Origin of the sequence: Streptomyces sp. NPDC006384 (genome assembly GCF_042870695.1) — a bacterium.
Lineage (GTDB): Bacteria > Actinomycetota > Actinomycetes > Streptomycetales > Streptomycetaceae > Streptomyces.
The window spans coordinates 227899-282446 of the sequence record NZ_JBIAHR010000005.1; the positions used below are offsets into that span (position 1 = coordinate 227899).

Genomic DNA, 54548 nt, shown 5'->3' on the forward strand with positions numbered 1-54548 from the left:
GTGCCGGTGTCCCGCAGCCGGGCGGTGATCCCGGCGCCGGGCTCGCCGTTCCGGTCGAAGGAGACCAGCTCGGTGTGGAAGCGCATGGCGGCGCCGAGCCGTTCGGCCCGGCCGCGCAGCACGTCCTCCAGGTCACCCTGGTGGCACAGGCACCAGGTGGTCGGTGACAGCGTGCCGATGTCGGCGTGCACGTCCATCACGTACTTCTCGTCGAGCGCGCCCAGCCGGCGTCCGACGAGCGACTCGGCGACCAGCACGCCGGAGTTGCCGGCCAGCTGCCGGGCCGAGGGGGTGGCGCGGATCTCGTCCTCCAGGCCGACGGAGCGCAGCAGCTCCATGGCCCGGGGGTGCACGCCCCGGGCGCGCGGGTGCCCGTACAGCTCGGGGCGCCGCTCGACGAGCAGGCAGTCCACGCCCTGCTGGGCGAGGAACAGCGCGGTGGACAGGCCGGCCAGGCCGCCGCCCACCACCAGGACGTCAGTGTTGCGCAGTGTGCTGCGCGGCGGTGTCGGCACCGGCCAGCACCTCCTTCCCGCCTCCGGCGTGCTCGACGAGCACCGCCGCGTCCTTGTCGCCGTCCCCGGCGGCGAGCACGGCGGCGAAGGACTCGCGCACGGCGTCCAGGACCGGCATGCCCGTGTCGTACCGGGCGGCGTCGTCGATGGCGATGCGCAGGTCCTTCTCCATCAGCTCCGACCGGAAGAAGGCCGGCTCGTAGGCCCGCTTGTACATCAGGTCGGCGCGGAAGCGCAGCACCAGCGAGCTGAAGCCGCTGCCGACCACGGCGCCGATCAGCTGGTCGCGGTCCAGGCCCGCGCGGGTGCCCCAGGCCACGGCCTCGGCGAGCGCGGCGACCTGCGCGCCGAGCAGCAGGTTGAGGATGAGCTTCATCGAGGCGGCGGTACCGGGCGCGCCGAGGTGCACGGTCTCGTTGCCGATGGCGTCCAGCAGGCCGGCGACCTCGTGGCGGTCCTCGGCGGGGCCCGCGGTGAAGACCCGCAGTTCGCCCTTGCGGGCCTGCAGCGGGTTGCCGACGACGCACGCCTCCACCCGGCGCAGCCCCCGCTCGGCGAGGCGGCGGGCGGCCTCGCGGGCGTAACCCGGCGAGACGGTGGAGGTGTCGACGACGACGCTGCCCGGCACCAGGTGGGGCACCATCCGCTCGAAGAGGATCTCCTCGACGGCCTTCTCGTCCGCGAGGCTGAGCACGAAGAGGCGGTGGCTCCGGGCCGCCTCCTCAGGGGAGCCGGCGACCTTGGCGCCGGCCGCCTCGAGCGCGGCGGCCTTGGCCCGGGTGCGGTTGAAGACGGTGACGTCGTACCCGGCGCGCAGCAGGCTCCCGGCCATGCCCGAACCCATGTTGCCGAGTCCGATGAACGCCAGCTGTCGTCCTGTCATGGATGGTTACTCGCTCTCTGCTCGTGGCCGGCTAGTAGGCGGCGTCGACCTGGAAGACGGCGAACGGCGCGCCGGTGCGGGTGTCGCGGTAGGGGCGCAGCGGGGCGGTGTCGGTGCGGTGCTCCGCCCCGCGTTCCCAGGCCAGGAAGGCGTCCATGGACTCCCAGCGGCTCAGCACGGCGAGCGCGGTGGGGTCGAAGGGGCTGCGCAGCAGCTCGTTGCCGAGCATGCCGGGCACCCCCGCCAGCCGTTCGCTGACCCGGTGGTAGGCGGAGCGGACCGCGGCCAGCTCCGCCTCGTCGTGCGCCGCCTGGTAGACGAGCACGCGCACCTCGCCGGTGTTGTCAGCCGGCACCGGACGCCGCCTTGCCCTCGATCCGCTCGACGACCTCCATCACGTGGAAGGTGCCGCCCTTGCGGAAGGGATGCAGGGTGGCCCGGTGCTCCAGGTGCGCGGGGCTCTCCTCGAACTCCCGGAAGCGCGGCTCGTCCAGCCAGTCGCTGACGATGACGTACGTGCTCTCCGGACCGGCCTCGCGGGACAGCGACTGCCCGAGGTTGGCCGGGTGTCCGGTGACGGCCTCGGTGCCGGCCCGCCAGGCCTCCTCGAACGCGGCCTCCTTGCCGGGCTCGATCTCCATGCGCAGCATCACGCGGAAGGTCATTACGAGATGCCTCCGTCCACGCCGATGGTGTTGCCGGTGACGTAGCGGGACAGGTCGCTGGCCAGCCACAGCACCGCGCCGGCCACCTCGTCGGGGGTGCCGAGCCGGCCCAGGGCCGTCTTGGCGCCGTAGCGCTGGGCCATCAGGGTGCGCTGCTCCTCGGGCAGGGCGTGGAAGTTCTCGGTCTCGATGACGCCCAGCGCGACCACGTTGAAGCGGATGCCCCGGGGGCCGAACTCCTTGGCCAGGGAGCGGTTCAGGCCGACCAGGGCGGCCTTGGTGGCGGTGTAGTGGGCGCGCAGCGGGATGCCCGCATCGACGGCGCGGGAGCCTATGGAGACCACCGAGGAGCCCTCGCCGAGCAGCGGCAGCGCGTGCTGGATGACCAGGTGGGCGCCGGTGACGTTGGTGTCGAGGATGCGCCGCCACTCCTCCAGCGGCAGCTCGGCGTAGGGGACGTGGCTGATGGCGCCGGCGTTGTTGACGAGCAGGTCGAGACGCCCGCCGGTCAGTTCGCCGGTCCGGGTGAGCAGGCCCGAGATCTCCTCGGGCCGCGACAGGTCGGCGCGCAGCACGTGGTGGTCGCCGCCGGTCTCCTTCAGCTCGCGCTCCAGCGAGGTGACGTACTCGCTCTCGCGCTGGTAGCAGGTGACGACGTCGACACCGGCCTTGGCGAGGGCGAGCACGAGGCCGCGGCCCACGCCCCGGGTGCCGCCGGTGACCAGGGCCTTCTTGCCCTTGAGTGCGAGATCCATGGAAAGGTTCCTCCGGGGTCAGAGCAGGAAGCCGAGCGCGGCGCAGTTCACGGCGAGCGCGGCGATGGTCAGCAGGCTGCGGCGCCGGTTCCAGACGCCCCACTCATGGCGCGGGCTTCGGAAGTCGGCGGGCAGGTTGTCCGGGTCGAGCGTGCGCATCCAGCGGTTGACCGGTGCGTTCTTGGTGATCGAGATGGCGGCGGTGGCGGCGGCGAGCAGGCCCGCGAGGGCGAACAGGGCACGCGCGAAGCCGTGTCCGCCGCCGATCGCCAGGGTGAGGTCGAGCACGACCGTGCCGGCCAGGCAGACCGGCATGGCCGGGTCGTAGCGCTGTCCGAAGAACGCGTGCGCGTGGACGTAACGGTCGGTGGGCAGCGAGGCCATGTAGGGGAAGCCGCCGAGCTGCGTGCCGAACAGGACGCCGGCGGCGAGCCCGTTGAGCAGCAGGAGCAGCGGGGCGAGGTAGTTCAGCACGGTGGTCGCCTCAGCCGGCGAGGACGCGCGCGGCGGCCTCGACCTTCTCCTTGATGAGAGCCATCTGCACGAGCGTGTTGCGGTTGAGGTGCTCGGTCATGCCCTCGTCGGTGGCGGGCGCCTGGGGCTTCATGCGGAAGTCCTGCACCCAGCGCATGCGCACGCCGCCGCCCGGTTCCTCGGTGTACTCCCAGTAGATCTTCATGTACTCGAACGGGCCGGTCTCCACGCGCTCGGCGCGCACCGTGCGGGTGGCGGCGTCGCTGGTGCGGCGGGAGACCCAGCTCCAGACGTTGCCGTCCTCGTCGGGGTGCATGGTGAGGCGGAAGACGACCGTGTCGCCGTCGCGCTCCAGGATCTCGGCGGAGGCGTACTCGCTGAACAGATCGGGCCACTTGGGCACGTCGTTGGTCATCTCCCACACCAGGTCGAGGGGGGCGTGGATGACGATGTGGTTGTCGGTGTGTCCTGCCATGACGGTCGACTCCTTCGGTGGTGGGCGTCCTGCTCGTTCAGCGGCCCAGTACGAGGGCCGAGGTGAAGCCGCCCACGCCCCGGGCGAGCACGAGGGCGTGGCGCAGCGGCAGTTCGCGGGGGCCCGCGGTGACCAGGTCGAGCGCGTAGTCGTCGACGGGCGCCTCGACGCCGGTGGTGGGCGGGACGACGCCGTCGCGCAGGGCGAGCAGCGCGGTCGCCACGTCGAGCGGTGCGCCGCCGCCCAGCAGCCGACCGGTCAGCGTCTTGGGTGCGGTGACCGGCACGCCGCGCGGGCCGAACAGCGCGGCGAGCGCCTCGGCCTCGTCGCGGTCGTCGGCCGGCTGCCCGGAGGCGTCGGCGAAGACCACGTCGATGCCGTCCGGGGTGAGCCCGGCGTCGGCGACGGCCTGGGCGGCGACCCGGCGCAGGGCGCGCGGGCGGCCCGTGCCGGGTGCCGGGTCGAAGCCGGACGCGTAGCCGAGCACCCGCCCGTAGTTCCCGGCGCCCCGTTCCCCGGCCGACTCGGCGCTCTCCAGGACGAGGATCGCGCCGCCCTCGCCGGGCAGGTGTCCGGACGCCTCGGCGGAGAAGGGCAGGTAGGCGCGCTCGGGGTCGTCGACGGTGGACAGTCCGCCGTGCGAGAGCTGCGCGGTCAGGCCGTACGGGCACAGCGAGGCGTCGGTGCCGCCGGTGAGCACGAGCCGGGACCCCTTGCGGATGAGCCGGCGGGCCTGGCCGATCGCGTCGAGTCCGCCGGCCTGCTCGCAGACGAGGACGCCACACGGGCCGCGCATCTTGTGCCGGATGGACAGCTGCCCGGTGGTGGCCGCGTAGAACCAGGCGATCGACTGGTACGCGCCCACGTGCGAGGGGTCGTTCCGGTAGAGGGCGGTCATCTCCTTCTGGCCGAACTCGGTGCCGCCGGAGGAGGACGAGGTGACGACGGCCATCTCGTACTCGGGCAGGCCGGCCGGGTCGACGTCCGCGTCGCGCAGCGCCAGCTCGCCCGCGTGCAGGGCGAGGTGGGTCCAGTGGTCGGTCTGGCTGATCAGCCGGCTGGGCACCACGTCGGGGGCGTGGAAGCCGGGCACCTGGCCGGCGTGGCGGACCGGGTAGCCGGAGGCGTCGAACCGCTCGATGGGTCCGATGCCGGACTTCCCGGCGAGCGTGGCGGCCCAGTGGGCCTCCATGCCGATGCCGGTGGGCGCGGTGACACCGATGCCGGTGACGACCGGGGCCGGGCCGGCGGGGGCGGTCCCCGTCATGCCGCGCTCCTTCCTGCGGCGGCCGCGGCCGAGCCCGGCCGGGCGAGCAGCATCGCGGTCTGGAACCCGCCGAATCCGCTGCCCACGCTGAGCACCACGTCCATCGCGTGGTCGCGGGCGGTGACCGGGACGTAGTCCAGGTCGCACAGCGGGTCGGGGGTGTGCAGATTGGCGGTGGGCGGCACGACCTGACGGTCCAGGGCGAGGGCGCAGGCGGCGACCTCGATGGAGCCGATGGCGCCCAGCGAGTGCCCCACCATCGACTTGATGGAGCTGACCGGGACGTCGTACGCGTGCTGTCCCAGGCTGCGCTTGAAGGCGGCCGTCTCGTGCCGGTCGTTCTGCTTGGTGCCCGAGCCGTGGGCGTTGATGTATCCGACGGCGGTCGGGTCCAGCCTCGCCTGGTCGAGGGCGACGGTGATCGCCTCGGCCATCTCGCGGCCGTCCGGCTTGAGCCCGGTCATGTGGTGGGCGTTGGAGCGGCCGGCGAAGCCGACGATCTCGGCGTAGATGTGCGCGTCGCGGGCGATCGCCGCCTCCCTCTCCTCGATGACCAGCACGGCCGAGCCCTCGGCGAGCACGAAGCCGTCGCGCCGGCCGTCGAAGGGCCGGGAGGCGTGCTCCGGGTCGTCGTTGTTGGGCGTCGTCGCCTTGATGGCGTCGAAGCAGGCGGAGGTGATCGGGGAGATGGGGGCGTCGGTGGCGCCGGCCACCGCGACGTCCGCGGTGCCCTCCTCGATGAGCTGCACGGCGTGCCCGATGGAGTCCAGGCCCGAGGTGCAGCCGGTGGAGACGAGCGCCACCGGCCCCTCGGCGCCGACCTCCCAGGCCACCTCGCCGGCCAGGGTGGACGGCACCATGTAGCCGTACAGGTGCGGGACGCCGTACTCGTGCTCGACCAGCCACTTGCGGCCGCTGTCGCTGAGGACGACGTACTCCTCCTCCAGGCCCATGGTGCAGCCGACGGCGCTGCCGATGGAGACGGCGATCCGCTCGGGGGCCAGGGCCGCGAGGTCGATGCCGCTGTCGGCGACGGCCTCGCGGGCCGAGACGACGGCGAACTGGGCCGCGCGGTCCATGCGGCGGACCTGGCGCGGGGTCAGGCCGGCCGCGGCCGGGTCGAAGTCGACCTCGGCCGCGACGCGCGAACGGAAGGCGCTCGCGTCGAACAGGGTGATGCTCCGGGTGGCGGTCCGCCCGTCGGCGAGCAGCTGCCAGAAGGCCTCGCGTCCCACCCCGCCGGGCGCCACGGCGCCGACGCCGGTGATGACTGCGCGACGGGTCACCGGGCACCACCCACGTCGGGGTTGGCCCGCTCGGGGTGCTGGGCCTGCTCGGTGTCGACGTGGCCCAGTTCCGGGCGCGGCGCGAGCGGCGACAGGTGGAAGGAGCAGCGGGCGGGCACGGAACCGGTGTTGACCAGGCGGTGACGCACCCCGATCGGCACGAACAGCGAGTCGCCGGCCTCCAGGGTGACCTGCTCGCCGTCCAGCGACATCGTCAGGGAGCCGTCGACGACGTGCAGGAACTCCTCGGAGTAGGGGTGGTAGTGCTCGGTGATGTGGTCGCCGGGCTCCAGGGTGAGCACGCCGCCGAAGCCGGAGGTGCAGCCGACGGTCTTGGGGCTGAGGGTGACCCGCAGGTCGCCGCCGCGCTTGGTGTTGGCCTCGACCTCGGTCTCGGCGACCTTCACGGTGCGGGTGATGGCGGTGGTCACTGGATCCGTCCTCCTTCTTTCGTCCAGACGTAGAAGGGGCTCGCCATGGCGTCCTTGGGTTCCTTCCAGTCCGGGTCGTAGGGCTCGACGCAGTCGGTGAGCCGGGTGTTGATGTCGTCGTAGAGCGGGTGGCTGCGAGCGCGGTACAGGTTCGGGGAGATGTCCTGGTCCGCCTCGACGAGGTGGAAGTACAGGCCGTGGAAGCGGAACAGGGTCCGCCGGCTGACGCCGATCATGTGCGGCAGGTCGGTGGAGTCGGAGTCGTGGAAGATCTTCGCGATGTTCTCGACGTTGTCCTCGACCGGCCGGTCCGACCGCAGTCTGGCGACGATGAGAGTGCGGTGCACGCCGTGACCTCCTTGCTGGGCTGGGGCGTCGGGATCGGCCAGGAACGTCTCACCGGGAGCTGGAGAGCGACTCGAAACCGGCCGGAGACGCCCGGTGCGAGCCCGCCTCGACCGCGCCCCGAGCCCGCCGCGTTCCGCTCTACGGGCCACAGTGCACCCACACCCACACATCCCAGGAGGGACCGCCATGCCGTTCGCGGCGATCACGTACGACATCAAGCCCGGTCACGAGAAGGAGCTGAGCGAGATCTTCGGCAGTTTCCGGCGCGTGCGCTCCAGCCGGGTCGAGGACGAGTCGGGGCAGCCGGCCGGCACGATCCTGGCCACGGCGGTGTTCCTGCGCGACGACACGCTGGTCCGCGTCATCGAGTACACGGGCGACCTGGACGCCGTGGCGCGCCACATGGCGATGCAGCCCGGGGTGCGCGAGGTGGAGGCCAGACTGAAGCCGTACCTGTCCCGGCCGCGCGACACGGACACGGTGGAGGGCTTCGTCGCCACGTTCCGCCGCAGCCTGCTGAACACGGTCGCCGAGATCTCGGTACGGGACGGCGCGCCGGCCCCGGCGTGACCGTCCGCGCCTCCTCCCGGGGACGGCGGGCAAGGCTTCGGGCCCGGTACTTCGCCAAGTACCGGGCCCGAAGCCTTGCCCGCCGCGGGGGCGGTGCGGTCAGAGCGTGGTGACGGCCGCGGCCGTCACCGCCAGGGCCACGACGGCCAGTGTGGTGCGCAGCAGGTGCCAGCGGCGCCACAGCGGGCGGGGGTCCTGCCAGTCGGCCGGCAGGACGGAGGGGTCGGTCACGGCCTTGACCCGGCGGTTGATCGGGACGTTGCACAGGTGCGAGACGCCCGAGACGCCGAGCATGAGGGCCGCCGCGAGGACGAACAGCGGGCGTGCGGTGCCGTCCGCGACGATCGCGAGCACCACGTCGAGCAGGGTGCTGCTCAGCACGATCACCGGCATCGTGGGATCCCAGTTGCGGCCGAGCAGCTTGTGCGCGTAGACGTACGTGCCGGTCTCCATCGCGAAGAGCGCGGGCAGCACGCTCAACGCGACGGCGAACAGCACTCCGGCGGTCACACCGGTGCCCAGCAGGGCCGCGACGCCGAGGAGTCCGGTCATGCCGCGCCGGCCCCCGCGGGGTGGGTGTCCACGGTCAGCTGGGCGATGGAGCGCATCGTGGCCTCCCGGAAGTACGCGGCGAACGCCTCCGGCGAGGTGGTGTCGCGCGGCTCGGCCAGGTACGGCTGGAGCCGGTCCTCCAGGATGTGCACGCCCTTCTGCGCGGCCATGTGGCGCCCGACGGCGGCGAAGTCGCCCTCGTAGTGGATGACGCGGACGAGGACGTCGTCCTTGATGAAGACGCCGGTGCCCAGCAGCCGGCCGGCGGCGTTGCCGTCGTCGCCCTTGAAGTCCGGGGTGTCGACCCGCTTGAACGCGTCGAAGATCTCGGCGATCTCCTCCTCGTGGCCGGGCTTGACGCGGTAGGTGATGGCTGCGTAAGGCATTCAGATTCCTCCGTCGACTTCGATGGTGGTGCCGGTGACGTAAGCGGCCGAGTCCCCGGCCAGGTAGAGCACGGCGCCCGCGACGTCCTCGGGCCTGCCGAGCCGGCCGAGCGCGGTCAACGCGGTCAGCCGGGCGACGAGCTGGGGCGGCAGCCCCTCCTCCGGGTCGGTCTCGGTGACGCCGGGGGCGACCGTGTTGACGCGGATGCCGCGCGGTCCGAGGTCCTTGGCGAGCGCTCGGGAGAACCCGATGACGGCCGCCTTGGACGCGCTGTAGTGGACACCGGCGGGACGCCCGCGCAGGGCCACGGACGCGCCGACGTTGACGACGGACGCGCCGTCGGCGAGCACGTCGAGCAGGGCGTGGGTGACCAGGTAGGCCGAGGTGGTGTTGTGGCCGATGACGCGGTGCCACTCCGCCTCGGTGAGCCGGTCGAAGGGCACGTGCCCGTCGACGCCCACGTTGTTGACGAGCACGTCCAGCACGCCGCGGGCGTCCCGGTCGCCGTCGCCGAACCACTCCCGTGCGCCGTCGGCCAGCGCGGCGGCGCCCTCGGAGGTGGTGACGTCGGCGGCGACGATCGTGAACTCGGCTCCGGTCTCCTTCAGCGCGACGCGCAGCCGCTCGGCCGCGTCGCCCTCGGTCCGGCAGCCGGCGACGAGCCGGGCCCCGGCCCGCGCGAACGCGAGCGCGGTGGCCCGGCCGATGCCGCGGGTGGCACCGGTCACCAGGACCCGCTTGCCGGCGAACCCGGCGGGGGCGGCGGAGGCCGCGGGGGTGATGCCGGTCAACGGACCGCTCCGGCCTGCGGCACGGAGGCGATCAGCTGGAGCAGCTGGCGGGGCGTCTCGGCCTCGGAGACCGCGTCGTCGTCGAGCACGACACCGTAGGTGCGGTTGATGACGCTGGTGACCTGGAGCAGCGCCAGCGAGTCGTAGCCGAACTCGATGAACGGAGTGTCCAGCGCCTGCTCGCCCTCGAAGGCCATGCCTTCCTCGGGCGCTCCGACGCACTCCAGGAGCATCGCGCCGAGGTCGGACAGGGTGATGTCGATCATGATGAGTCCCTTTCGGACAGGGGCGGTCGGATGAGTGGTTGGTCGAGTGGCCGGCCGGCCGGGTCGCTGGACGAGCCGGTGGGGATGCGGCGGGCCGCTTGGGGGCGGCCCGGGTCAGCTCGCGTGGGCGAGACGGGGCAGTTCGACGTCGAGGCTCGGCGAGGAGTCGAGGACCGCGCGGTGCAGGTCCTCGATGCCGGCCGACGGGTCGAGACCGAGGCCCTGGTTGAGGGCGGCACGCAGCCTGCGGTAGACGCCGAGCGCGTCGCTGCGCCGGCCCGCCCGGTACAGGGCGAGCATCAGCTGCTCGTGCAGTCGTTCGTGGAGCGGGTAGCGGGAGGCGAGGCCGGACAGCTCGCCGATGAGTTCATGATGGCGGCCGAGCCTCAGGTCCGCCTCGATCCGGCCGTGAAGAACGCTCATGCGTGACTCGTCGAGCCGGGTCGCCTCGGCCTCCAGGAGAGTGCCGCACTGCACATCGGCGAGGGCGGGGCCGCGCCACAGTCCGAGCGCCCGGCTGAAGTAGTCGGAGGCGGCGAACCAGTCGCCCTGCTCCCGGGCCCGGTACCCGGCGGCGGCGAGCGCGTCGAACTCCTGGGCGTCGATGAGCCCGCCCTGGCTGTCGAGGCGGTAGCCGCCGGGCTCGGTGACCAGAACGCTCTTGGCGCCCTGGTCACCGAGCCCGGCGGCGCCGAGCGCGTCACCGATGAGGTAACGCAGCTGCAGGATGTACGTCTGGAGGGTGGTCTGCACGCTGCGCGGCGGCCGCTCCCCCCACAGCTCCTCGATCAGCGACCCGACCGAGACGAGCTGGTCGGCGTGGAGGGCGAGGAGCGCGAACGCCTTGCGCGGCTTCACGGCGGTGAGCTGCATCGGCACGCCGGACTGGGTGGTGGTGAACGGGCCGAGTACGCCGATGTCCATCCGCGGTTCTCTCCTTCTGTCGCAGGTGACGCGTGGGTCGGGGCACGGGTCAGGGCACGGGTACGGGTACGGGGGCCGGCACGGGTACGGGCCGCGGGGCGGCCGCGGAGCGCACCGCGGCCGCCGCGTGCCGGGGCAGTTCCCGGCCGCGGACGAAGAAGTGGGCACCGGCCAGCTCGCGGTAGGCGAAGCCCGCGCCGGCGCAGCGCTGCCAGGCCCGGACCTCGCCGGGCGGCACGATCCGGTCGTCGCGGCCCGCGAACGCGGCGACGGGCAGCGGGAGCTCGGTGACCGGGGCGGCGCGCAGCGACGAGGCCAGACGCAGGTCGTCGCGCAGCACGCCGAGGGTGCGGGCCAGCCGGCCGGGGTGGGCGCGCACGGCCGGCGGCAGCGACTGCTCGTCGTCCATGACGGCCATCAGGGCCCCGTCGCTCATGGCCGCCGGGTCGGCGCCGTCGAGCAGCCGGGACGGCAGCTGGGGTGCGGGGCAGGCGCCGACGAGCAGGAGCAGCGGCGGCCTGGCGGACCGGCGCATCCGGTGCAGGGCGAGCCGGTAGGCGACCAGGGCGCCCATGCTGTGCCCGTAGAAGGCGTGGGGCGCCTCGTCGAGCAGCGGGCCGAGGTCGGCGTCGAGCAGTGCGGTGAGCCGGCCCGCGTCGGTGACGGCGGGCTCGCCCCGCAGCGCCTCGCGCCCGGGAAGCCGTACCGGCAGCACCTCGACGCCGTCCCCGGCGCGATGCTGCCAGCCGGCGAAGCTCATGGCTCCGGCGCCCGCGTGGTGGAAGCACAGCAGCCGCACCGCGCCGTCCCGCGCCCGGGGCCGCACCGCCAGGTACCGGTACATGCCCGCCCCCTTCCGTCGTCCGTCACGTACACGCACATCCGGTGCGCCTCGTGAGGGTCGCCATCGGGTCTTGAGGCGGGCTCAACGCGCGGTGGAGCGGGCCGGAGCGAGACTCGGGAGCGTCTCGAATCCGGGGTCGTGCAGGGCGACGCCGATGACGAAGCGGCCCACCGGACGGCTGTGGAAGGTCCACTCGCCGCCGCCGACGGGCTCGCCGTCGGGTCCTTCGAGGCGCGGGACGCCGGGACGGTCCGGGCTCTCGCCGAAGCCGAACTCGGTGAACCGGAAGCGCAGTCCCTGCCCGATGGCCTTGCTGTAGGCCTCCTTGAGGGTCCACATGCGGACCAGGGCGGCGTTGCGCGTGGCCTCGGGGATGTCCTCCAGGCGTTGCAGCTCGTGCGGGGTGCACGCCTGTCGCTGGGTGCCCAGGTCGAGCATCCGGCGGTCGGAGTGCTCGACGTCGACGCCGATGCGGCCGCGCCGGGTGAGCCCGATCACCAGGAGTTCCTCGGTGTGGCTGAGCGAGAGGTCGAGCTGGTCGATGCCTCTCAGATAGGGCCTGCCGCTCGGTTTGTAGGCGAGTTCGAGGTCCTCGGGCGCGGCGTCGAGGACGGCCGCGGCGGCGTGTTTCATGAACAGCCGCGAGGCGGCGAACCGCGCCCGGCCGCGTGGGTGCGGCATGCCTTCCATGCGGCGCCGGTCGCGGCCGAGCAGCCGCAGGACGTACGGGTCGTCACCGCCGTCCCCGCGGGCGGGCAGCCATGATCCGACGTCCGTGTGCACGACGACGCTGCCGGTGGTGCGGAGCGCCGCGGCCGCCTCGGGCCAGCGGCCGGGGTCGTGGATGCCGTCGTGGTGCAGCAGGCGCATGGGGTGCCCCTCGGGGTTCAGCGGCCGACGGCGGTCGCGTACAGGTCGTAGCTGCGCGCGTCGTCGAACCGGTGCAGGAGTTCGTCGAGGAGCCGCTCGGCGCCCGGTCCGGGGTCGCCCTCGGGTGCGGCGCCGAGCCGGACGGCGAGGCGGTGCAGGACGACGGCGGCCCAGGCCGGGTCGCCGAGGAAGCCCGCGTCCGGCCCGGCGTGCCGCCAGACACTGAGCGCGGCGGCGCCCGCGGCGAGCAGCGCGTACCGGTCGACCAGGGCGTGGGCGCGCAGGCCCCGCTCGCCCGCGCCCGGCGGGAGAACGGTGGCGGCGGCGTCCCGCAGGCCGGCGAGTTCGGCGGCGAGTTCCCGGGCGGGAGCGGCGATTTCGGGATGGTCGGGCAGAGCGTCGGTGTCGAGCGCGGCGACCAGGGGGTCGCCCGGGTCGCGGGCGCTCAGGGCCGCGGGGGCGAGCGGCGGCAGCCGGTCGTCGAAGGGCGTGAACAGCTCGGGCGGTGCGCAGCCGGCCGCCGGGGCGCGCAGGGCGGGGTCGCGTGTGAGGTGCCGGACGAGTTCGCGGCGGCTGGCGGCGCTGCCGCCTCCGCCGAGACCGATCATCGGCAGGTCGCGGGCGGACTTGCGGAAGGCGCCGTGGCCGCCGTGGTCGCTGTGCGCCTCGGAGCCGAGCACGCTCGACAGGTCGTACAGCGCGTCGGTGAGGACGGTGGGCAGCAGGTACTTCACGGCGGCGGCGAGCACCTGGCTGTGGCCGGGCAGCAGGTGCGCGGCCCGGGCGGCGGCCAGCGCCAGGCAGTCGCACATCAGCAGGTCGGCGAAGGCGCCGACGAGGACGGCACGGGTGCGCGGGGTCCGCAGGGAGACGCGGCTGCGGGCGCGGTGGGCCCGGGCGAACGCGACGGTGGTGCGCAGCGCGGTGTCGGCGCTGCCCAGGGCCATGGCGGGGCCCGCGGCCCGCAGCACGGGAAAGGCCCGGTCGGCGAGCAGCCGTCCGTCGCCCTCCGCCCCCACCAGCGCGTCCGGCTCCAGCGGCAGGTCCCGGAACTCGACGCCCCGGACCACGCATCCGCGCACTCCGCTGGTGACCCGCCGGGGCAGCAGCCGGGCGGGGGCGCCCTCGGCGCCGAACACCTCGCCGTCGACCAGGAAGGCGCTGGTCCGTCCTGCCTCGTCGGCGGCGAACAGCAGCAGCGCGCCCGCCTCGCCCGCGTTGTTGAGGGCTTCCTTCCGGCCGCTGAGCAGGCGGCGGCCGCCCGGGCCCGGCACGACGGCGAGCTGGTTGCTGAGGAAGGCGTTGCCTCCGTCGGGGGCCGGGTAGGCGCAGGCGAGGCGGCCCCCGGAGAGCAGCAGCGCGGCGACGTCGCCGCGCTGCCGTTCGTCCCCGCCCGCCCACACCGCCGCCGCGGCCTGCAGCGCGGTCATGCCACGGCTCAGGCCCAGGGCGGCGTCCCGGCGGAAGACGACGCGCAGCACCCGGACGAAGGCGTCGAGCCGGGTGAAGCGCCCGCCGAGTGCGGCCGGGACGACCTCGGCGCCCAGGCCGAACTCGCCGGCGAGGCGGTCGGCGGCGGGCAGGATGCGGCCGGCGGCGTCGGCGGCGAGGAACTGCCGGGTGCCCAGCGGGTTGCCCGGGTCGTCCAGGTCGCCGAAGGCGAACTCGAGGCGGGCGATGCGCTGCTGGAGCGCGGACTCGCCGGTGGGCGGCGGCGCGGTCAAGGCAGCCTCAGCGGGTTCTGCTCGGAACCGGGTTCGCCCGGTGGCCAGGTGGCGCGGTCCAGGGCGCGCAGCCGCTCCTCGTCCTCGGCGCTCAGCGGGCCCTCGCCGGGCACCGCCGGGAAGCAGGGGGCGTACTCGCCGAGGTAGGGGTGGTAGTGGCTGGGCAGCCAGATGGCGCCGTAGACGACCAGGGTCCGCCACACCGGCATCAGGACGCGGCGGGCGGCGCTCCTGGCGAACGCGGGAAGGCCGGGCCGTGTCGGACCGGAGCGGGCGGTGCCGGGGGTCACGGTCCGCCCGGCGTCTGGCATCTCGAACATGGTGTGCTCCCCTCCCGGATGCGGCAGGGGTGATCCTGCTCCCGCGCTCTCGCCACCCGCTCGAGCCGGACTCAAGTACGCGCACTCCGCGCGCGGGGCCCCAGTCCGTCCCGAGACCCTCTCGAGGCCGGCCGGGAACGCTTCGGGGCATGACCCCTCCCCCGGCGATCCGCATCCTCCGAGGCGCGCCCACCCCCGATGAACTGGCCGCTCTGCTCACGGTCCTGATGAGCCTGGCCGACGCGCCTGTGCCCGGCCCGCGCCCCGCGGCGGCGGACTGGTCCCGCGTCCATCACTCCCCGACGACCCCGCGTCTGAGCTGGCGCAGCGCCTGACCCGGCCGCCACGGCGGCACCGGAGTCCGCGCGTCCGAAAACATTCGAGCAATGTTCGAGAGTGTGCGGTTACGTTCCTGCTCTTTCAGGTCACACAAGCGCGACGGGGCGACGGGACCCCGCGCGCCCGCACCGTACCGGGGGTTGGGATGGCCGAACACCGTACGTTCAGCGAGCTCATACGTTTCCGCGCGGAGACCCATCCGAAGCGCGACGCCCTGATCCTCCTCCCTGACGACGACTCCACCGGAAGACCCTCCACCGTCTCCTACCGCGCCCTGGACGCGGCCGCCCGCACACTCTCCGGCTGGCTGATCGAACGCGGCGCGACCGGTGAGCGCGTGCTTCTGGTGCACCACGACGCCCGTCAGTTCGCCGTGAGCTTCCTGGCCTGTCTGTACGCGGGTGCCGTCGCCGTGCCGATGCCGGCGGGCGGCGGCAGCGGCGGCCGGGCCCGCCTGGCCGGCGCGCTCAAGGACGCCGCGCCCTGCGCCGTGTTCACCGACGCCCGGCTCGCCCCGGAGCTGTCCCGTCTCCTCGCCGACCAGGGCTGCGGTGCCACGCCGTGTCTGGCGGCGGACGCCGTGCACGGCCAGGCCGACCACGCGCCGCTCGCCCTCCCCGACGACGCCCCCGCCTACCTCCAGTACACCTCCGGCTCCACGGCCGCCCCGCGCGGCGCCGTCATCACCCACGGCGCCCTGAGCGCCCACCACGAGGCGATCAGCCGGGCGCTCGGCACCCGTGAGGGCGACCGCATCGGCGGCTGGCTGCCGCTCCACCACGACCTGGGCCTGGTGGGCCAGCTGCTGCACCCGTTATGGCTCGGCGGCACCTCGCTGCTGATGTCGCCGGAGGCGTTCGTGCGGCGCCCGGCCCGCTGGCTGGAGGCGATCGGCCGTTACGGCATCCAGGTGAGCGCCGCCCCCGACACCGCGTACGACCTGTGCGTGCGCCGGGTCGGTGACGAGCAGCTCGCCGGCCTCGACCTGTCCGGCTGGCGCACCGCCGTCAGCGGCGGCGAGCCGGTGCGGGCCCGGACGGTCCGCGCGTTCTGCGAGCGGTTCGCCCCGGCCGGCTTCGCCGCCTCGGCGTTCACCCCGGGCTACGGCCTGGCGGAGGCCACCTTGCTGGTCACGGCCGACGCGAGCGGGGAGGCCGCCGTGCGCGAGCTGTGGGCCGACAGCGCCGAGCTGGAGCAGGGCCGGCTCACCCCCGCGGCCCCCGGCCGCCCGGCCCGGCCGCTGCTGTCGAGCGGCCCGGTGGCCACGGACCCGGACCGCGACATCCGCATCGTCTCCCCCGACACCCTGCGCACCCTGCCGGACGGCGAGGTGGGCGAGGTGTGGGTGCGCGGCGCCTGCATCGCCGAAGGGTACTGGCGCAACCGCGCGCTGACGGCACAGGTCTTCGGCGCCCGCACCGCGGAGGGCGAGGGCGACTTCCTGCGCACCGGGGACCTGGGCACGGTGCACGAGGGACGGCTCTACGTCACCGGCCGCCTCAAGGACATGATCATCGTGGCCGGGCGCAATCTGTACCCGCAGGACCTGGAGCAGTCGGTGCAGCAGCTCAGCTCCTCGCTGGGCGCGGCCACGACCTTCGCCGTGCCCGGGACCGGCGACCGCGGCGACGACGGTCCGGGCGGCGAACACGTCGTCGTCGTCCAGGAGCTGCGCACCCCGTACCGCCACAGCCTCGACCTGTCCGCGCTCGCCGACGACATCCGGCACCGGCTGGCCGAGGAGTTCGGGCTGGCCGTCGACGGCGTCCTGCTGGTCCGGCCGGGAACCGTGCGCCGCACCACCAGCGGCAAGGTGTCCCGCTCCGCGATGCGGGACCTCTTCCTCAGCGGTGCCATCCAGCCCCTGCACGAACGACTGGCGGACAGCCTGTCGGCGGCCACCGAGCGTCCGCCCGCAGCAGCCGGGGCGACGACCGCCCCGTAACACCCATAGGAGGAGATTCGGATGCGCGGAGCACCACCGCAGCCCCCCTGGGGGCCCGGCCCCGCCGGGCCGGGCGAGGAAGGGTTCGTGCACTGGCTGACGTCCCGGATCGGCGAGCACGCGCGGCGCGCCGTACGCCATGACACGCCGCTCGCCGAGTGCGGGCTCGACTCGGTGGCGCTGCTCGGCGTGTTCGGCGACATCGAGGAGAAGTACGGCCGGCTGCCGGCCCCGCGCGATCTGCGGGAGCTGGCGACGGTGCGCGACCTGGCGCGGCATCTGCTGCGCCGGGCGGGCGCCTTCGCCGCGGGCCCGGAAAGCGGTGTACGGGTGGCGTTCGTGTTCACCGGACAGGGCTGTCAGCACCCCCGGATGACCGCGGGACTGCACGACGACCTCGTCGCCTACCGGAACCACCTCGCGGCCGCCGCGGCGGCGCTCGCCCCGCGACTGGGCTGGGACGTCGTGGAGCTGATCCTCTCCGGTGATCCGCGCATCCACCAAACGGCGTTCACCCAGCCGGCCCTGTTCGCCGTGCAGTACGCGCTCGCGCGCACCCTCCTCCAGGAGGAGGAGGTCCGGCCGGTCGCGGTGCTCGGGCACGGCGTCGGGGAGCTGGCCGCGGCGACGGCGGCCGGCTCGCTGACCCTGTCCGAGGCGGCCCGCATGGTCTCCTTCCGGGCCACGATGACGCGGTACCTGCCGTCCGGCGGCGGCATGCTGGCGACCTGCGCCAGCCCGTACCAGGCCGCCGAGGTCATCGCGACCGAGCCGCGGGTGCACCTCGCGGTGGTCAACGCGGCGCAGGCCACGGTGCTGTCCGGCGACACGGCGGGCCTGGAGCGGGCCGCCGCCCGCCTCGCCGAGCAGGGCATCGCCTCCCGTCCGCTGCCGGTCGGCCACGCCTTCCACTCGCCGCTGATGGAGCCGATGGCCGCCCGTTTCGAGGCGGCGGCCCGGCACGTGCCGGGCCGGGCGCCCGCCGTGCCGTACTACTCGACGGTGTACGGCCGTGAGCTGTCCACCGCGCCGCGCGCCGACTACTGGTCGCGGCAGCTGACCTCGCCGGTGCGGTTCGCCGACGCCGCCCGTGCCCTGTTCGCCGAGCGGCGGCCCACGCATGTGGTGGAGATCGGCCCGAAGGCGGTCCTCACCCCGTTCCTGCGGCGGCTCGGCGGTCCCGCGGGGCCGCGCTGCATGGCCGTCTGCACGGGGCCGGAGAGCGACGCCGTGTCGCTGGCCGGAGTGCTCTCCGAGCTGGACGCGGGTCCCTTGGCCGAGTCCTGAGTCCGTTTCGAGCCCCCGTCCCTACGGTGACGCGATGACGACCTTCGACGAACTCCTCGCCGCCGTGCCCGCCCCTGATCTGCGCCGCTCGACCGACGAGCTGCGCCGCCTGAAGGAGGAGACCGGACGGGGGCCCGATCCCGCGGCCACCCGCCGTCAGCACGACAAGGGAAAGCTCACCGCCCACGAACGCCTCGCACTGCTCTTCGACGACGGGACGTTCACCGAGATCGAGCCGCTGCGCCGGCACCGCGCCCAGGGCTTCGGCCTGGAGGACCGCAGGCCGCACGGCGACGGCGTCGTCACCGGCTGGGGCCTGGTGCACGGCCGTACCGTCTTCGCGTACGCCCACGACTTCCGCGTCTTCGGCGGAGCGCTCGGCGAGGCCCACGCGGAGAAGATCCACAAGGTGATGGACCTCGCCGAGTCGGCGGGCGTGCCGATCGTCTCGCTCAACGACGGTGCCGGTGCCCGCATCCAGGAGGGGGTCACCGCGCTCGCCGGGTACGGCGGCATCTTCCGCCGCAACACCCGCGCCTCCGGAGTGATCCCGCAGATCAGCGTGATGCTCGGCCCGTGCGCGGGCGGCGCGGCGTACTCGCCGGCGCTCACCGACTTCGTGTTCATGGTGCGCGGCACCTCGCAGATGTTCATCACCGGCCCGGACGTCGTGCAGGCCGTCACCGGCGAGCGCATCAGCCAGGACGGGCTGGGCGGCGCGGACGTCCACTCGCGGACCTCGGGCGTCGCCGGGTTCGCGTACGACGACGAGGAGACGTGTCTGGAGGACGTCCGCTTCCTGCTGTCGCTGCTCCCGCAGAACAACCGCGAGCGGCCGCCGGCCGAGCCCGTCGGGGACCCGGTGGAGCGGCGCACGGACGCGCTGACCTCGCTGGTGCCGGCCGATCCGGGGCGGGCGTACGACATGCGGGCGGTGATCGCCGAGATCGTCGACGACGGCCAGTACTTCGAGGTGCACGAGATGTGGGCGCCGAACGTGGTGTGCGCCTTCGCCCGGCTCGGCGGCCAGGTCGTCGGCATCGTCGCCAACCAGCCGGCCGCGCTCGCCGGGGTCCTGGACATCCACGGCTCGGAGAAGGCGGCGCGGCACGTCTCGTTCTGCGACTCGTTCAACATCCCGCTGATCACCCTGGTCGACGTGCCCGGGTTCCTGCCCGGTGTGGACCAGGAGCACAACGGCATCATCCGGCACGGTGCCAAGCTGCTGTACGCGTACTGCAACGCGACGGTGCCGCGCATCTCCCTGGTCGTGCGCAAGGCGTACGGCGGGGCGTACATCGTGATGGACTCGCGCTCCATCGGGGCCGACCTGGCCTACGCGTGGCCCACCAACGAGATCGCGGTGATGGGCGCGGAGGGCGCGGCGAACGTCGTCTTCCGCCGGGAGATCGCCGCCTCGGCGGATCCCGAGGCGACGCGGGCGCGGCTCATCAAGGAGTACAAGGCGGAGCTGATGCACCCGTACTACGCCGCCGAGCGGGGCCTGGTCGACGACGTGATCGATCCCGGGGAGACGCGGCAGGTGCTGTTCCGGGGGCTGGAGATGCTGCGGGCCAAGCACGCGTCGCTGCCGGACCGCAAGCACGGGGTGGTGCCGCTGTAGGACGCGCGCCGCAGGGCACCCCGGGGTCCGCGGCCGTGCCGCGGCGAGGGGGACGGCCGAAGACGCCGACGGGCCGAACGACGGGAGCCCGGCCCCGGCACGCGACCGCCGAAGGGCGGCCGGTGCCCGGCCGGGCTCCCGGGCGGTCGGGGGCGGACTACTCGCCGCCCTCCTCCCCGGGCTTCTCCTCCTGGCCGGCCTCCTGCTCCAGGCCGAGCTGCTCGACCAGCCAGCGGTCGAACTCGATGGCGGCGCGCACCCAGCTGACCGTCGAGGAGACGAAGTGCTCCAGGCTGACGCCCGTGCCGATCAGCATCTGCGCCTCGCCGATCAGGCGGACGGTGCCGTCGTCGTGGGTGTGGGTGTACACCTTGGGCCACAGGGTGCGGCGGTTCCAGTCGTCGAGGAACTCCAGGAGCTGCGGCTTGTCGTCGATCTTGTGGGGGCGGTCGTAGAACGTCCGCACCGAGAAGATCTTCTGCTCGTCCTCGCCGCGGAACATGAAGTACGTGCGGAACTGCTCCCACGGCGCCGCGAGGTCGCCCTCGTCGTCGACGACGTACTTGAGCTCCATCTGCTCGAGGAGCTGCTTCACGAGGTCCTGATCCGGGACGACGGGGCCCGCCGGCCCTTGGGGCTGCGGCTCGGGCTGGCCCCCGAAGTTCGGAATCGAGGACGGGTCGATGCTCACCGTGATTTTCCCTTCGTACGGATCCGGCCATCCTCCCCCATGCGGGGAGGGGCGTGGCAAGCCCGCCGGTGGCCTGTCAGCCGTGGGCTGACGCGATCCGGCCGGGCGGACGCCGCCATGTGACGTACGGCGGCCCGCCACCCACCCGGGGTGACGGGCCGCGCGTCCGTGCCGGGGCGCCCGCGGGGTCCGCTACAGGGTCTTGCCCGACGCCGGTCCCACGACCAGGTCGTCGCCGAAGCGGTCGACGCGGACCGTGTCGCCGTCCTTGATCTCGCCGGAGAGGATCTCCCGGGCGAGCCGGTCGCCGATCGCGGTCTGCACGAGGCGGCGCAGCGGGCGGGCGCCGTAGGCCGGATCCATGCCCTCGTCCGCCAGCCAGGCCAGGGCCTCGTCGGTGATCTCCAGGGTGAGGCGGCGCTCGGCGAGGCGCCGGGCGAGCGCGTCGGTCTGGAGCCGCGCGATCCGGCTCAGCTCGTCCTTGCTCAGGGCCGAGAAGACCACGAGGTCGTCGAGCCGGTTGAGGAACTCCGGCTTGAACGACGTCCGGACCACCTCCAGGACCTGCTCCTTCTTCTCCGCCTCCCCGGTCAGCGGGTCGACCAGGTACTGGCTGCCCAGGTTGGAGGTCAGCACCAGGATGGTGTTGCGGAAGTCGACGGTGCGGCCCTGCCCGTCGGTGAGGCGCCCGTCGTCCAGCACCTGGAGCAGGATGTCGAAGACCTCGGGGTGCGCCTTCTCCACCTCGTCCAGCAGCACCACGGAGTACGGCCGCCGCCGCACGGCCTCGGTGAGCTGGCCGCCCTCCTCGTAGCCGACGTAGCCGGGCGGGGCGCCGACCAGTCGGGCGACGCTGTGCTTCTCGCTGTACTCCGACATGTCGATGCGGACCATGGCCCGCTCGTCGTCGAAGAGGAAGTCGGCGAGCGCCTTGGCCAGTTCGGTCTTGCCGACACCGGTCGGGCCGAGGAAGAGGAACGAACCGGTCGGCCGGTCCGGGTCGGCGATGCCCGCGCGCGAGCGCCGTACCGCGTCGGACACGGCCCGCACGGCCTCGGTCTGCCCGATGAGCCGCTTGCCCAGCTCGTCCTCCATGCGCAGCAGCTTCTGCGTCTCGCCCTCCAGCAGACGCCCGGCGGGGATGCCGGTCCAGGAGGCGACGACGTCCGCGATGTCGTCGGCGCCGACCTCCTCCTTGACCATGGTGTCCCTGGCCACCTCCTCCTCGGCCTCGGAGGCGGCCTCCAGGTCGCGCTCCAGGGCCGGGATCTCGCCGTACAGCAGCTTGGAGGCGGTGTCGAAGTCGCCGTCGCGCTGAGCGCGTTCGGCCTGCCCGCGCAGTTCGTCGAGCTTCTCCTTCAGCTCACCGACCCGGTTGAGGGACTGCTTCTCCTTCTCCCAGCGGGCGGTGAGGCCGCGCAGCTCCTCCTCCTTGTCGGCGAGGTCGCGGCGCAGCCGCTCCAGCCGCTCCAGCGAGGCCGCGTCGGTCTCCCTGCCGATCGCCAGCTCCTCCATCTTCAACCGGTCGACGGCGCGCTGGAGTTCGTCGATCTCGACGGGCGACGAGTCGATCTCCATGCGCAGCCGGGACGCGGCCTCGTCGACGAGGTCGATGGCCTTGTCGGGCAGGAAGCGGGAGGTGATGTACCGGTCGGACAGCGTCGCGGCGGCCACCAGGGCGCTGTCCGCGATCTGCACCTTGTGGTGGGCCTCGTAGCGGCCCTTGAGCCCGCGCAGGATCGCGATGGAGTCCTCGACGGTCGGCTCGGCGACCAGCACCTGCTGGAAGCGCCGCTCCAGCGCCGGGTCCTTCTCAATCCGCTCCCGGTACTCGTCCAGCGTGGTCGCGCCGACCATGCGCAGCTCGCCGCGCGCCAGCATCGGCTTGAGCATGTTCCCGGCGTCCATGGCGGAGTCGCCGCCGGCGCCGGCCCCCACGACGGTGTGCAGCTCGTCGATGAAGGTGATGATCTGCCCGTCGGAGTCCTTGATCTCGGCGAGGACCGTCTTCAGCCGCTCCTCGAACTCGCCCCGGTACTTGGCGCCGGCGACCATCGCGCCCAGGTCCAGCGCGACCAGCCGCTTGCCCTTCAGCGACTCGGGCACGTCGCCCTTGACGATCCGCTGGGCGAGCCCCTCGACGACGGCGGTCTTGCCGACGCCGGGCTCACCGATGAGGACGGGGTTGTTCTTGGTGCGGCGGGACAGCACCTGCACGACCCGCCGGATCTCCTGGTCCCGCCCGATGACGGGATCGAGCCTGCCCTCGCGCGCGGCGGCGGTGAGGTCGGTGCCGAACTTCTCCAGCGCCTTGTACTGGCCCTCGGGATCGGCGGTGGTCACCCTGCGCCCTCCCCTCGCCCTGCGGAAGGCCTCCTGCAGCTTCTTCGCACTGGCGCCCTGCCCCTCCAGCACCTCACCGGCCGCGCCGCCCTTCGCGGCGATGCCGAGGAGCAGGTGCTCGGTGGAGAGGTACTCGTCCCCGAGCTCCTTGGCGCGCGCCTGGGCGTCGGCGACCACGGCGAGCATCTCACGGTTCGGCTGCGGCGGCGCGACCGTCGACCCGGTCACGCTGGGCAGCCCGGAGAGGATGCGCTCGGCGCCGGAACGCACGGCCGCGAGGTCGGCCTCGACGGCGGCGAGCAGGTCGGTGATGTTCTCGTTGTCCTGTCCCTGGAGCAGAGCCAGGAGCAGGTGGGCGGGGGTGAGGTCGGGGTGTCCCTCGGTCACGGCCCGGTTGCTGGCCGCGTTGATCGCGTCCCGGCTCCGGTTGGTCAGCTCGGCGTCCACGTTCTGGCTTCCCTCCTAGCGTCGGCCGACGGCGTCCGGCCGCGTCTCCCAGTGCTGACTCAGTCAACGTGCACAAAGTTGAGTCTATTCCACTCAAGGAGGAAGCGGCGGTCCGGCGTCTCCCGGAAGCCTTCCCGCCGGAGGGGAGAACCGGCACCCGCCGGGAACATCCGCGCACACGACAGCGGCGTCACCGTGTTCAGGTCACGGTGACGCCGCTGCCGGGGGGAAGTACCTGAGCGATCTTCTACACCGGGGGAATCGCGTCAGGCACTGCGGGGGGTGGCCGAGATGGTCCTCACTTCGGGGGCCTCCGGCCGGTCGAGCCGGTGGTCCCTCTGGTCCAGGTTCACAAAGATCATTCCGTACCGGACGGCACACCGCACGGGCCGCGGCGCCCCCCGAGGCCGCCGCAGGCACCGGTACGCCCGCACGTCGCCGTCCTCGTCCAGCGTGACGACCACCGGCTCGCCGAAGACCGTCACCATCAGGGAGTCACCGGGATGCGGGATCGCGGTGACCAGATCGATGAAGTGCCAGCCGGAGCGGTAGGCGGTAGCCATCTCACGGCGGAACGAACGGTCGTCGGGTGGAGTGGACATCGCTATCAGTCCCACACACTGTCGGCAGGCAGAGTCACCGGCTCACCACCCGGGCCCGCGACCGCCACTGAGTGAACACCACTCGTCTCGTGCTCACCGCTCTTCACGCCGAGGCCAGCCAGCACACCGCAGGCCACGACGGCGGAGAAGGCAGTTACAAGCACCGAGCGAAGCATTCTCGTACGCATAGTCGGCTTCGTCCTCACTTGATGGTCCCCTCATTCCCCCGTCGGGTAAGACGATGGCTCATTCAGGCACGTCATGGCCACACAATCGGTGCATCATGTTCCTGCATGTTCAGGACCCTGGGGGGTGGAGTTTTAGTGGCAAAGCGGACTAAGAGGGAGCATCCCCATACGGGAACCGAGTTGTGCCCCGACGGGAGCCGTCTTTACGCGCACGCCCTCAGGACCGGACGCATACCGAGGGCCGACATCGAGGCAGCTCCGTGCCTGATGGACCTCGCTCTGCTCCACCCCGACCCCGACGACGCCACATGGCTGCGCCCGGTCCCGCCGTCGATCGCGCTTGCCCAACGACTCAATCCCATCGAACGTGAGATCACCGAGCAGCGACGGCTGTCGATCGCGCTTGCCGAGCTCTTCGAACCGTTCATGGACATCAGCACCCAGGAAACGAGCCCTGCCCACTCCATCACGGTGCTGGAAGGCCTCGACCGGATCAACGCGGCACTCGACCTGGCGACGGCACAGTGTCAGATCGAGATGCTGACGATCCAGCCCAGCGGTCATCGCCGGCCCGAGAACCGACTGCTGGAGGGACTCGAACGCGACAAGCCCCTGATCGAGCGAGGCGTACGGATCCGAACCCTCTACCAGCACACCGCCCGGTTCAGCCCGGACAGACTCGCATACGCGGACCAGTTCACCGACGGCAAGGTGGAGTACCGCACCATCGACGAACTCGTGGAACGTCTCATCATCTGCGATGAGACCGTCGCGTTCATCCCCGTCCGCGAAGACCGGCAGGTCGCACTGGAGCTGCGCCATCCCGGCCTCGTCCGTTACCTGGTGAGAGTCTTCGAGTTCATCTGGAACCGAGCGGTCCCTCTCACCGCCGGAGCTCCCTACGAAACGGCCCCCGACGGCATCACCGACATCCAGCACTCCATCGCCAAGCTCCTGGTCGAGGGTCACGTGGACGAGGCCATCGCCCGCCGCCTGGGGATGAACGTCCGCACCTGCCGCGCCCACATAGCGAAACTGGCCACCGCCCTCGGAAGCGGCAGCCGCGCGCAACTGGGCTACCTCATAGCCCAGTCGGGGATCCTCGAACAGAGCCAGCAGACCCCCGCGCGAGAGGGCCGCCCGTGACGGACGACCGACAGGCGCCGGCCACGTCCCACGCCCCGCATACCGCGCACGGACCGGAGGACCTCTGCGCCACGGGCACGGAACTGTACGTACGCGCTCTGCGGGAGGGCCGTCTGCGTACGGCGGAGACCCGTCCGGCACCCTGCCTGACCGCCTACGGGCTGCTGCGGCCCGCCCTCGACGACCTGGACTGCCTGGAGCCGGTGGCGCCCGCCCTGGCCCTGCACAGGCTGCTCCGCTCCTCCGCGGAGCGCGTCGCCGACGAGCACCGGCGTTCGGAACGCCTGGCCGAGAGCTTCGCACCCCTGATGCGCGCGGGCGAACAGCACGGCACACCGTCGGCCGACCCCCTGATCACCGTCCACAGCGAGAAGGAGCACATCAGCCGCGTCCTCGACGAGGCCATGGCCGAGGCCACCGAGATCCTGACGATCCAGCCGCACAACAGCTACGCGCCCTCCGGTGCCCACCACATGGAAGCCGCCCTGAGACGCGACCAGGCCCTGCTGGACCGAGGCGGCCGCATCCGCGCCCTCTACCAGCACACCCTGCGGCACGCGCCGCCGGTCGTCGCCCGCTACGAACGGCTCCGCGGCGACGTCCAGGCCCGCTCCCTGGACGAGGTCACCGACCGGCTCATCCTCATCGACCGCACGGTGGCCTTCGTCCCCGCCAACGAGGACCGCAGCCTGGCACTGGAGATCCGCCAGCCCGCCCTCGTCGCCTACCTCACCACCGCCTTCGACCGCTTCTGGCGCCTGGCCACCCCCATGCACCCCCGGGCGGAGCAGCAGCCCACCCTCAACGGCGTCACCCCCCGCCAGCGGGCGATCGCCGCCCTGCTCGTCGAAGGGCACACCGACTCCGCGATCGCCGACCGGCTCGGCATGAACGTCCGCACCGTCCGCGTCCACATCGCCAAACTCGCCGCCACCCTCGGCAGCGAGAGCAGGGCGCAGCTCGGCTACCTCATCGGGCGGTCGGGGATCCTCGACCGGGAACGCTGACCGCGGCACGCGGCGAACCGTCCAGGCCGGCCTGGGCGATGCGCACCCCCAGCTGGGTCCGGCTGGTCGCGCCCAGGGTCTCCGAGAGGCGGGCGATGTGGGCGCGGGCCGTACGGACGCTGATGCCCAGCCGTTCCGCGATCGCCGCGTCCTGGTGGCCCTCCGCCAGCAGCGCGGCGATGGCCCGCTCACGGTGGGAGACGCCCTCGACCCCCGTGTCGGGCAGCGGGGCCGTCAGCGGGATCGCCAGGCGCCACAGGCGTTCGAAGACCGTGATCAGGTAGGTGATCAGCGCGGGGTGGCGCAGCTCCAGGGCCATCGTGTGTTCGGGGTTGGCCGGGATGAAGGCCACCGTGCGGTCGAAGAGGATGAGCCGGTCGACGACCTCGTCGAGGGTACGGGCCTGGACCGCGTCCCCCATGAGCTCCAGATAGGTGAGCAGCCCCTGCCCGTGCCGGGCGACGTGGGTGTACAGGTCCCGCATCCGCACCCCGCGCCCGCGCAGCGCCAGCGCCCGGTGCAGCCCCTCCGCCAGCTCGTGCTCACGCCGGATGCCGCCGGGCTGGACGGTGAGGACCTCCGTCGTGCACGCCTGCGTCGCCTCGTCCATCGCGGCCTGGATACGGGCCAGTCCGTCGAGGACCCGGATCGCCGTGCCCTCCGTGCCGGCCGGGTCCCGGACCCGGTCGCCGAGTCCCGCGTACCGCGCGAACGCCTCCACCGCCGAGCCCACCCGCCGCTGACTGGCGCTCACCTCGTCGTACACGCCCCGCAGCAGCCGCGTCATGACCTCCTGCGGGGAGGCGGGCACCAGCCAGTCCATGTCGTCCGGGTCGGGGTGCAGCAGGGCCAGTTCCAGCAGGCAGGGCACCGGCCCGGCGTCCGCGCGCGGCACCCGGCCGTGCCGTACGGCCCGGGAGTACAAGCGGTCCCCGGCCGCGCACAGCCGGTCGGCACCGTGCGGATGTTCCTGAGACCCGTGCCCGGCCATCGCCCATCCCACCCCCGGTTCCGGCTCTGTCCGCGACGCAACTATGCGCGGCCCGCACCGGGTCCGCAACACGGCTGTGCGCCGGACGGCAGCCGGAGAGCCCCGGCCCGGACCCTCGCGCCCGGACCGGGGCCGTGAGCTACGTCAGCCCGATCTTCGCGCAGTCGGCGGCGAACTCGGCCGTGCAGATCTCGGAGATCTTGTAGAAGCCGTCCGCCACGACGGTCTCCTCGATGGTCTCCTTCGTCAGCGCCACCACCGGCACCAGCTTGGCGGGGATGTCCTTCAGGGTGGGGCTGTCGACCCTGTCGCGGGTGAGCGAGTCGAACTGGATGTCCCGGCCCTGAACACGCGCCACGGCCATCTCCGCGGCCGCCTCCGCCTCCTGCGGGTAGGACTTGTAGACGCTCATGTACTGCTCGCCGGCGACGATCCGCTGGACCGCCGAGAGTTCCGCGTCCTGGCCGGTGATCGGCGGCAGGTCGGTGACGCCCGCCGCCTCCAGGGCGTCGATGACGCCGCCCGCCATGCCGTCGTTGGCGGAGTACACACCGGCGATGTTCTTCGCGCCGATCTCCTCGATCGCCTCGGCCATGTTCGCCTCGGCGTTCTCCGGCTTCCAGTCCTCGGTGTCGAAGGACCGCGCGATCGTCACCTTGCCGGACAGCTCGGACAGCGCGCCCGCCTTGAACTGCTTGGCGTTCGGGTCGGTGGGCGACCCGTTCATCATGACGATCCTGTCGGACGCGGTCGTCCCGTCGCCGAGCGCCTCGATCAGGGAGCGGCCCTGGACCTCGCCGACCAGCTCGTTGTCGAAGGAGACGTAGGCGTCGATCGGGCCCTCGGCCAGCCGGTCGTAGGCGACGACGGGGATGCCGGCGTCCTTGGCTTTCCGCACGCCGTCCGCGATGGAGCGCGCGTCGACGGCGTCCAGGACGATCACGTCGACCTTGTCGTCGATCATCCGCTGCAGCTGCTCGGCCTGCTTCGAGGCGTCCGCCTCCGCGTTGGCGTACTCGACCTTGCCCTGTTTGCGGGTGAGTTCGGCGACCTTCGCCACGAAGTGCGGGCGGTCGAACTGCTCGTACCGCGTGTTCTCCTTCTCCGGAAGCAGCAGACCCACGGTGATGTCGTCGCCCTTGGACGGGCTCGCGCCGTCGCTGTGGCTCGCGGTGTCTGTTCCGCAGGCGGCCAGCGGAACGATCAGCGTGGTCGCCACCACGGACAGGGCGATACGACGTATGCAGGAACTCACTTGTGGTGCCTTCCGGACGCGGGGGCCACATTGCAACCCAGGTGACTGAAAAGCCAACGCGGCGGCGTCCCCACCGTCAAGCGGAATCACTTAACGAGATGACAACACCACGCTCCGCGGCCGTACCGGAGACGGAGCGGAATCGTCCGCCGGACCCGCACACACCCTCCACCCGGCGGCCACGCGTCCCCCCTACGCCCCCCCCACGCCCCCTATGCGCTCCCACGCGAAGGGACCCGGAGGTTCAGGACGAACCTCCGGGCCCCTTCACATCGCCGACGAGCCGGGCCGGCGCCCGGTCAGTCGGGCAGTTGCTGCTGCCGCTTGGGCCGCCAGACCACCAGCGCGCTGGTCTGCTGCACCTCCTGGTACGGCACCAGGTCACGGCGGTACGAGGCGTGCACCGCCGCCTCCCGCTGCCGCATCGCCGTCGCCGCGCCGTCCAGCGCGTCCGACAGCTCCGCTATGCGGGCCTGCAGCGCGGCGACCTGGTTCTCCAGTTCGATGATGCGCTTGATGCCGGCCAGGTTGATGCCCTCTTCCTGCGACAACTGCTGCACCTGGCGGAGCAGTTCGATGTCGCGGGCCGAGTAGCGCCGGCCGCGCCCGGCCGTGCGGTCCGGGGAGACCAGGCCGAGGCGGTCGTACTGGCGCAGGGTCTGCGGGTGCAGACCGGAGAGCTGGGCCGCGACCGAGATGACGTAGACCGGGGTGTCCTCGGTCAGCTCATACGGTGAGAAACCCCCGCGCTGGCGGGGACGACGGCCGTCCATCTCGATCAAGCTCCCTTCGCGGCCTGGAACAGCTCCGCCCGCGGATCCTCGTCCGCGGTCGCCTCGCGATACGCCTCGAGCGCGTCACGAGCCTTCCCCGACAGGTCCTTCGGAACACTCACCTCCACGGTGACCAGGAGGTCGCCGCGGGTGCCGTCCTTGCGGACCGCGCCCTTGCCCCGGGCGCGCATGGTGCGCCCGCCCGGCGTGCCCGCCGGCAGCTTGAGCGTGACGGGCGGCCCGCCCAGGGTCGGGACGCGGACCTCGCCGCCGAGGGCCGCCTCGGCGAAGGTGACCGGGACGGTGACGGTGAGGTTGTCGCCCCGCCGTCCGAAGACGGGGTGCTCCTTGACGTGGACGACCACGTACAGGTCGCCCGCCGGGCCGCCCCGCTCGCCGGGCGCGCCCTTGCCGCGCAGCCGGATGCGCTGCCCGTCCGACACCCCGGCCGGGATGCGGACCTGCATCGTCCGCGAGGACTTGGCGCGTCCGGAGCCCTTGCAGACCTCGCAGGGGTTCTCCGAGATCAGGCCACGGCCCTTGCAGTCCGGGCAGGGATCGGTCAGCGAGAAACCGCCGCCGGAGCCCCGGGCGACCTGCCCGGTGCCGACGCAGGTCGGGCACACACGCGGTGTGCCGTTCTTGTCGCCGGTGCCCGAACAGGCCTTGCAGGGCTGCTGGCTGGACATCCGCAGCGGGACCGTCGCGCCCTCGATGGCCTCCGTGAAGCTGAGGGTCACCTCGGACTCGACGTCCTGGCCGCGCCGCGGCTGGGTCCGCGTGCCGGCGCCGGGACCACCGGCGCCGGTGCGGTTGAACAGGCCCCCGAAGACGTCACCGAGCCCGCCGCCGAAGCCGCCGGCCCCGCCCTGGGCGCCTCCGAAGAGGTCGCCCAGGTCGAAGTTGAAGGTGCCGCCGCCCGCGCCCGGCCCCGGGCGGAAGCCGCCGTTGCCGAAGAGCGCGCGGGCGTCGTCGTACTCCTTGCGCTTCTTGGGGTCGCCGAGGACGTCGTTCGCCTCGGAGATCTCCTTGAAGCGCTCCTCGGCCCTGGCGTTGCCCTTGTTGGCGTCCGGGTGGAACTCGCGGGCGAGCTTCCGGTACGCCTTCTTGATCTCGGCCTCGGTGGCGTCCTTGGGGACGCCGAGGACCTTGTAGTAGTCCTTCTCGATGAAGTCCTTGGTACTCATCCCCGACGTCCCTCCTCTCCTGCGTGTGCGTACGTCGTGACGTCAGCCCTCCTCCGGGCCACCGTTGTCCTTCTCGTCGGCCGCCTCGGCCGGTTCCTCGGCCTGGACGGTCTGCGCCCCCGGCTGCGGCTCGGCCACCGCCACCCGCGCGGGGCGGACGGTGCGCTCGCCGATGCGGTACCCGGGCTGCAGGATCGCCACGCACGTCGTCTCGGTGACGTCCGGTGCGTAGGAGTGCATCAGGGCCTCGTGGATCGTCGGGTCGAAGGGCTCGCCCTCCTTGCCGAACTGCTGCAGACCCAGCTTGGCCACGGTGCTCTCCAGCGACTCCGCGACGGACTTGAACCCGCCGACGAGCTCGCCGTGCTCCCGGGCGCGGCCGATGTCGTCGAGGACGGGAAGCAGCTCGGTCAGGAGGTTCGCGACGGCGACCTCCTTGACCGCGGCGCGGTCCCGCTCGACCCGGCGACGGTAGTTCTGGTACTCGGCCTGGAGGCGCTGGAGGTCCGCCGTGCGCTCGTCGAGCGCCTTGCGTGCCTGATCCAGCTGGGCCACCAGGCCCGCGTTCTCACTCGCGTCCCCGGCCGGGGCCGCCTCCTCCTCGGAGGCGGCCGTCGGTTCGGCGGCGTCAGGGGCGGCGCCAGAGGGGACGTCGGGCTTCTCCTCGAAGCCCGGGGTCTCCTCGGTCACGCCGCACCGTCCTTGCGCTCGTCGTCCACGATCTCGGCGTCGACGACGTCGTCGTCGGCACCCTTGTCACCCGCGCCGGCGCCCGGGGCCTCGCCGCCGGCGGCCTGCGCGCCCTGGGCGTCGGCGTACATGGCCTGGCCCAGCTTCTGCGAGACGGCGGCGACCTTCTCCGTGGCGGTGCGGATCTCGGCGGTGTCCTCGCCCTTGAGCTTCTCCTTCAGCTCGGCGACGGCGGCCTCGACCTCGGTCTTGACCTCGCCCGGGACCTTGTCCTCGTTGTCCTTGAGGAACTTCTCCGTCTGGTAGACGAGCTGCTCGCCCTGGTTGCGGGACTCGGCGGCCTCGCGGCGCTTGTGGTCCTCCTCCGCGTAGCGCTCGGCCTCCTCGCGCATGCGGTCGACCTCGTCCTTCGGCAGCGAGGAGCCGCCGGTGACGGTCATCTTCTGCTCCTTGCCCGTGCCCAGGTCCTTCGCGGTCACGTGCATGATGCCGTTGGCGTCGATGTCGAAGGAGACCTCGATCTGCGGGACGCCGCGGGGCGCCGGGGGCAGACCGGTCAGCTCGAACATCCCGAGCTTCTTGTTGTACGCCGCGATCTCGCGCTCGCCCTGGTAGACCTGGATCTGCACGGACGGCTGGTTGTCCTCGGCGGTGGTGAAGATCTCGGACCGCTTGGTCGGGATCGTCGTGTTCCGCTCGATCAGCTTGGTCATGATGCCGCCCTTGGTCTCGATGCCGAGGGACAGCGGGGTGACGTCGAGGAGCAGGACGTCCTTGACCTCGCCCTTGAGGACACCGGCCTGGAGCGCGGCACCGATCGAGACGACCTCGTCCGGGTTGACGCCCTTGTTGGCCTCCTTGCCGCCGGTCAGCTCCTTGACGAGCTCGGCGACGGCGGGCATGCGGGTGGAGCCGCCGACGAGGACGACGTGGTCGATCTCGTTGACGGAGATGCCGGCGTCCTTGATGACGTTGTGGAACGGCGTCTTGCAGCGCTCCAGCAGGTCGGCGGTCAGCTGCTGGAACTGGGCGCGGGTGAGCTTCTCGTCCAGGTGCAGCGGGCCCTCGGCGGAGGCCGTGATGTAGGGCAGGTTGATCGTCGTCTCGGTGGACGAGGACAGCTCGATCTTCGCCTTCTCGGCGGCCTCGCGCAGGCGCTGCAGCGCCATCTTGTCCTTGGCCAGGTCCACGCCGTGGCCGGACTGGAACTGCTTGACCAGGTAGTCGACGACGCGCTGGTCCCAGTCGTCACCACCGAGGTTGTTGTCACCGTTGGTGGCCTTCACCTCGACGACGCCGTCGCCGATCTCCAGCAGCGAGACGTCGAAGGTGCCGCCACCGAGGTCGAAGACCAGGATGACCTGCTCGTCCTTGTCGAGGCCGTACGCCAGCGCGGCGGCCGTCGGCTCGTTGACGATGCGCAGGACGTTCAGACCGGCGATCTCACCGGCCTCCTTGGTGGCCTGGCGCTCGGCGTCGTTGAAGTACGCCGGGACGGTGATGACCGCGTCGGTGACCTTCTCGCCCAGGTAGGCCTCGGCGTCCCGCTTCAGCTTCTGCAGCACGAAGGCGCTGATCTGCTGCGGGTTGAAGTCCTTGCCGTCCAGGTTGATCTTCCAGTCGGTGCCCATGTGGCGCTTGACCGACCGGATGGTCCTGTCGACGTTCGTGACCGCCTGACGCTTGGCCACCTCGCCGACCAGCACCTCACCGTTCTTGGCGAAGGCGACGACGGACGGCGTGGTCCTGGCGCCCTCGGCGTTGGTGATGACGGTGGGCTCGCCGCCCTCCAGAACGCTGACGACGGAGTTAGTCGTGCCCAGGTCGATGCCGACCGCACGTGCCATGGTGATTTCCTCCAGCTGACTTGAGTGGAACAGGCTCAAGTGTGCCCGACGGCCACCGTCGGGTCAACAGACCTGAGCCAGCCAGACTCAACTCTTATCCGCTCCTTACACGCAACGGCGCGCTGACCTGCGCTTCTCCCGAACGACCGACCCGATGATCCGGAAAATCCACCTCTCGGACGGGTGCGGGCGGACACCTCGGGCGGCGCGACGAGGGAGCGGCGGAGAGGAGGAGGACGGCCGCGGCGGCGACCCCGTGGGGCACGGACATAAACTGGGCCCGAATAAACCGGATATCACGAAATGCGAAGAACGGCCCACCCGGACCGGCGTGGCGACGGCACACCCCCTTCCCCGGCGGTCAGGGTGGCCTCAGCGACGCAGATCACCGCCCCTCTGGCTACAGTGCGACCGGAGATACGGGTAGTCTCGGACGGACTGGGTAAGTTACCGCTTAGTAATGTCCGGCATCGCTCAGCTGAACCGCTGCAGATTGCCTCGCAGGCCCGAGGAGCCCCCATGCAACTCGCCGCGATCATCGTGTCGCTGGTGCTGACCGTGGTCGGCGTTGCGCTGCTTGCGCGCGCCATCGGTCAGTTCGTCCGGTACTTCAAACTGGGCCAGCCCGTACCCGCAGGCACCCGCACCGACAATCCGTACCAGCGCAGCGTGACGCTGGTGAAGGAGTTCCTCGGGCACACCCGCATGAACCGGTGGGGCATCGTCGGCATCGCCCACTGGTTCGTGGCGATCGGCTTCCTGACCCTGCCGCCGACGATCGTCACCGCCTACGGCCAGCTCTTCCAGGCCGACTGGACGCTCCCGGTCCTCGGGGGCTTCCTGCCGTACGAGCTGTACATCGAGTTCATCAGCGCGATGACGACCCTCGGCATCCTCGTCCTGATGGTCGTCCGCCTGCTGAGCCTGCCCTCGCGGCCGGGCCGCAAGTCCCGGTTCACGGGCTCGAAGATGGGCCAGGCCTACTTCGTCGAGTACGTCATCCTCACCATCGGCCTCGCTATCTACGTGCTGCGCGGCCTGGAGGGTGCCCTGCACCACGTGGACCACTACGAGGCCGCGTACTTCGCCTCGTACCCGCTGGTCCTGGCCTTCAAGGGCCTGAGCGTGACGGCGCTGCAGAACCTGGTCTACCTCTTCGCCATGATCAAGCTGGGCACGACCATGATCTGGATGATCACGGTCAGCCTGAACACGAACATGGGGGTGGCCTGGCACCGCTTCCTGGCGTTCCCGAACATCTGGTTCAAGCGCAACGCCACCGGCGAGACCGCGCTCGGCGCCCTTCAGCCGATGACCTCGGGCGGCAAGCCGATCGACTTCGCCGACCCCGGCGACGACGACGTCTTCGGCGTCTCCCAGGTCGAGCAGTTCTCCTGGAAGGGCCTGCTGGACTTCTCCACCTGCACCGAGTGCGGCCGCTGCCAGTCGCAGTGCCCCGCGTGGAACACCGGCAAGCCGCTCTCCCCCAAGCTCCTGATCATGTCCCTGCGCGACCACGCGCACGCCAAGGCCCCCTACCTGCTGGCCGGCGGCGGCAAGACCATGGAGGGCGAGGAGAAGGCGTCCGAGGAGCAGCTGAAGGACGTCCCGGCGGCGGCCCTCGCCGAGGCCGAGCGCCCGCTGATCGGGACCCTCGAGGAGAACGGCGTCATCGACCCGGACGTCCTGTGGTCCTGCACCACCTGCGGCGCCTGCGTCGAGCAGTGCCCGGTCGACATCGAGCACGTCGACCACATCGTCGACATGCGCCGCTACCAGGTCATGATCGAGTCGGCGTTCCCGTCCGAGGCGGGCACGATGCTCAAGAACCTGGAGAAGAAGGGCAACCCCTGGGGCCTGGCCAAGAAGCAGCGCCTGGAGTGGCTCAAGGAGGTCGACTTCGAGGTCCCGGTCGTCGGCAAGGACATCGAGGACCTCACCGAGGTCGAGTACCTGTACTGGGTCGGCTGCGCCGGCGCCCTGGAGGACCGCGCCAAGAAGACCACCAAGGCCTTCGCCGAGCTGCTGCACATCGCGGGCGTCAAGTTCGCGATCATGGGCGGCGACGAGAAGTGCACCGGTGACTCCGCCCGCCGCCTCGGCAACGAGCCCCTCTTCCAGGAGCTCGGCATGGAGAACGTCATGTCCCTCAACGCCGCCTTCGGCGAGGAGATGGACGACGACGGCAAGGTCACGCCCGAGTCGAAGAAGCCGAAGTCGGCCAAGAAGATCGTCGCGACCTGCCCGCACTGCCTCAACACCCTCGGCAACGAGTACCCGCAGCTCGGCGGCGACTACGAGGTCATCCACCACACCCAGCTGCTCCAGCACCTCGTCGACGAGGGCAAGCTGATCCCGGTGACCCCGGTCGAGGGCATCATCACCTACCACGACCCGTGCTACCTGGGCCGGCACAACAAGATCTACACGCCCCCGCGCGAGATCATCGCCGCCGTCCCCGGCGTCCGGAACGAGGAGATGCACCGCCACAAGGAACGCGGCTTCTGCTGCGGCGCCGGCGGCGCCCGGATGTGGATGGAGGAGCGGATCGGCAAGCGCATCAACAACGAGCGCGTCGACGAGGCCCTCTCCGTCAACCCGGACATCGTCTCCACCGCCTGCCCGTTCTGCCTCGTCATGCTGACCGACTCGGTCAACGGCAAGAAGAACGACGGCAAGGCCAAGGAGTCCATCCAGGTCGTCGACGTCGCCCAGCTCCTGCTGGACTCCGTCAGGACCCCGGCCGACCCGGCCGGCGAGGCGGAGCCCGAGAGCACGCCGGAGCCCGAGCCGGTGAAGTGACCCACGGCCACGACGGCCGCCACGGCACGGCCGACGCCCCCGGATCCACCAGGACCCGGGGGCGTCGCCGTACCCGCCCCCGAGAACACTCGGGGGGCACCCGTAGGGGATGTCACAGCTCGGCCGCAAAGGGCCCTTCGAGAGCCAGGGCCCCGCACACCGTTCTCCGGGACCAGGTACGTTCGAAGGCGTGGCTGGATTCAGGATCGGACGCGGCCGGGACAACGGCGCTCCTCACGCGCGACCGCAACACCCTCCGTACGGACAGCAGGCGCCGCAGGGACCGCCGTACGGCACTCCCGCGGCGCCTCGGCAGCCGTACCCGCAGCCCCCTTACCCGCAGCAGCAGTACGGGCACGGCGGCCCCGCCGGCGGCCGGTGGCCGCAGCCGAACGGCGGGCACGGCGAACCGGGCGGGCACGGCGAACCGGAGTACTTCGGCGACGGCGGCCACCCGCACCACCCCCACGGCGCCCAGGCCCCGTACGACCCGTACGCGGCCGACAATCCGGGCCACACCCAGGCGTTCGCGATCGGCGAGGACCCCTACACCCAGGGCGAGACCTACCGCGCCGGCTCGGCGGCCCCGCCCCCCGGCCCGGTCGGCCCCCGCCTGCATTGGAAGGCCCTGCTGAAGGGCATCGTCACCGCCCCCGACCGGACCTTCCTCCAGATGCGGGACTACACGATGTGGGGCCCCGCCCTCGTCGTCACCTTCCTCTACGGCCTGCTGGCGGTCTTCGGCTTCGACGGCGCCCGCCAGGAAGCGATCAACGCGACCCTCTCGAACGCCGTCCCGATCGTGCTGACCACGGCCGTCGCCATGGTGCTGAGCGCCTTCGTGCTGGGCGTGGTCACCCACACCCTGGCCCGTCAGCTCGGCGGCGACGGCGCCTGGCAGCCCACGGTCGGCCTGTCCATGCTGATCATGTCGCTCACGGACGCCCCCCGTCTGATCGTCGCCATGTTCGCCGGCGGCGACGCCCCCTTCGTGCAGATCCTGGGCTGGGCCACCTGGGTCGCGGCGGGCGCCCTGTTCACCCTGATGGTCTCCCGCTCCCACGACCTGCCCTGGCCGAAGGCGCTCGGCGCGTCCGCGATCCAGCTGATCGCCCTGCTGTCGATCGTGAAGCTCGGCACCTTCTGACACACCCACCGCACGCGGTGAGGGCCCCCGGCATTCCCGCCGGGGGCCCTCACCGCGTTCCGCGCGCCGCTCAGGCGTCGAGCACCTGCCCGTCGCGCTTCACGACGGGCTCCTGGACGCTCCACGGGAAGTTGATCCAGTCGTCGGTCCGCTTCCACACGTACTCGCACTTGACGAGCGAGTGGGACTTCTCGTAGATCACCGCGCTGCGGACCTCGGCGACCGTGTCCAGGCAGAAGTCGCGCACCAGCTTCAGCGTCTTGCCGGTGTCGGCGACGTCGTCGGTGATGAGCACCTTCTTGTCGGAGAAGTCGATGACGTTCGGCACCGGCGCGAGCATGACCGGCATCTCGAGCGTGGTCCCGACGCCGGTGTAGAACTCGACGTTCACCAGGTGGATGTTCTTGCAGTCCAGCGCGTACGCCAGCCCGCCCGCCACGAAGACCCCGCCGCGGGCGATGCTCAGCACGATGTCGGGTTCGTACCCGTCGTCGGCGACGGCCTGTGCGAGCTCGCGGACGGCGACGCCGAACTGCTCGTAGGTCAGGTTCTCCCGTACATCACTCATGCGCGCGTCCTGCTCATACCTGGGTCCGATGGAAGTTGATGAAGGACCGGGAGGCGGTCGGCCCCCGCTGCCCCTGGTACCGCGACCCGTACCGCTCGCTCCCGTACGGATGCTCGGCCGGCGACGAGAGCCGGAACATGCACAGCTGCCCGATCTTCATCCCCGGCCACAGCTTGATCGGCAGGGTCGCGAGATTGCTGAGCTCGAGCGTCACGTGCCCCGAGAAGCCGGGGTCGATGAAACCGGCGGTGGAGTGCGTGACCAGACCGAGCCGGCCGAGCGAGCTCTTGCCCTCCAGCCGCGAGGCCAGGTCGTCGGGCAGCGAGACCACCTCGTACGTGCTGGCCAGCACGAACTCGCCGGGGTGCAGGATGAACGGTTCGTCCCCCTCCGGCTCCACGAGCCGGGTCAGATCCGCCTGCTCGACGGAGGGGTCGATGTGCGGGTACCGGTGATTCTCGAACACCCGGAAGTAGCGGTCGAGGCGCACGTCGATGCTCGACGGCTGCACCATGGAGTCGTCGAAGGGATCGATGCGCACCCGCCCGGATTCGATCTCGGCCCGGATGTCCTTGTCAGAGAGAAGCACGCACCGAGGATACGCAAGGCGCGCGGAGCGGCGACAACCGCCGCCGCGCCGCGCGCCCGGTCCTGCCTGTGGCTCCGCGCCCGAAGGCCGCCCGCTACCGCTTCTGCAGGGTCACCGGCACGGCACTCCGCAGCCGCGCGCACCGCGGACATCGGACGAGCCGGCCGGGGCCGAGTCGCTCGGCCTGCTGCATCGGGAACGAGGCGGCGGTGAACACGTGCCCATCGGCACAGCGGACGACGGTGCGCTCCATCAAGTCCTTCAAGTCCCTTCCCCAAGAGCCGCGTCTGGCTTTCTGCCCTGACGACGAAAGCCACATTACGGGATCAAAGAGACGACCCTCCAGACGGCACTCCGCCCTCGGGGACGCCCTCCCGGACGTTCCCCCGAGCACCCCCGAGCACCCTCCGGGCGTCTCCGGAAACCCCTCCGAGGCACCCTCCGGGCGGCCCCCACCGTACGCCCCGACGCCACCTCTCCGCAGCCTTGTCCGCCCTTCCCCTGAAGCGCCGTCAGGCCCCACGATGTGAACACCGGGGGCCTGCGATGAGGTAGAGTGAGCGAGCGTCCAGGCACCGACTCCGTCGGCGTCTTGCGCGGGTGTAGTTTAATGGTAGAACATCAGCTTCCCAAGCTGAGAGCGCGAGTTCGATTCTCGTCACCCGCTCCACAACGAAGGCCCAGGTCCGAGACCTGGGCCTTTGCGGTGTGTGTAGTGCCGCCCTCGCAGGGTTGCATCTGACGGCCGGCTCCCGCCGGTGTTCGAGACCGCCCGGCCCACGCCGCATCGACAGTTCCCACGACGGAGCCAGAGAGGGTCCTTGTGAGGTGGACCCCGAGAGCCATGTCGGACCGTGTGGTCATGAGCAGGAGTCTGTCGCACGGGCCTGACACGTCGTCCGACGGAGTTTCTGTTGGCTGCGCGGTAATGGTGACCCAGTGCCGGCATGCTCCGCATCAGTCTCCGGCTGTTCGGACGTGGCCCATCCGCTGAACTGCCGGCGGGGCCGCACTCCACGGTTTCGAGATCTCACCGCAGGGCTCCCAGCCGTACCGCCGCATGTACTGAGCCTCCTCCATGCGGCCGGCCGCCTCCAGCAGTTCGGCGTACTGACGCCAGGCGTACGGGCCACCGGTCCGCGAGGCGCGGCGGAGCCAGACGAGCGCCTCGTCCGTGCGACCCGCGATGCGGAGCAGCTCGGCCACGGCGGACCGCTGGTCCGGGTAGTCCTTCTCGCCGTGACGGTCCGCGCACGACTTCAGCCAGTCGAAGGTCTCGTCCGGCCCCTCGGCTTCCGTCATCAGGCGAGCGATCTGCGGGAAGACCTCCGGATCACCTCCTTCCGCCGCACGCCGGTACCAGGCGAGGGCCTCCGAGGGTCTCCCCAGCTGCTCGTGCAGGGCGGCGACATGCGCCACCGCGTCCCGTCGACCGGCGTCGGCCTCTTTCCGGTACAGCACGAGTGCTTCCGCCAGGCGGCCCTGCTGCCTGAGCGCCTCTGGCGTGTCCGCGTCCTTCTCCCGAAGGCCACCCTTGGCGAGTTCCTCCGCGGAATCCAGCAGTGCGGTCAACTCGCGCCGCACCGCGTCGTCCTGGCCCTCCTCATCGACAAGGCTCCGCAATCGGCTTCGAAGGAGGGCGTCCATGGCCAGGTGCCGGAACAACGCGTGCTCTGCCCAAGGGACACCGCCACTGTCCGTTCTGCCTTCCTCCGCCGCACGGGGCAGCAGCCACGCCAGGACGGTGAGGCCACTGTCACCGCGCTCCCGCATCACGGCGGCCGTCTCCACCACCGCGTACCCACCACTTGCCTCGGCCTCTTGCCGAAGGTGGACGAGTGCTTCCTCCGTCCGCCCCGCCTGCTGCAGCAGGTGAGCCAGCTCTCCACGTCCGCCGTGCACGCCGGCATCGGCCGCGCGTCTGAGGCAGTCCTCTGCCTCCAGGAGCTCTCCGGCCCTGCGCAGAAGCATGCCGGCGCAGAGCCAGCCGTGACTTCCTCCCGCTTCGGCGGCTTTCCTGTGCCAGGCCACCGCGACGTCCGGCCGGGCCGCCTCCATGAGCCCGGCCACCCGGTCCATGGCCTCGACGTTTCCGGCTTCCGCGAGAGGCAGGCACCACAGCAGTGCCTCGTCCGGTTTCCCCTCTTCCTCCAAGAGCCGAGCCGCTGCCACGGCAGCACCCGGCACCCCCGCTTCCACCCCTGCCGCGAGCAGACGCAGGGCGATCCTCAGGTGCCCCCTGTCCCTGGCCGCCTCGGCCAACGCGATGAGGGAATCCCGCGCGGCGTGGTCCGCCAGCGCGTCCCACAGCCCCGCCGGCGGTGCCTTGGTGCGCCTTTCCTTCCTGCCGTGCTGATCCAGGTAGTCCGCGAGTCGGATGTCGTCGGTGAGGACACGAGGCCCGCCCGGCTCACGGAAGGTGACGGGCGTGAGAGGGCCCCGAGTTCCACGCCTCGGCTCGCTGAGTTCCGCGAGCGCGTGCTCGATGTCACCGTCCGCCACCAAGTCGTACTGGTCGGCGGAGAGGTAGTGGTGGATCGACGCTTCCAGGAGGATGCGCGGAAGGGGTATGTCGTGCCCGAGACGGCGGACGTCCATGGCCGACTCGATCAGTCTCGGCAAGGGAGAGCGTCGAGGCGACCGAGGTCTCCGAGCCACCCCGGCGCGTGGGAGTCAGTACGCTGAGTGCAGCGGGATCGGGCCCGCCGCACAGTGTCCAGGAGGCGTGTCATGACTGCCGAGATGGTGGCCCCGGCGTGGATGCACCAGCAGATCACGGCCGAGGAGTACGAGGCGTGGTCCGAGGAGCAGTGCGCCGGCATCGAGATCGTGGACGGAATGGTCGTTGTGAGCCCCAGCGCCTCCAAGCGGCACAATCGGCTGGCCCGACTCCTGGCGAACGCCCTGGACGCCGCAGCCGGCCCCGACTGGAACGCCGACACGGACTTCGACGTCCGGCTTCAGGACGTCCCGCTGACCAATCGCCGCCCCGACGTCATCGTCTACCGTGCGGACACGATCGACATCACGCCCACCCGTCCGGAGCACGTACTGCTGGTGGCCGAGGTGGTGTCGCCGGGCTCGGAGACCACCGACCGGATCGTGAAGGTGGACCAGTACGCCAAGGCCGGGATCGGCTTCTACTGGCGGATCGAGCAGGCCGTGACGGGCACACCGCTGGTGTATACGTACCTGCTCGATCCCGCGACGAGGACGTACCGCGAAGGGGACGTGTTCGCCGGCGTCCTGAAGATCACCGCCCCCTTCGCAGCGGAGATCGACCTCGGCCAGATCTGAACCGTTCGCAGGGCAGGCAGAAGGGCTGCTCAGCCTGCAGCGGTGTGCCCGGCAGGCTCCTGCGGGTCATGTGCGAAAGCAACCGTGGCTCCCTCGGGCGAGCAGAGGCCGGAGGCGTGGACCCCACGCGGACACCGCCGCACCTCCGGCCGGAGGCTTCACCGTGCCGTGCCCACCGCGTGCCCTTCAGAGCGGACAGCTACGGTCAACAGGAGCACGTACCGAAGACGCACACCATCATTGTTGAGCGCTTACCCGCAGGTCAGCGCGAGGTCGACCGCCCGAGCGCCGTCGCTTCCCAAGCTGGGAGCGCGAGTTCGATTCTCGTCACCCGCTCCATACTGAAGGCCCAGGTCAATGACCTGGGCCTTCAGTCGTTTCCCGACCACGCCATGCCAGGCCGCTCAGCAGGTGCCCTACGCCCTCTCTCTTCTGGCCCCGGTGTCAGACGTATGGGGCAGGCTGATCCAGGCACAGACACCGGCCCCTCACCCGCGGGACCGACGAGGATTCCTTCCGGAGGGGGCGGCATGCCGGAGGTCTCGAAGGGGCGGCGTGTGGGGCAAGCTGCCGTGAATGCGTCGCGCACCCTGCTCGAAGAGCACGACCACATCGTTCAAGAGATATCCGGGCAGAATGACTTCGGGGAAGACTTCTACGTCACCTTCACCGACGACGGTCATCTCACGAGCGACACGATCAAGATCCAGGTCAAGGGCGGGAGCAGCTGGCGCCGGGGCAACGGCTACGCGGTGCCTGACGACCAGCACGGTGACACCTGGACGGACGGAAACGTTCCTGTCTCCTGCGTGGTGTACGACCCGGACACCAGACGACTGCACTGTGCCGTTCTTCGTCGCCCAAGTCCGCCGCTACGTCGGACGCTACCGGGGCCGTCAGGCGGTTCTGACCCACCTGAGCGAGATGTCCGGAGCCCCTGCTGTGCTCCGAGGTGGCGCCGCCGGGAGGTGGAGACGGAGATGGCAGCGGTTCCGGTAGTCACTGGGGCGACCCCGACTTGTCAACCGCCGAGGAACTGGAGCTGGACCGTGCCGAGATCATGTGGGTGGTCTCGTGCTTCGTCTCCAGTCAGGAGGCCGACGAACCCACCGAGTGCGAGGGGTGCCCGACCTGCTGAGACGGCCGATCCAGGCGATGCGCGAGGAAGCCGGACCCGCTCCGGAGATCCTCAGCGAGCTCGGTCCGCTCGAAGCCGATTCAAGCGTCGTGCGCGAAGTGAGCAAGCTGAGCCGGGCCACGGTGACGAAGGCGGCCGGCATCCGGCCGGAGGCATTCAGGCCGGCCGTTCTCCACTTCATCCACTGCGTCTACGTCGGTGGCCCCTCGCTTCCTCTCGACGAGCAGGTCCGCATCGTCTGGCGCGTGCCGGAGCCCGAGTCCATGCCCTTCCAGAGGGTGCGGAACAGTGGGGACTCCGCTGCTCGGGCGTAACACGCCCCTGCCCGCTGCCGACCACGCTCTCGTTCAGCCCGATCCGAGCAGGTCGAGAAAATGCCCCCCAGCCGGCCTGCCGGCTGGGCAGGAGACCGCTGAGCCAGAGCCGAGTCCGCACGGCGAGCATCACTTCTACAAGGCGTCGCGGCTCAGACCTTCTCGGCACTCAGGCGCGGATGCTCGGCGGTGAGCAGCCCGATGTCTTCCACGTCCGAAGTCAGAATCGTCACCCGGCCGGGATGCTGCAAGGCGGTCGCGCACAGCATGGCGTCGACGGCGTACTTGTGGCCGTGCAGCCCCGCTGCCCGCAGCAAGGCGGCAGCGGATTGCGCGACGGCTTGAGTCACCGGCTCGACGCTCAGGCGGGACAGGGTCCACTTCAGTGCGGCGTCGTCGACCTTCGGGTGGATCACCTCGACCAACACGGCCGCCGAGGTGATCACGGGCAGGTCCGCGTCGCGAGCCGCCGTCAGCCACTCGTGGATTTCCCGGTCCCGGTGTACGGCCTTCGCCAGGCCCTCGCTGTCCAGAACCAGGACACCGCTCACGCGACCGCTCCGGCGTTCGTGGCGCCTCCGGTCAGCCGGGCGCGCTTGGCCGCCACGGCCTCGGGATCGGCCGGACCGTGCACCTTGTCGAAGTCCGCGATCAGCTCGTCCAGATTGTCGCGCTCGATCTGGCGCTGGGCCGCCTTCTCCAGGTAGGCCGAGACGCCTCGCTTGCCGACCCGCTCACGGATCGCCCGAAGGGTTCCGGCGGTCAGGGTGACGGAGATACCACTGGTGGGGCCGTCGCCGGGTGGGAAGTCAACGTCGTCATCAGCCACACGCAGCGACGCCACCTCAACGGCTGATCTGCGCATGGTGCGGACCGTGCGGAGTTGCCCCCCGATGGCGCCGGCTTCGGTCCTTTCCGGAAGTCCGTGCCCTCCGCGTGCCCGTAAGGGCGGGAAACCACGGCCGACAGCGGCGCCACCCGACCCACGCGGCCACCTTGAAGTATGGCTGTGAAGAAGCCCCAGGTCAGTGACCTGGGGCTTGCTTGTGGTCCCGTCCGGTTCGTGGGCGGTGGGGTCTTCGGGCGGATCGGGGTCGGGGAGGCTGGGGCGGAGGGTGCCGGTCAGTGCGAGTGCCCACTGGGCCGGCCTGCTCGTTGGCCCTTCTCGACGACCACGAACTGGCCCATCATTCCCTGGTCCTCGTGGTAGAGCAGATGGCAGTGGAACATGTACGGCGTGTCCGGGTCGGCCGGGCCGTCGAAGCGCATCGCCAGTTTCATCGTCGTGCCGTTCGGCAGGAACACCGTGTCCTTGGGGCCGCGCAGCGTGGCCGGCGGTGTCCCGCCGTTCACTTCCAGCACGCGGAACTGCACGTCGTGGACGTGGAAGTTGTGCGGCATGCCGTTGGAGTTGCGCACGGTCCAGAGCTCGGTCGTGCCGCGGGTGACGGTCGCGTCCACCCGGTCCATGGCCATGGCGCGGCCGTTGATCCCGGAGAGCTCGAGTTCGAAGTGGCGGCCTCGTACCGCGTCGTCGCCGTCCGGCACTTCCAGGGGGGCGAGTTCGGCGGGTGGGGCGGCGGACGGGCGCAGCCGGTCGGCGGCGCGCAGCTGCAGTACGTCGAGGGTGTCGTCGCCGCCGCTGAACCTCTGCTGCCAGGCGTCCCCGTAGTTGTCCTGGGGGTAGCTGCGCAGCACGGTGCGCTCGCCGGGCCGCATGGTCACGACGATCTCCGCGCGCTCGCCGGGTGACAGCTGGACGCGCTCCAGCGGGGCCGGCCGTTCCAGCAGGCCGCCGTCCGTGGCGACGAGGTCGAAGGAGCGGTCGTCGGAGAAGCCGAAGTGGTAGGTACGGGCCGTCGAGGCGTTCAGCAGACGCAGGCGGACGCGTTCGTCGCCGACCTCGCGGTAGGGGCTGAGCGTGCCGTTGACCATGGTCCGCTCACCGAGGAAGCCGACGCTCCGCATCATGCCGTGGCCGTGGTCGAAGTCGTCGCCGTCGAACGTGACGTCCTGCACGATCAGGGGCAGGTCGTCGACCCCGTAGCGCTTGGGCAGCGCCAGCCGCTCGGACGCGGCGTCGTCGAGGATGAACATGCCGGCCAGACCGCGCTGGACGTGTTTCTCCGTCGCCCCGTGGGGGTGCGGGTGGTACCAGAGAGTGGCCGCCGGCTGGTCGATCGTCCAGTGCGGGGTCCAGGTGGCGCCCGCGGCCACCATCTGGTGCGGGCCGCCGTCCATCTTCGCGGGCAGGTGCATGCCGTGCCAGTGCACGGTGGACGGTTCACCGAGGCCGTTGCGGACCCGTACGCGCACCTTCTCGCCGCGCTCGGCGCGGAGGGTGGGCCCCAGGTGGTCGCCGTTGAAGCCCCAGGTGCCGGTCTTCCGTCCGTCCCTGAACTCCTTCTGCCCCGACTGCATCCGCAGGTCGAACACGCGTGTGCCGTCCTTGTCGACGCGGGACTCGGCGAGGGGCGGTATCGCCAGTTCGTTGTCGAAGGGCTCCTTGCCGACGGTGTTCACGTCGGCGCCGGTCCACAGCCAGAGGAACGCTCCGCCCACGAGGAGGGACAGGACGGTCACGGCCGTACCGAGAACGACGAGTACGCGCTTCATCCGGGACATGCCCCAAGGCTCTTCGCCGGCCACGCATCCAGGCATCGGGGGCGGTCCCCGACCCGGCCCTCGATTCCCCCTGAGGCGACCGTCAGGGACAACCCTGTACGGCGTCCCAGAAAGGCCGCGTTTCCCCAGGTCAGTGGCGGTTCGCGCATCCCAGCGTCCCGCGATTGCCGAGGGAATGGCGGATGGGACGGAACGTGGCACAGGCTGGGGTCGTTCCAGGGCGGCGCCTCACCGGACACGGTGGTCGGCCACGCCCGACCCGGTCCCCGTGAGCGGCCCTCCAGCGCCTGCCCACACCCCGGCGACAGAGCCGGGGCAGGACCGGCCGACACAGTCCACCGCCGCAGAAGCACCTTCTGCCACTCGGAGAAAGCAGACCCGCCATGCGTATCGCCCGCCGCTTCGTCTCCCGCTCGGCCGCCTCCTCCATGGTCGTCGCCGCCGCCCTCGCCCTCGTCGGCGTCCAGGCCGCCGGGCAGACCGCCTCGGCCGCCCCGAAGAAGGCCCCCTCGGCCGTCACCTGCACCACCGCGAACCTGAGGCTGACGGTCTCCGAGGTGTCGCGTCCGGTCAACCACCTGCTGGTCAAGGCCACCAACACCGGCACCAGGCCCTGCCACGCCTACGGCGCCCCCTACCTGCGGGCCGGCGCCGACGCCCAGGCCCCGCTGCCGTGGGCCCGGGAGACCATGCCGCAGGCCGTGGTGACGCTCAAGCCCGGTCAGTCCGCCTACGCGGGCGTCCTGACGTACTCCCCCGACGGCGAGGGCGGCGGCGACGCGAAGTCGCTGGGCGTGGTCCTCGCCGACCGGAAGGGCAACGCGACCGGCAAGGAGAAGTCCCTGAGGCTGCCGAACGGCGGCGTCTTCTTCAACAGCGCCGCCACCGTCACCTACTGGCAGGACAACGCGGCGGACGCCCTCTCCTGGTGACCGCCCCGGCGCCCCGCCGGGCGCCGCCGGCCTCCGGGCCCTCCGTGCGCGCCGTGTACGCCGTGACGCCGAGGCTCTCCCCGTGGGAGCCTCGGCGCGTTCGCGTTCGCGTTCGCGTGCGCGTGCGCGTGCGCGTGCACGGCGCGGCGGTCGTCAGTCGACGGAGGCCATGAACTCCAGCATCCTGCGGTTCATCTCCTCCGCGTGGTCGATCTGGGGCCCGTGCCCGGTCCCGGTGATGATCTCGGCACGGGCGCCCGGTATCAGGCGCGGGACGCGCTCCCTCTGCCGCTCGGGGTGCAGCAGGAGGCTGCGCTTGCCGAGCACCAGATAGAGGGGGGTGCGGATGGTGGACAGTTCCGCCTCGGACAGGGGGAGCGGTGCCGGACGGCGGATGCGGTAGGCGCGGACGCCCGTCCTGATCATCGCGCGCAGTTCGGGCATGACCAGGACCGGCTGTTCCAGCCAGGCGGCCAGGCGCGGGCGCAGCGCCCTGGGTGCGAACGTCGCGAAGAAACCGGCGAAGATCCAGACGAAGAAGCGCAGCCCCACCTTCTCCAGGCCGCCCGGGTCGAGCAGGGTGACCGAGGCGAGGCGTTCGGGTCTGCGGTGCGCCAGGTTCAGGGCGAGCCAGCCTCCGTAGGAGGTGCCGACGAGGTGGACGCGTTCGAGGCCCAGCCCGGCGAGTGTCTCGTCCAGCCACCGCGCGGCCCGTTCGGGCTGGTGGATCGGTTCGCGCTGGACGCTGCGTCCGGGGTCGCCCGGGGTGTCGACGGCGTAGACGGGACGGTCGGCGCTGAGGGCGGGGGTGTTCGGGTACCACATGGCGGAACAGGAGCCGGCTCCGTGCACCAGGACGACCGGGGTGCGGGAGCGGGCCGCGGGGTCGGCGGGCTCGTAGCGGTACACGTGGGTGGTGCCGAACGCGGTCTCCACGTCCTGTTCCGCGGCGGCCGGTGCGCCCAGCGCGTAGACGGCGTCGCAGGCGGCGAAGTAGCGGTCGCGCCAGGCGTCGCTCACATAGCGGCCGACGTCGGCCGGGGTGCGGGCAGTGGTCTCGGACACGGCCACCTCCGAAAGGTCTCGGTTTCGTGGTACGAACGTATCATGACGGTGGTACGGCTGTACCATCAAAGCCTCCGGGGAGACCCGGCGGACGACGAGCGGAGGAGCGGCCGGTGCCCAGGCGTGTGGACCATGCGGAACGGCGCACGGAGATCGCGGAGGCGCTCGTCCGGGTCGCCGGGCGACGGGGGCTGCACGCCGTGGGGATGCGCGACGTGGCGGCCGAGGCGGGTGTGTCACTGCGGCTGGTGCAGTACTACTTCGAGACCAAGGAGAAGCTGCTGCTCTTCGGGCTGGAGCACCTGACCGGGAGGTTCGGGGAGCGGCTCGCCGCCCGCCTCCGGGCCGCCGGGGACGGGCCGGGGCCGCGCGCGATGGTCGAGGCGCTGCTGATGACGGCGCTGCCGACCGACGAGGAGAGCCGCGTCTTCCACCACCTCTACACCTCGTACGCCGTGCTGGCCGTGACCGACCGGACGCTCGCGGCCCAGCCCTTCGTCAAGGACCCCGACGCCGCCGAGGGCGCCCTGACCGGCATCCTCCGGCAGGCGCAGGACGCGGAACTGCTGCGGCCCGGCGTGGACCCGCGGTCGGCGGCGGCCGGGCTGCTCGCGATGTCCGCGGGGCTCGGCACGAGCATCCTCGTCGGCCAGCGCAGCCCCGAGTCCGCCGCCGCGGTCCTGGCCCACCAGCTCGACCGCGTCTTCCGCACGGACGACGCGGACGACGCGGACGATGCGGCCAACGCGGCGGACGACGCGACCGTCGTGACCCGCGCGGACGACGCGGACGGCTGACGCGGAACCCGGCGCGCGGTACGGCGGACCGCCGTACGGGTGCGGGCGACAAGGCGGGACGACCGGGTCAGAATCGTCACAGAGGCAGACATCCGCCCCGCCCGCGTGAGGGGTCTCCCGTGCTCGATGTTCCGTTCTGGCTGTGGGCGGCGTTCGCCGTCACCGTGGTCGTGTCGCTCGCCGTGGACCTGCTGGCGCACCGGAAGGCGCATGTCATCGGGTTCAAGGAGGCCGCCGCCTGGAGCGCGGTGTGGGTCGGCCTCGCCCTCGTCTTCGGCGCGGTCGTCTTCCTGGTCCTGGGCACGACACCGGGCGTGGAGTACACCACCGCGTGGCTGCTGGAGAAGAGCCTGTCGGTCGACAACCTGTTCGTCTTCGCGCTGATCTTCGCCTACTTCAAGGTGCCGCGCGCCTATCAGCACCGCGTGCTGTTCTTCGGCGTCATGGGCGCGCTGGTGTTCCGGGGCCTCTTCCTGGCCGCCGGCGTGGCCGTGGTCAGCCGGTTCACCGCGGTGCTGTTCGTCTTCGCGGCCATCCTCTTCTACAGCACCTACAAGATCCTCAAGGGCGAGGAGGAGAGCTTCGACCCGGGGAAGAGCTTCGCCGTGCGGCTGCTGCGCAAGGTGATGCCCGTGCGGGACGAGTACGCCGGGATGAAGTTCTTCGTGAAGGAGGCCGGCAAGCGGGTCGCCACCCCGCTGCTCGCCGTCGTCGCCGCGATCGAGGCGGCCGACCTGGTCTTCGCCGTGGACAGCGTGCCCGCCGTCCTCGCGGTCAGCGACGACGCCTTCATCGTCTACACCAGCAACGCGTTCGCCATCCTCGGCCTGCGGGCGCTGTACTTCCTGCTCGCGGGGCTGCTGGACCGGTTCCACTACCTCAGCAAGGGGCTCGCGCTGATCCTCTCCTTCATCGGCGTGAAGCTGATCCTCCAGGCGTCCCACAAGCTGTTCAGCAGCAGCATCCCGGAGATCCCCTCGCCCCTCAGCCTGGCGGTCATCGCCGTGATCCTGACCGTGTCGGTCGTACTGAGCATGCGGCACCCGCCGAGCGGGAGCTGACCCGCACCTGTCTCCGGTGCGCCGCCGCCCTTCTCCCCCACGGTCAAATTTCACCCATATACAGGCAAAAGAACGTAACATAGCTCATATGGGCAGAAAAGAGCATGCAGACACGCCACAGGCCGGGTACGTGTGCCCGGCCTGTCACCAGCCGGTGTCCGCGGAGCTCACGCGGCACAAGACGATGGGAGTATTCGTCCCCCAGCGGAGGCCGGGCCACTGCCACAACCCGGGCTGCCCGGAGTACGCGCCGGAGGAGCGGCACCCGGAGAGCAGCACCCGGACCGTCCGTGAGCTGCACGGTCACCACTGAGACCGGCGCCGGCCGCCACCCGCGCGCCCGGTCCGTCAGCCTCGCGCCGCCCCGGGGAACCTGGAGTTCCGCGTAGGCCGGGGAGATGCGCGGGGCCGGTCCGGGGCCGGAGGAGGTCACCGCGCCGGCGGTCCCTTCGCCGCCGCCTTGTCCACGAAGTCCTGCAGAATCGTCCGCACTCGGTAACGGACGGATCCCCGCGCCGCCGTTCCTCGTCCTGCCAGATGGTCGCAAGGCGGCCGGAGGACGACGAGGGACTACGCGGAAGCGGGGGCGGACATGGCACGGCACGGTGGCGGGCGGGGCTGGTACGGCAAGGTGGCCGGGGCGGCCCTCGGGGTGACGATGCTCGCCGTCGGCGCCTCGGTGTGGACGGCGCAGGCCGGTTCCGTGGCCGGCCCGGCGGCGGAGGCGGCCGCGCCGACGGCACCGGGCGGCGGCGCCGGAAAGGTCGGGGTGACCATCGCGCACGCCTCGGACGCGGGACCGCGCGGCGTCAACATCACCATCGACGACGGCCCCGACCCCACCTGGACGCCCCAGGTCCTCGACGTGCTCGACGAGTACGGGGTGAAGGCCACGTTCTGCATCACGGGGACGCAGGCACAGGCCCAGCCGGCCCTCGTGAAGAGGATCGTCGCCGCCGGGCACCGGCTGTGCGACCACTCGGTGTCGCACGACACCGCGATGGACAAGAAGCCCGAGGCCTACCAGACGAAGGAGATCCTCGACGCCGAACGCATGATCACCGAGGCGTCCGGAGGCGTACGGCCGATGTACTACCGGGCACCGGGCGGCGCCTTCACCCCCCACAGCCGCAAGGTCGCCGCCTCCCACGGCATGCGCCCGCTGGGCTGGAACGTGGACACCAAGGACTTCGAGCGGCCGGGCACCGACGCCATCGTCGCCACCGTCGAGCGGGAACTGCCGGGCGGACCGACGCTCCTCTTCCACGACGCGGGCGGCGACCGCTCCCAGACCGTCGAGGCCCTGCGCCGCGTCCTGCCCTCCCTCGCACAGCGGGGCCACGTCTTCGGCTTCCCCGTACGCTGACCCCCCGTGCTCCCGGGACCGCCGCGGGCCAGGCAGACTCTGCGGTGTAGTTCCCGTCGAGGAGGAGGACTCGCTCATGATCACGCTCACCAAGGAAGACGGCCCGGCCGACCTGGACGGAGTGACTCATCTGTCCATCGGCGTCTCCTGGGACCCGACCGCCGGAAGCAGCGGCGGAGTGATGGGCAAGCTGCGCCGCAAGACCGGCACCGACCTGGACCTGATCGCCATCGCCATGCAGGGCGGGGACCCGGTGCGCCTCGCCGGGATCGACTCGCTCGACCCGATGGGCAACGGCTCGCTGCTCCACAGCGGCGACAACCAGACGGGGCACGGCGACGGGGACGACGAGACGGTGACCGTCGAGTTCGCGCGGCTCCCGTCCGCGATCACGTCGATCGTGTTCATCGCCGCCGCCTACAAGAAGGGCAGCTCCTTCCAGAAGGCCCGCAACGTCAGCTTCAAGGTCTACGACGCGACCGGCGGCAGCTCCCAGCAGGTCGCCGACATCTGGCCCAGCCTGCTCAGCCAGGACAACGGCTGCGCCGTGGCCAAGGCCGTGCGGGTCGGCGGCTCCTGGAAGCTGCAGGTGATCAACGAGACGGGGAAGATCAAGCAGGGTGACGAGCACGCCCTGATGCGCTTCGCCGTCAGCAAGTAGGCACGGAGCGGGAGAGGGCGGAAGCGACGGCACGGCCTCCGGTCCCTCTCCGTGCGCCAGGCCCACGCGTCTCCGCCGCGAAGTCGGCCCCAGGCGGAGTGCACTCGCATCGAACGGGCATCCGTACGGGCGAGATAAGCACACGCGAGGGGCAGACATGGAGATCTCAGGCATCATCAGCGCCGTCGTGATCGGCATCGTCATCGGCGTCCTGGGCCGGCTCGTCGTCCCCGGGCGCCAGCGCATCGGCGTCCTGTGGACCATCGTGGTCGGCATCGTGGCCGCGCTCATCGGATCGGCGCTCGCGGCGGCGTTCGGCGTGGCCGACACCAAGGGGGTCGACTGGGTCGAGTGGCTCATCCAGATCGTCCTCGCGGCGCTCGGTGTCGTCGCCCTCGACCGGGCCAAGGCCCGCCGCTGACGGGCGTCACCCCGGAGCCGGCCGGTGTGCTCCTTGTCTCGGCACACCCCCCGGCGGCATCACCGGTGCCGCCGGGACCGGCACGGTCACCGGTACGTCCGCAGAGCCGTCGGCGGAGGTCACAGCGGTGCGGGAGGCGACACCCGCGGCGAATGCTGTGACGGCGGCAAAGCGATACCTGTGCCCGCCGGAGGAGAATTGATTATCGCGCGCCGTGAATATTCCCGGTGCCGCCGGCCGGGTCCGGATTATTCCACGGACCCGGCCGATCCTGGCGTGCTAGTGTCGACGGAAGTTGCAGTAGTGGTTGCCTGAAGGTTTTTCCGACGGGGTGATCATCGCGGCGACCGGAGTTCGCACAGGGCGGGCTCCGAGCACCGTTCCGAAGGAGATTCAATATGGCTACCGGTACCGTGAAGTGGTTCAACTCCGAAAAGGGTTTCGGCTTCATCGAGCAGGACGGCGGCGGCCCCGACGTCTTCGCCCACTACTCGAACATCGCCACCCAGGGCTTCCGTGAGCTGCTGGAAGGCCAGAAGGTTTCGTTCGACGTCGCGCAGGGCCAGAAGGGCCCGACGGCCGAGAACATCGTTCCCGCCTGACGCGCAAGCGCACGCACACTTCGCAGCTGGGGCCCGCACCTCAAGGGTGCGGGCCCCAGCTCGCGCGTTTCGGGACGTGAACGCCAGAGCTCCGGCTCTCCCTGTTCCCCCGATTCCGCACCACTCTCTTTCCTCTCGTTCCACCCGATTCTCTCGGTCCGCACGGCCCTTCGCGCCGGCACCGACCGAGTCCGGCTCGTTCTTGCGATTCCCTGCGCCGCTCCTTTGCTGCGGGTCTCCCTTGATACGCGCCGTATCAAGGAAGGTTCCCCATGAACCGCACACGCACGAACAGCCGTTTCTCCCGCACCCGTGGCGGAGCCCAGGGCTCCGCAGGCGGCGGTGGCCGGTACGCCGACGGCGCCGGCCGGTCCGGCGGCCCGCGCCGCTCCCAGGGGGCCGGCCGCCGTCCGGCCGCGCCGCAGGGCGAGTTCGCCCTGCCGAAGACCATCACGCCGGCGCTGCCCGCCGTGGAGGCGTTCGCCGACCTGGACATGCCGCCGGCGCTGCTGGCCGCGCTCGGCCGCGAGGGCGTGACCGCGCCCTTCCCGATCCAGGCGGCGACCCTGCCGAACTCCCTGGCCGGCCGTGACGTGCTCGGCCGCGGCCGCACCGGCTCGGGCAAGACGCTCGCCTTCGGCCTCGCCCTGCTGGCCCGTACGGCGGGCCGGCGCGCCGAGCCCCGGCAGCCGCTCGCCCTCGTCCTCGTCCCCACCCGTGAGCTGGCCCAGCAGGTCACCGACGCACTCGCCCCGTACGCCCGCGCCGTCGGACTGCGGTCGGCCACCGTCGTCGGCGGCATGTCCATCGGCAGGCAGGCCAGTGCGCTGCGCGGCGGCGCCGAGGTCCTCGTCGCGACCCCCGGTCGCCTCAAGGACCTCATCGACCGCGGCGACTGCAGGCTCGACGACGTCGAGATCACGGTCCTGGACGAGGCCGACCAGATGACCGACATGGGCTTCATGCCCCAGGTCACCGCCCTGCTCGACCAGGTGCGCCCGGACGGGCAGCGGCTGCTCTTCTCCGCCACCCTCGACCGCAACGTCGACCGGCTGGTGAAGCGCTACCTGTCGGACCCCGTGGTCCACTCCGTCGACCCGTCGGCCGGCGCCGTCACCACGATGGAGCACCACGTCCTGCACGTCCTCGACACGGACAAGCACCGCACCACCACCGAGATCGCGGCGCGGGACGGCCGCGTGATCATGTTCCTGGACACCAAGCACGCCGTGGACAAGCTGGTGAAGCACCTGCTGAACAGCGGCGTCCGCGCGGCCGGGCTGCACGGCGGCAAGTCGCAGCCGCAGCGCACGCGGACCCTCGCCCAGTTCAAGGACGGGCACGTGACCGCGCTGGTGGCCACCAACGTCGCGGCCCGCGGCATCCACGTCGACAACCTGGACCTGGTCGTCAACGTGGACCCGCCGACCGACCACAAGGACTACCTGCACCGCGGCGGCCGCACCGCCCGGGCCGGCGAGTCCGGCAGCGTCGTCACCCTGGTCACCCCCGGTCAGCGGCGCGAGATCAGCCGGCTGATGGCGTCGGCCGGCATCACCCCGCAGATCACGCCGGTCCGCTCGGGCGAGGCCGAACTGTCCCGCATCACCGGCGCGCAGGCCCCGAGCGGCGTCCCCGTCGTCATCACCGCGCCCGCCGTGGAACGCCCCCGCCGTGCCGCCTCCTCCGGCGGTTCCTCCTCCCGCGGCCGCCGGGGCCGCGGCGGCGCGCAGGGCGGCTCCGGCCAGGGCCGTACGGGGCAGGGCCGCTCCGGGCAGGCCCGGTCCGTGCAGGGCGGCGGTTCGGACCGGAGCAGGGCCGCCGGTGAGGCGCCGCGCCGCAGGCCGCGCCGGCAGTCCTCCGGCGACTCGGCGGCCTAGACCGTCCGGTCCGGACCCGCCGGGTCCGGACCGTCCCGCCGGGACCGTGCGGCCGCCTTCAGGCCGTACGGTCCTCACGAAAGGCAAGTCCGCCCGACTCCCGTCCCCCTGTGAGGCATCATGCGCTGCGTCATCGCCCGGTACCCGTTCGACCTGACCAAGGACGGAGTGCTCAGCTCGATGAAGGGCATCACTCCCGAGCCCATCACGGGCGAGTCCGTGACCATCGGCCGTCGCCGCTACCCCGTCAAGCAGGTGGGCGCGGTCATCACCCGGCAGGACCGCCGCGATTTCTCCGGCGGTGAGGTCACCCGGGCCATGGCCCGGCTGGGCTTCACCTGCCACCCCGACCCGGCGGCCGAGCCCGCGCCCGCCGCCACCCCAGTGGCGACCGCGTCGGCCCTGCTGGGCGGCACCGCACCGCACGCCGCAACGGCTCCGCTCGACGGCACCGCGTCCCTCGACGGACCGGCTCCGCTCGGCGGCTGACGCGACCGTCGGCCGGCGGCCGGTCACGCCCGCGTCAACGCGCGGGCGTGTCCGGCGTGCCGGGGCGGGCCGACGGTGCATCCCC

The 54548-nt window shown here is 71.7% G+C and carries 58 protein-coding genes, 1 tRNA gene and 1 pseudogene (2 of these 60 only partly in view); 22 read left to right on the top strand and 38 right to left on the bottom strand.

Annotated features, from left to right (window positions below):
- The 11 genes in view from ACFYOJ_RS08590 to ACFYOJ_RS08640 are tightly spaced (at most 37 nt apart) and all read right to left on the bottom strand, a layout consistent with a single transcriptional unit that may run on beyond the window.
- Positions 1-515, bottom strand: the start of a protein-coding gene (locus tag ACFYOJ_RS08590) for an FAD-dependent oxidoreductase (protein WP_356551522.1). The gene continues 1174 nt to the left of window position 1, outside the view; the window shows 515 of its 1689 coding nt (coding positions 1-515); it begins with the start codon at positions 513-515; its stop codon lies off the left edge, out of view.
- A complete protein-coding gene (locus ACFYOJ_RS08595; protein WP_356551524.1) occupies positions 478-1398 on the bottom strand; it encodes an NAD(P)-dependent oxidoreductase in 921 nt (306 codons plus the stop codon). Before ACFYOJ_RS08595 ends, ACFYOJ_RS08590 begins: the two co-directional genes overlap by 38 nt.
- A 31-nt stretch (positions 1399-1429) precedes the next feature.
- Positions 1430-1753, bottom strand: a complete 324-nt coding sequence (locus ACFYOJ_RS08600; RefSeq protein WP_356551525.1) for an antibiotic biosynthesis monooxygenase — start codon at positions 1751-1753, stop codon at positions 1430-1432.
- Positions 1743-2063: an antibiotic biosynthesis monooxygenase family protein gene (locus ACFYOJ_RS08605; protein WP_356551527.1), complete on the bottom strand. Its 321-nt coding sequence runs from the start codon at positions 2061-2063 to the stop codon at positions 1743-1745. Before ACFYOJ_RS08605 ends, ACFYOJ_RS08600 begins: the two co-directional genes overlap by 11 nt.
- Positions 2063-2818 (bottom strand): SDR family NAD(P)-dependent oxidoreductase, encoded by a 756-nt coding sequence (locus ACFYOJ_RS08610; RefSeq protein WP_356551529.1) that lies wholly within the window; start codon positions 2816-2818, stop codon positions 2063-2065. The genes ACFYOJ_RS08605 and ACFYOJ_RS08610 overlap by 1 nt, the downstream gene beginning before the upstream one ends.
- 18 nt (positions 2819-2836) lie before the next feature.
- Positions 2837-3292, bottom strand: coding sequence for an anthrone oxygenase family protein (locus ACFYOJ_RS08615; RefSeq protein ID WP_356551531.1), 456 nt, complete (start codon positions 3290-3292; stop codon positions 2837-2839).
- A 10-nt stretch (positions 3293-3302) separates the two neighbouring features.
- A complete protein-coding gene (locus ACFYOJ_RS08620) occupies positions 3303-3767 on the bottom strand; it encodes an SRPBCC family protein (RefSeq protein WP_356551533.1) in 465 nt (154 codons plus the stop codon).
- A 37-nt stretch (positions 3768-3804) separates the two neighbouring features.
- The gene (locus ACFYOJ_RS08625) at positions 3805-5034 is read right to left on the bottom strand and encodes a ketosynthase chain-length factor (RefSeq protein ID WP_356551535.1); all 1230 of its coding nucleotides are present in this window, start codon (positions 5032-5034) and stop codon (positions 3805-3807) included.
- Positions 5031-6320 carry a beta-ketoacyl-[acyl-carrier-protein] synthase family protein gene (locus tag ACFYOJ_RS08630; RefSeq protein WP_356551537.1) on the bottom strand — a complete coding sequence of 430 codons (1290 nt, stop codon included), beginning with the start codon at positions 6318-6320 and terminating at the stop codon, positions 5031-5033. The genes ACFYOJ_RS08625 and ACFYOJ_RS08630 overlap by 4 nt, the downstream gene beginning before the upstream one ends.
- The gene (locus ACFYOJ_RS08635) at positions 6317-6751 is read right to left on the bottom strand and encodes a cupin domain-containing protein (RefSeq protein ID WP_356551539.1); all 435 of its coding nucleotides are present in this window, start codon (positions 6749-6751) and stop codon (positions 6317-6319) included. The genes ACFYOJ_RS08630 and ACFYOJ_RS08635 overlap by 4 nt, the downstream gene beginning before the upstream one ends.
- Positions 6748-7098 carry a TcmI family type II polyketide cyclase gene (locus tag ACFYOJ_RS08640; RefSeq protein WP_356551540.1) on the bottom strand — a complete coding sequence of 117 codons (351 nt, stop codon included), beginning with the start codon at positions 7096-7098 and terminating at the stop codon, positions 6748-6750. The genes ACFYOJ_RS08635 and ACFYOJ_RS08640 overlap by 4 nt, the downstream gene beginning before the upstream one ends.
- A 187-nt stretch (positions 7099-7285) precedes the next feature.
- Here ACFYOJ_RS08640 and ACFYOJ_RS08645 point away from each other — a divergent pair, with 187 nt between their 5' ends.
- Positions 7286-7669, top strand: a complete 384-nt coding sequence (locus ACFYOJ_RS08645; protein ID WP_356551542.1) for a SchA/CurD-like domain-containing protein — start codon at positions 7286-7288, stop codon at positions 7667-7669.
- Between the two features lie 99 nt (positions 7670-7768).
- Here the strand turns inward: ACFYOJ_RS08645 and ACFYOJ_RS08650 are convergent, their stop codons facing one another.
- From ACFYOJ_RS08650 to ACFYOJ_RS08690, 9 genes are all read right to left on the bottom strand, one after another.
- Positions 7769-8221 (bottom strand): DUF1772 domain-containing protein, encoded by a 453-nt coding sequence (locus ACFYOJ_RS08650; protein ID WP_356558488.1) that lies wholly within the window; start codon positions 8219-8221, stop codon positions 7769-7771.
- The gene (locus ACFYOJ_RS08655) at positions 8218-8607 is read right to left on the bottom strand and encodes a SchA/CurD-like domain-containing protein (RefSeq protein ID WP_356558487.1); all 390 of its coding nucleotides are present in this window, start codon (positions 8605-8607) and stop codon (positions 8218-8220) included. Before ACFYOJ_RS08655 ends, ACFYOJ_RS08650 begins: the two co-directional genes overlap by 4 nt.
- Positions 8608-9399 (bottom strand): SDR family oxidoreductase, encoded by a 792-nt coding sequence (locus ACFYOJ_RS08660; RefSeq protein ID WP_356558486.1) that lies wholly within the window; start codon positions 9397-9399, stop codon positions 8608-8610.
- Positions 9396-9665 carry an acyl carrier protein gene (locus tag ACFYOJ_RS08665; RefSeq protein ID WP_356558485.1) on the bottom strand — a complete coding sequence of 90 codons (270 nt, stop codon included), beginning with the start codon at positions 9663-9665 and terminating at the stop codon, positions 9396-9398. Before ACFYOJ_RS08665 ends, ACFYOJ_RS08660 begins: the two co-directional genes overlap by 4 nt.
- A 114-nt stretch (positions 9666-9779) precedes the next feature.
- Positions 9780-10589 (bottom strand): AfsR/SARP family transcriptional regulator, encoded by an 810-nt coding sequence (locus tag ACFYOJ_RS08670; protein WP_356558484.1) that lies wholly within the window; start codon positions 10587-10589, stop codon positions 9780-9782.
- A 49-nt stretch (positions 10590-10638) separates the two neighbouring features.
- The gene (locus ACFYOJ_RS08675) at positions 10639-11433 is read right to left on the bottom strand and encodes an alpha/beta fold hydrolase (RefSeq protein ID WP_356558483.1); all 795 of its coding nucleotides are present in this window, start codon (positions 11431-11433) and stop codon (positions 10639-10641) included.
- Positions 11434-11514: 81 nt separating this feature from the next.
- A complete protein-coding gene (locus ACFYOJ_RS08680; protein ID WP_356558482.1) occupies positions 11515-12303 on the bottom strand; it encodes a 4'-phosphopantetheinyl transferase superfamily protein in 789 nt (262 codons plus the stop codon).
- Positions 12304-12320: 17 nt separating this feature from the next.
- The gene (locus ACFYOJ_RS08685; protein ID WP_356558481.1) at positions 12321-14027 is read right to left on the bottom strand and encodes an acyl-CoA dehydrogenase family protein; all 1707 of its coding nucleotides are present in this window, start codon (positions 14025-14027) and stop codon (positions 12321-12323) included.
- Complete coding sequence (locus ACFYOJ_RS08690; RefSeq protein WP_356558480.1) at positions 14024-14347, bottom strand: hypothetical protein; 324 nt, start codon at positions 14345-14347, stop codon at positions 14024-14026. Before ACFYOJ_RS08690 ends, ACFYOJ_RS08685 begins: the two co-directional genes overlap by 4 nt.
- 149 nt (positions 14348-14496) lie before the next feature.
- Between ACFYOJ_RS08690 and ACFYOJ_RS08695 the strand changes: the two genes are divergently transcribed.
- The 4 genes from ACFYOJ_RS08695 (at position 14497) to ACFYOJ_RS08710 (ending at position 19542) form a co-directional block, all read left to right on the top strand.
- A complete protein-coding gene (locus ACFYOJ_RS08695) occupies positions 14497-14682 on the top strand; it encodes an acyl-CoA carboxylase subunit epsilon (protein ID WP_356558479.1) in 186 nt (61 codons plus the stop codon).
- A 149-nt stretch (positions 14683-14831) separates the two neighbouring features.
- Positions 14832-16631, top strand: a complete 1800-nt coding sequence (locus tag ACFYOJ_RS08700) for a fatty acyl-AMP ligase (protein WP_356558478.1) — start codon at positions 14832-14834, stop codon at positions 16629-16631.
- 21 nt (positions 16632-16652) lie between these two features.
- Positions 16653-17918, top strand: coding sequence for an acyltransferase domain-containing protein (locus tag ACFYOJ_RS08705; RefSeq protein WP_356558477.1), 1266 nt, complete (start codon positions 16653-16655; stop codon positions 17916-17918).
- Positions 17919-17952: 34 nt separating this feature from the next.
- A complete protein-coding gene (locus ACFYOJ_RS08710; protein ID WP_356558476.1) occupies positions 17953-19542 on the top strand; it encodes an acyl-CoA carboxylase subunit beta in 1590 nt (529 codons plus the stop codon).
- 157 nt (positions 19543-19699) lie between these two features.
- Here the strand turns inward: ACFYOJ_RS08710 and ACFYOJ_RS08715 are convergent, their stop codons facing one another.
- From ACFYOJ_RS08715 to ACFYOJ_RS08725, 3 genes are all read right to left on the bottom strand, one after another.
- Positions 19700-20233, bottom strand: coding sequence for a YbjN domain-containing protein (locus ACFYOJ_RS08715; protein WP_356558475.1), 534 nt, complete (start codon positions 20231-20233; stop codon positions 19700-19702).
- A gap of 192 nt (positions 20234-20425) precedes the next feature.
- The gene (gene clpB, locus ACFYOJ_RS08720) at positions 20426-23023 is read right to left on the bottom strand and encodes an ATP-dependent chaperone ClpB (protein ID WP_356558474.1); all 2598 of its coding nucleotides are present in this window, start codon (positions 23021-23023) and stop codon (positions 20426-20428) included.
- 266 nt (positions 23024-23289) lie between these two features.
- On the bottom strand, positions 23290-23625 hold the full coding sequence (locus tag ACFYOJ_RS08725) for a hypothetical protein (RefSeq protein WP_356558473.1): 336 nt from the start codon (positions 23623-23625) through the stop codon (positions 23290-23292).
- A 293-nt stretch (positions 23626-23918) separates the two neighbouring features.
- Between ACFYOJ_RS08725 and ACFYOJ_RS08730 the strand changes: the two genes are divergently transcribed.
- Entirely contained in the window at positions 23919-24959 is a 1041-nt protein-coding gene (locus ACFYOJ_RS08730) for a helix-turn-helix transcriptional regulator (RefSeq protein ID WP_356558472.1), read from the top strand.
- Positions 24956-25966, top strand: coding sequence for a helix-turn-helix transcriptional regulator (locus ACFYOJ_RS08735; protein ID WP_356558471.1), 1011 nt, complete (start codon positions 24956-24958; stop codon positions 25964-25966). Before ACFYOJ_RS08730 ends, ACFYOJ_RS08735 begins: the two co-directional genes overlap by 4 nt.
- Here ACFYOJ_RS08735 and ACFYOJ_RS08740 read toward each other — a convergent pair.
- The 6 genes from ACFYOJ_RS08740 to dnaK form a co-directional block, all read right to left on the bottom strand.
- Positions 25929-26957 (bottom strand): helix-turn-helix transcriptional regulator, encoded by a 1029-nt coding sequence (locus ACFYOJ_RS08740; RefSeq protein WP_356558470.1) that lies wholly within the window; start codon positions 26955-26957, stop codon positions 25929-25931. The two genes, ACFYOJ_RS08735 and ACFYOJ_RS08740, sit on opposite strands and share 38 nt — an antisense overlap.
- 139 nt (positions 26958-27096) lie before the next feature.
- A complete protein-coding gene (locus tag ACFYOJ_RS08745; protein ID WP_356558469.1) occupies positions 27097-28212 on the bottom strand; it encodes a substrate-binding domain-containing protein in 1116 nt (371 codons plus the stop codon).
- Positions 28213-28511: 299 nt separating this feature from the next.
- Positions 28512-28985: a heat shock protein transcriptional repressor HspR gene (locus ACFYOJ_RS08750; protein ID WP_356558468.1), complete on the bottom strand. Its 474-nt coding sequence runs from the start codon at positions 28983-28985 to the stop codon at positions 28512-28514.
- A gap of 5 nt (positions 28986-28990) precedes the next feature.
- Positions 28991-30172, bottom strand: coding sequence for a molecular chaperone DnaJ (gene dnaJ, locus ACFYOJ_RS08755; protein ID WP_356558467.1), 1182 nt, complete (start codon positions 30170-30172; stop codon positions 28991-28993).
- Positions 30173-30214: 42 nt separating this feature from the next.
- Positions 30215-30862 (bottom strand): nucleotide exchange factor GrpE, encoded by a 648-nt coding sequence (grpE, locus tag ACFYOJ_RS08760; RefSeq protein ID WP_356558466.1) that lies wholly within the window; start codon positions 30860-30862, stop codon positions 30215-30217.
- On the bottom strand, positions 30859-32709 hold the full coding sequence (dnaK, locus tag ACFYOJ_RS08765) for a molecular chaperone DnaK (RefSeq protein WP_356558465.1): 1851 nt from the start codon (positions 32707-32709) through the stop codon (positions 30859-30861). Before dnaK ends, grpE begins: the two co-directional genes overlap by 4 nt.
- Before the next feature lie 519 nt (positions 32710-33228).
- Here dnaK and ACFYOJ_RS08770 point away from each other — a divergent pair.
- Positions 33229-35511: a (Fe-S)-binding protein gene (locus tag ACFYOJ_RS08770; RefSeq protein ID WP_356558464.1), complete on the top strand. Its 2283-nt coding sequence runs from the start codon at positions 33229-33231 to the stop codon at positions 35509-35511.
- Between the two features lie 109 nt (positions 35512-35620).
- Positions 35621-36658, top strand: coding sequence for a Yip1 family protein (locus ACFYOJ_RS08775; RefSeq protein ID WP_356558463.1), 1038 nt, complete (start codon positions 35621-35623; stop codon positions 36656-36658).
- 70 nt (positions 36659-36728) lie between these two features.
- Here the strand turns inward: ACFYOJ_RS08775 and ACFYOJ_RS08780 are convergent, their stop codons facing one another.
- The 3 genes from ACFYOJ_RS08780 to ACFYOJ_RS08790 form a co-directional block, all read right to left on the bottom strand.
- The gene (locus tag ACFYOJ_RS08780; protein ID WP_356558664.1) at positions 36729-37226 is read right to left on the bottom strand and encodes a phosphoribosyltransferase; all 498 of its coding nucleotides are present in this window, start codon (positions 37224-37226) and stop codon (positions 36729-36731) included.
- 13 nt (positions 37227-37239) lie between these two features.
- The gene (gene dcd / locus ACFYOJ_RS08785; RefSeq protein ID WP_356558663.1) at positions 37240-37815 is read right to left on the bottom strand and encodes a dCTP deaminase; all 576 of its coding nucleotides are present in this window, start codon (positions 37813-37815) and stop codon (positions 37240-37242) included.
- 94 nt (positions 37816-37909) lie between these two features.
- The gene (locus ACFYOJ_RS08790) at positions 37910-38080 is read right to left on the bottom strand and encodes a hypothetical protein (RefSeq protein ID WP_356558665.1); all 171 of its coding nucleotides are present in this window, start codon (positions 38078-38080) and stop codon (positions 37910-37912) included.
- Positions 38081-38411: 331 nt separating this feature from the next.
- Between ACFYOJ_RS08790 and ACFYOJ_RS08795 the strand changes: the two genes are divergently transcribed.
- A tRNA-Gly gene (locus tag ACFYOJ_RS08795) sits at positions 38412-38485 on the top strand.
- Between the two features lie 287 nt (positions 38486-38772).
- Here the strand turns inward: ACFYOJ_RS08795 and ACFYOJ_RS08800 are convergent.
- On the bottom strand, positions 38773-40437 hold the full coding sequence (locus tag ACFYOJ_RS08800; protein WP_388596388.1) for a hypothetical protein: 1665 nt from the start codon (positions 40435-40437) through the stop codon (positions 38773-38775).
- A gap of 108 nt (positions 40438-40545) precedes the next feature.
- Here ACFYOJ_RS08800 and ACFYOJ_RS08805 point away from each other — a divergent pair, with 108 nt between their 5' ends.
- The 3 genes and pseudogenes from ACFYOJ_RS08805 to ACFYOJ_RS08815 all read left to right on the top strand — a co-directional run bounded on the left by ACFYOJ_RS08805 (position 40546) and on the right by ACFYOJ_RS08815 (position 42564).
- Positions 40546-41112: a Uma2 family endonuclease gene (locus ACFYOJ_RS08805; protein ID WP_356558661.1), complete on the top strand. Its 567-nt coding sequence runs from the start codon at positions 40546-40548 to the stop codon at positions 41110-41112.
- A gap of 530 nt (positions 41113-41642) precedes the next feature.
- A pseudogene (locus tag ACFYOJ_RS08810) lies at positions 41643-41888 on the top strand (DUF4365 domain-containing protein); the annotation flags it as partial.
- Positions 41889-42234: 346 nt separating this feature from the next.
- Positions 42235-42564 carry a hypothetical protein gene (locus ACFYOJ_RS08815; RefSeq protein WP_356558660.1) on the top strand — a complete coding sequence of 110 codons (330 nt, stop codon included), beginning with the start codon at positions 42235-42237 and terminating at the stop codon, positions 42562-42564.
- 152 nt (positions 42565-42716) lie between these two features.
- On the opposite strand, the gene ACFYOJ_RS08820 is transcribed toward ACFYOJ_RS08815, so the two are convergent.
- The 3 genes from ACFYOJ_RS08820 to ACFYOJ_RS08830 form a co-directional block, all read right to left on the bottom strand.
- Positions 42717-43115: a PIN domain-containing protein gene (locus ACFYOJ_RS08820; protein WP_356558659.1), complete on the bottom strand. Its 399-nt coding sequence runs from the start codon at positions 43113-43115 to the stop codon at positions 42717-42719.
- Entirely contained in the window at positions 43112-43393 is a 282-nt protein-coding gene (locus ACFYOJ_RS08825; RefSeq protein WP_356558658.1) for a hypothetical protein, read from the bottom strand. Before ACFYOJ_RS08825 ends, ACFYOJ_RS08820 begins: the two co-directional genes overlap by 4 nt.
- Positions 43394-43686: 293 nt before the next feature.
- On the bottom strand, positions 43687-45189 hold the full coding sequence (locus ACFYOJ_RS08830) for a multicopper oxidase domain-containing protein (RefSeq protein WP_356558657.1): 1503 nt from the start codon (positions 45187-45189) through the stop codon (positions 43687-43689).
- Between the two features lie 383 nt (positions 45190-45572).
- On the opposite strand from ACFYOJ_RS08830, the gene ACFYOJ_RS08835 reads away from it, so the two are divergent.
- The gene (locus tag ACFYOJ_RS08835; RefSeq protein WP_356558656.1) at positions 45573-46121 is read left to right on the top strand and encodes a DUF4232 domain-containing protein; all 549 of its coding nucleotides are present in this window, start codon (positions 45573-45575) and stop codon (positions 46119-46121) included.
- A gap of 153 nt (positions 46122-46274) precedes the next feature.
- Here the strand turns inward: ACFYOJ_RS08835 and ACFYOJ_RS08840 are convergent, their stop codons facing one another.
- Positions 46275-47186 (bottom strand): alpha/beta fold hydrolase, encoded by a 912-nt coding sequence (locus tag ACFYOJ_RS08840; protein ID WP_388596393.1) that lies wholly within the window; start codon positions 47184-47186, stop codon positions 46275-46277.
- A gap of 113 nt (positions 47187-47299) precedes the next feature.
- Between ACFYOJ_RS08840 and ACFYOJ_RS08845 the strand changes: the two genes are divergently transcribed.
- The 8 genes from ACFYOJ_RS08845 to ACFYOJ_RS08880 all read left to right on the top strand — a co-directional run bounded on the left by ACFYOJ_RS08845 (position 47300) and on the right by ACFYOJ_RS08880 (position 54463).
- Positions 47300-47983 (top strand): TetR/AcrR family transcriptional regulator, encoded by a 684-nt coding sequence (locus tag ACFYOJ_RS08845; protein WP_356558654.1) that lies wholly within the window; start codon positions 47300-47302, stop codon positions 47981-47983.
- Between the two features lie 119 nt (positions 47984-48102).
- Positions 48103-49044: a TerC family protein gene (locus ACFYOJ_RS08850; protein WP_356558653.1), complete on the top strand. Its 942-nt coding sequence runs from the start codon at positions 48103-48105 to the stop codon at positions 49042-49044.
- A 592-nt stretch (positions 49045-49636) separates the two neighbouring features.
- Positions 49637-50410, top strand: coding sequence for a polysaccharide deacetylase family protein (locus ACFYOJ_RS08855; RefSeq protein ID WP_356558652.1), 774 nt, complete (start codon positions 49637-49639; stop codon positions 50408-50410).
- 76 nt (positions 50411-50486) lie between these two features.
- Complete coding sequence (locus ACFYOJ_RS08860) at positions 50487-51071, top strand: TerD family protein (RefSeq protein WP_356558651.1); 585 nt, start codon at positions 50487-50489, stop codon at positions 51069-51071.
- Positions 51072-51228: 157 nt separating this feature from the next.
- Positions 51229-51492 carry a GlsB/YeaQ/YmgE family stress response membrane protein gene (locus ACFYOJ_RS08865; protein ID WP_356558650.1) on the top strand — a complete coding sequence of 88 codons (264 nt, stop codon included), beginning with the start codon at positions 51229-51231 and terminating at the stop codon, positions 51490-51492.
- Positions 51493-51890: 398 nt separating this feature from the next.
- Positions 51891-52094 carry a cold-shock protein gene (locus ACFYOJ_RS08870; RefSeq protein WP_356558649.1) on the top strand — a complete coding sequence of 68 codons (204 nt, stop codon included), beginning with the start codon at positions 51891-51893 and terminating at the stop codon, positions 52092-52094.
- Positions 52095-52366: 272 nt separating this feature from the next.
- Complete coding sequence (locus tag ACFYOJ_RS08875) at positions 52367-53974, top strand: DEAD/DEAH box helicase (RefSeq protein WP_356558648.1); 1608 nt, start codon at positions 52367-52369, stop codon at positions 53972-53974.
- Positions 53975-54094: 120 nt separating this feature from the next.
- Positions 54095-54463: an SCO5918 family protein gene (locus tag ACFYOJ_RS08880; RefSeq protein WP_356558647.1), complete on the top strand. Its 369-nt coding sequence runs from the start codon at positions 54095-54097 to the stop codon at positions 54461-54463.
- A gap of 34 nt (positions 54464-54497) precedes the next feature.
- Here the strand turns inward: ACFYOJ_RS08880 and ACFYOJ_RS08885 are convergent, their stop codons facing one another.
- Positions 54498-54548, bottom strand: partial view of a hypothetical protein gene (locus ACFYOJ_RS08885; protein WP_356558646.1) — the final stretch only. 453 nt of this gene lie beyond the right edge of the window; 51 of the gene's 504 nt are visible here — the last part of the coding sequence; its start codon lies beyond the right edge, outside the window — the gene reads right to left on this strand; it ends in the stop codon at positions 54498-54500.

Coding starts and splice junctions, on each gene's coding strand:
- ACFYOJ_RS08740 (WP_356558470.1), bottom strand. CDS start 26,957: ATGGCCGGGCACGGGTCTCAGGAACATCCGCACGGTGCCGACCGGCTG.
- ACFYOJ_RS08700 (WP_356558478.1), top strand. CDS start 14,832: ATGGCCGAACACCGTACGTTCAGCGAGCTCATACGTTTCCGCGCGGAG.
- ACFYOJ_RS08730 (WP_356558472.1), top strand. CDS start 23,919: ATGTTCAGGACCCTGGGGGGTGGAGTTTTAGTGGCAAAGCGGACTAAG.
- ACFYOJ_RS08625 (WP_356551535.1), bottom strand. CDS start 5,034: ATGACGGGGACCGCCCCCGCCGGCCCGGCCCCGGTCGTCACCGGCATC.
- ACFYOJ_RS08595 (WP_356551524.1), bottom strand. CDS start 1,398: ATGACAGGACGACAGCTGGCGTTCATCGGACTCGGCAACATGGGTTCG.
- ACFYOJ_RS08855 (WP_356558652.1), top strand. CDS start 49,637: ATGGCACGGCACGGTGGCGGGCGGGGCTGGTACGGCAAGGTGGCCGGG.
- ACFYOJ_RS08860 (WP_356558651.1), top strand. CDS start 50,487: ATGATCACGCTCACCAAGGAAGACGGCCCGGCCGACCTGGACGGAGTG.
- ACFYOJ_RS08620 (WP_356551533.1), bottom strand. CDS start 3,767: ATGGCAGGACACACCGACAACCACATCGTCATCCACGCCCCCCTCGAC.
- ACFYOJ_RS08780 (WP_356558664.1), bottom strand. CDS start 37,226: ATGAGTGATGTACGGGAGAACCTGACCTACGAGCAGTTCGGCGTCGCC.
- ACFYOJ_RS08830 (WP_356558657.1), bottom strand. CDS start 45,189: ATGTCCCGGATGAAGCGCGTACTCGTCGTTCTCGGTACGGCCGTGACC.
- dnaJ (WP_356558467.1), bottom strand. CDS start 30,172: ATGAGTACCAAGGACTTCATCGAGAAGGACTACTACAAGGTCCTCGGC.
- ACFYOJ_RS08655 (WP_356558487.1), bottom strand. CDS start 8,607: ATGCCTTACGCAGCCATCACCTACCGCGTCAAGCCCGGCCACGAGGAG.
- ACFYOJ_RS08835 (WP_356558656.1), top strand. CDS start 45,573: ATGCGTATCGCCCGCCGCTTCGTCTCCCGCTCGGCCGCCTCCTCCATG.
- dnaK (WP_356558465.1), bottom strand. CDS start 32,709: ATGGCACGTGCGGTCGGCATCGACCTGGGCACGACTAACTCCGTCGTC.
- ACFYOJ_RS08690 (WP_356558480.1), bottom strand. CDS start 14,347: ATGTTCGAGATGCCAGACGCCGGGCGGACCGTGACCCCCGGCACCGCC.
- ACFYOJ_RS08805 (WP_356558661.1), top strand. CDS start 40,546: ATGACTGCCGAGATGGTGGCCCCGGCGTGGATGCACCAGCAGATCACG.
- ACFYOJ_RS08680 (WP_356558482.1), bottom strand. CDS start 12,303: ATGCGCCTGCTGCACCACGACGGCATCCACGACCCCGGCCGCTGGCCC.
- ACFYOJ_RS08665 (WP_356558485.1), bottom strand. CDS start 9,665: ATGATCGACATCACCCTGTCCGACCTCGGCGCGATGCTCCTGGAGTGC.
- ACFYOJ_RS08710 (WP_356558476.1), top strand. CDS start 17,953: ATGACGACCTTCGACGAACTCCTCGCCGCCGTGCCCGCCCCTGATCTG.
- ACFYOJ_RS08870 (WP_356558649.1), top strand. CDS start 51,891: ATGGCTACCGGTACCGTGAAGTGGTTCAACTCCGAAAAGGGTTTCGGC.
- ACFYOJ_RS08605 (WP_356551527.1), bottom strand. CDS start 2,063: ATGACCTTCCGCGTGATGCTGCGCATGGAGATCGAGCCCGGCAAGGAG.
- ACFYOJ_RS08770 (WP_356558464.1), top strand. CDS start 33,229: ATGCAACTCGCCGCGATCATCGTGTCGCTGGTGCTGACCGTGGTCGGC.
- ACFYOJ_RS08865 (WP_356558650.1), top strand. CDS start 51,229: ATGGAGATCTCAGGCATCATCAGCGCCGTCGTGATCGGCATCGTCATC.
- ACFYOJ_RS08695 (WP_356558479.1), top strand. CDS start 14,497: ATGACCCCTCCCCCGGCGATCCGCATCCTCCGAGGCGCGCCCACCCCC.
- ACFYOJ_RS08880 (WP_356558647.1), top strand. CDS start 54,095: ATGCGCTGCGTCATCGCCCGGTACCCGTTCGACCTGACCAAGGACGGA.
- ACFYOJ_RS08670 (WP_356558484.1), bottom strand. CDS start 10,589: ATGGACATCGGCGTACTCGGCCCGTTCACCACCACCCAGTCCGGCGTG.
- ACFYOJ_RS08610 (WP_356551529.1), bottom strand. CDS start 2,818: ATGGATCTCGCACTCAAGGGCAAGAAGGCCCTGGTCACCGGCGGCACC.
- ACFYOJ_RS08775 (WP_356558463.1), top strand. CDS start 35,621: ATGTCACAGCTCGGCCGCAAAGGGCCCTTCGAGAGCCAGGGCCCCGCA.
- ACFYOJ_RS08750 (WP_356558468.1), bottom strand. CDS start 28,985: ATGGACGGCCGTCGTCCCCGCCAGCGCGGGGGTTTCTCACCGTATGAG.
- ACFYOJ_RS08675 (WP_356558483.1), bottom strand. CDS start 11,433: ATGTACCGGTACCTGGCGGTGCGGCCCCGGGCGCGGGACGGCGCGGTG.
- ACFYOJ_RS08645 (WP_356551542.1), top strand. CDS start 7,286: ATGCCGTTCGCGGCGATCACGTACGACATCAAGCCCGGTCACGAGAAG.
- ACFYOJ_RS08725 (WP_356558473.1), bottom strand. CDS start 23,625: ATGTCCACTCCACCCGACGACCGTTCGTTCCGCCGTGAGATGGCTACC.
- ACFYOJ_RS08875 (WP_356558648.1), top strand. CDS start 52,367: ATGAACCGCACACGCACGAACAGCCGTTTCTCCCGCACCCGTGGCGGA.
- ACFYOJ_RS08650 (WP_356558488.1), bottom strand. CDS start 8,221: ATGACCGGACTCCTCGGCGTCGCGGCCCTGCTGGGCACCGGTGTGACC.
- ACFYOJ_RS08705 (WP_356558477.1), top strand. CDS start 16,653: ATGCGCGGAGCACCACCGCAGCCCCCCTGGGGGCCCGGCCCCGCCGGG.